55 protein-coding genes, 1 other RNA gene, 1 pseudogene and 1 riboswitch (1 of these 58 running past the window's edge) are annotated in these 57,671 nt (G+C 35.9%); of the genes and pseudogenes, 24 read left to right on the top strand and 33 right to left on the bottom strand.

All coding sequences use genetic code 11. The features are described from left to right. The 4 genes and pseudogenes from C7B89_RS18720 to C7B89_RS18705 form a co-directional block, all read right to left on the bottom strand. Positions 1–820, bottom strand: partial view of a 2-hydroxyacid dehydrogenase gene (locus tag C7B89_RS18720; protein WP_004229713.1) — the 5' portion only. Its footprint begins 143 nt before the window's first position; only the first 820 of its 963 coding nucleotides appear in the window; its start codon is at positions 818–820; the stop codon falls past the left edge of the window. A 215-nt stretch (positions 821–1,035) separates the two neighbouring features. Further along, on the bottom strand, positions 1,036–2,328 hold the full coding sequence (locus C7B89_RS18715; RefSeq protein ID WP_054549076.1) for a globin-coupled sensor protein: 1,293 nt from the start codon (positions 2,326–2,328) through the stop codon (positions 1,036–1,038). Positions 2,329–2,622: 294 nt separating this feature from the next. Further along, on the bottom strand, positions 2,623–3,459 hold the full coding sequence (locus C7B89_RS18710) for an undecaprenyl-diphosphate phosphatase (RefSeq protein ID WP_175400802.1): 837 nt from the start codon (positions 3,457–3,459) through the stop codon (positions 2,623–2,625). A 104-nt stretch (positions 3,460–3,563) separates the two neighbouring features. Then, positions 3,564–4,641, bottom strand: a pseudogene (locus tag C7B89_RS18705) (metallophosphoesterase). A 309-nt stretch (positions 4,642–4,950) separates the two neighbouring features. On the opposite strand from C7B89_RS18705, the gene C7B89_RS18700 reads away from it, so the two are divergent. Further along, a complete protein-coding gene (locus C7B89_RS18700; protein WP_048393289.1) occupies positions 4,951–6,099 on the top strand; it encodes an acyl-CoA dehydrogenase family protein in 1,149 nt (382 codons plus the stop codon). Positions 6,100–6,135: 36 nt separating this feature from the next. On the opposite strand, the gene C7B89_RS18695 is transcribed toward C7B89_RS18700, so the two are convergent. From C7B89_RS18695 to C7B89_RS18685, 4 genes are all read right to left on the bottom strand, one after another. Beyond that, positions 6,136–8,346: a sensor histidine kinase gene (locus C7B89_RS18695; RefSeq protein WP_054549073.1), complete on the bottom strand. Its 2,211-nt coding sequence runs from the start codon at positions 8,344–8,346 to the stop codon at positions 6,136–6,138. A 16-nt stretch (positions 8,347–8,362) separates the two neighbouring features. Next, positions 8,363–8,518, bottom strand: a complete 156-nt coding sequence (locus C7B89_RS22950; protein ID WP_155483369.1) for a hypothetical protein — start codon at positions 8,516–8,518, stop codon at positions 8,363–8,365. Further along, positions 8,496–9,188 carry a response regulator transcription factor gene (locus tag C7B89_RS18690; protein ID WP_048393287.1) on the bottom strand — a complete coding sequence of 231 codons (693 nt, stop codon included), beginning with the start codon at positions 9,186–9,188 and terminating at the stop codon, positions 8,496–8,498. Before C7B89_RS18690 ends, C7B89_RS22950 begins: the two co-directional genes overlap by 23 nt. A 76-nt stretch (positions 9,189–9,264) precedes the next feature. Next, on the bottom strand, positions 9,265–10,128 hold the full coding sequence (locus tag C7B89_RS18685; RefSeq protein WP_066038434.1) for a DMT family transporter: 864 nt from the start codon (positions 10,126–10,128) through the stop codon (positions 9,265–9,267). Between the two features lie 155 nt (positions 10,129–10,283). Between C7B89_RS18685 and C7B89_RS18680 the strand changes: the two genes are divergently transcribed. After that, positions 10,284–10,514, top strand: coding sequence for a MerR family transcriptional regulator (locus C7B89_RS18680; RefSeq protein WP_004229745.1), 231 nt, complete (start codon positions 10,284–10,286; stop codon positions 10,512–10,514). Between the two features lie 59 nt (positions 10,515–10,573). Here the strand turns inward: C7B89_RS18680 and C7B89_RS18675 are convergent, their stop codons facing one another. From C7B89_RS18675 to C7B89_RS18665, 3 genes are all read right to left on the bottom strand, one after another. Further along, positions 10,574–11,560, bottom strand: a complete 987-nt coding sequence (locus C7B89_RS18675; protein ID WP_066038433.1) for a homoserine dehydrogenase — start codon at positions 11,558–11,560, stop codon at positions 10,574–10,576. Positions 11,561–12,023: 463 nt separating this feature from the next. Beyond that, entirely contained in the window at positions 12,024–12,407 is a 384-nt protein-coding gene (locus tag C7B89_RS18670; protein WP_048393282.1) for a hypothetical protein, read from the bottom strand. A gap of 330 nt (positions 12,408–12,737) precedes the next feature. Beyond that, entirely contained in the window at positions 12,738–14,039 is a 1,302-nt protein-coding gene (locus C7B89_RS18665) for an O-acetylhomoserine aminocarboxypropyltransferase/cysteine synthase family protein (RefSeq protein ID WP_048393279.1), read from the bottom strand. 115 nt (positions 14,040–14,154) lie between these two features. After that, positions 14,155–14,268: riboswitch (SAM riboswitch) on the bottom strand. A 155-nt stretch (positions 14,269–14,423) separates the two neighbouring features. Between C7B89_RS18665 and C7B89_RS18660 the strand changes: the two genes are divergently transcribed. Next, complete coding sequence (locus C7B89_RS18660) at positions 14,424–15,056, top strand: glycerol-3-phosphate acyltransferase (protein ID WP_048393278.1); 633 nt, start codon at positions 14,424–14,426, stop codon at positions 15,054–15,056. Between the two features lie 195 nt (positions 15,057–15,251). Further along, entirely contained in the window at positions 15,252–16,733 is a 1,482-nt protein-coding gene (locus C7B89_RS18655; protein ID WP_048393276.1) for a DASS family sodium-coupled anion symporter, read from the top strand. Positions 16,734–16,806: 73 nt separating this feature from the next. On the opposite strand, the gene C7B89_RS18650 is transcribed toward C7B89_RS18655, so the two are convergent. Further along, on the bottom strand, positions 16,807–18,330 hold the full coding sequence (locus C7B89_RS18650; RefSeq protein ID WP_048393275.1) for a succinate CoA transferase: 1,524 nt from the start codon (positions 18,328–18,330) through the stop codon (positions 16,807–16,809). Between the two features lie 368 nt (positions 18,331–18,698). On the opposite strand from C7B89_RS18650, the gene chrR reads away from it, so the two are divergent. Both chrR and C7B89_RS18640 read left to right on the top strand, forming a co-directional pair. Continuing rightward, positions 18,699–19,430, top strand: coding sequence for a class II chromate reductase ChrR (chrR, locus tag C7B89_RS18645; RefSeq protein ID WP_048393273.1), 732 nt, complete (start codon positions 18,699–18,701; stop codon positions 19,428–19,430). Positions 19,431–19,634: 204 nt separating this feature from the next. Next, positions 19,635–20,060, top strand: a complete 426-nt coding sequence (locus C7B89_RS18640) for a hypothetical protein (protein WP_054549068.1) — start codon at positions 19,635–19,637, stop codon at positions 20,058–20,060. Positions 20,061–20,101: 41 nt separating this feature from the next. On the opposite strand, the gene C7B89_RS18635 is transcribed toward C7B89_RS18640, so the two are convergent. Beyond that, complete coding sequence (locus C7B89_RS18635; RefSeq protein ID WP_115674323.1) at positions 20,102–21,781, bottom strand: tripartite tricarboxylate transporter TctB family protein; 1,680 nt, start codon at positions 21,779–21,781, stop codon at positions 20,102–20,104. A 132-nt stretch (positions 21,782–21,913) separates the two neighbouring features. On the opposite strand from C7B89_RS18635, the gene C7B89_RS18630 reads away from it, so the two are divergent. The 3 genes from C7B89_RS18630 (at position 21,914) to C7B89_RS18620 (ending at position 25,023) form a co-directional block, all read left to right on the top strand. Continuing rightward, positions 21,914–22,564: a lysoplasmalogenase gene (locus tag C7B89_RS18630; protein WP_115674296.1), complete on the top strand. Its 651-nt coding sequence runs from the start codon at positions 21,914–21,916 to the stop codon at positions 22,562–22,564. Positions 22,565–22,654: 90 nt separating this feature from the next. Further along, positions 22,655–23,884 carry a peptidase T gene (gene pepT, locus C7B89_RS18625; RefSeq protein ID WP_115674295.1) on the top strand — a complete coding sequence of 410 codons (1,230 nt, stop codon included), beginning with the start codon at positions 22,655–22,657 and terminating at the stop codon, positions 23,882–23,884. 176 nt (positions 23,885–24,060) lie between these two features. After that, positions 24,061–25,023 (top strand): DMT family transporter, encoded by a 963-nt coding sequence (locus C7B89_RS18620; RefSeq protein WP_115674294.1) that lies wholly within the window; start codon positions 24,061–24,063, stop codon positions 25,021–25,023. 260 nt (positions 25,024–25,283) lie between these two features. Here the strand turns inward: C7B89_RS18620 and C7B89_RS18615 are convergent, their stop codons facing one another. Beyond that, positions 25,284–25,715 carry a DUF4395 domain-containing protein gene (locus C7B89_RS18615; RefSeq protein ID WP_103117362.1) on the bottom strand — a complete coding sequence of 144 codons (432 nt, stop codon included), beginning with the start codon at positions 25,713–25,715 and terminating at the stop codon, positions 25,284–25,286. 119 nt (positions 25,716–25,834) lie between these two features. Here C7B89_RS18615 and C7B89_RS18610 point away from each other — a divergent pair, with 119 nt between their 5' ends. After that, a complete protein-coding gene (locus tag C7B89_RS18610; RefSeq protein WP_103117361.1) occupies positions 25,835–26,545 on the top strand; it encodes a Fe-S oxidoreductase in 711 nt (236 codons plus the stop codon). A 62-nt stretch (positions 26,546–26,607) separates the two neighbouring features. Here the strand turns inward: C7B89_RS18610 and C7B89_RS18605 are convergent, their stop codons facing one another. Further along, the gene (locus C7B89_RS18605) at positions 26,608–27,291 is read right to left on the bottom strand and encodes a hypothetical protein (RefSeq protein WP_004229769.1); all 684 of its coding nucleotides are present in this window, start codon (positions 27,289–27,291) and stop codon (positions 26,608–26,610) included. Positions 27,292–27,302: 11 nt separating this feature from the next. Next, positions 27,303–28,415, bottom strand: a complete 1,113-nt coding sequence (locus tag C7B89_RS18600) for a mandelate racemase/muconate lactonizing enzyme family protein (protein WP_054549063.1) — start codon at positions 28,413–28,415, stop codon at positions 27,303–27,305. A gap of 80 nt (positions 28,416–28,495) precedes the next feature. On the opposite strand from C7B89_RS18600, the gene C7B89_RS18595 reads away from it, so the two are divergent. Beyond that, positions 28,496–29,737 (top strand): helix-turn-helix domain-containing protein, encoded by a 1,242-nt coding sequence (locus C7B89_RS18595; protein ID WP_048393260.1) that lies wholly within the window; start codon positions 28,496–28,498, stop codon positions 29,735–29,737. A gap of 55 nt (positions 29,738–29,792) precedes the next feature. Here the strand turns inward: C7B89_RS18595 and nhaC are convergent, their stop codons facing one another. From nhaC to C7B89_RS18560, 8 genes are all read right to left on the bottom strand, one after another. Beyond that, the gene (gene nhaC, locus C7B89_RS18590) at positions 29,793–31,241 is read right to left on the bottom strand and encodes a Na+/H+ antiporter NhaC (RefSeq protein WP_048393453.1); all 1,449 of its coding nucleotides are present in this window, start codon (positions 31,239–31,241) and stop codon (positions 29,793–29,795) included. Between the two features lie 276 nt (positions 31,242–31,517). Then, positions 31,518–32,627: an amidohydrolase gene (locus C7B89_RS18585; protein WP_054549062.1), complete on the bottom strand. Its 1,110-nt coding sequence runs from the start codon at positions 32,625–32,627 to the stop codon at positions 31,518–31,520. Positions 32,628–32,831: 204 nt separating this feature from the next. Beyond that, positions 32,832–32,975 carry a hypothetical protein gene (locus C7B89_RS23120; protein WP_167444843.1) on the bottom strand — a complete coding sequence of 48 codons (144 nt, stop codon included), beginning with the start codon at positions 32,973–32,975 and terminating at the stop codon, positions 32,832–32,834. Positions 32,976–33,223: 248 nt separating this feature from the next. Next, positions 33,224–35,266: a TRAP transporter permease gene (locus C7B89_RS18580; protein WP_115674293.1), complete on the bottom strand. Its 2,043-nt coding sequence runs from the start codon at positions 35,264–35,266 to the stop codon at positions 33,224–33,226. Continuing rightward, on the bottom strand, positions 35,263–35,778 hold the full coding sequence (locus tag C7B89_RS18575) for a DUF1850 domain-containing protein (protein ID WP_054549060.1): 516 nt from the start codon (positions 35,776–35,778) through the stop codon (positions 35,263–35,265). The genes C7B89_RS18580 and C7B89_RS18575 overlap by 4 nt, the downstream gene beginning before the upstream one ends. A 124-nt stretch (positions 35,779–35,902) precedes the next feature. After that, positions 35,903–36,892 carry a TAXI family TRAP transporter solute-binding subunit gene (locus C7B89_RS18570; RefSeq protein WP_048393251.1) on the bottom strand — a complete coding sequence of 330 codons (990 nt, stop codon included), beginning with the start codon at positions 36,890–36,892 and terminating at the stop codon, positions 35,903–35,905. 290 nt (positions 36,893–37,182) lie between these two features. Next, a complete protein-coding gene (locus C7B89_RS18565) occupies positions 37,183–37,734 on the bottom strand; it encodes a superoxide dismutase family protein (protein WP_054549059.1) in 552 nt (183 codons plus the stop codon). 161 nt (positions 37,735–37,895) lie between these two features. Further along, complete coding sequence (locus C7B89_RS18560; RefSeq protein ID WP_054549058.1) at positions 37,896–38,660, bottom strand: 3D domain-containing protein; 765 nt, start codon at positions 38,658–38,660, stop codon at positions 37,896–37,898. A gap of 296 nt (positions 38,661–38,956) precedes the next feature. On the opposite strand from C7B89_RS18560, the gene C7B89_RS18555 reads away from it, so the two are divergent. Together C7B89_RS18555 and C7B89_RS18550 are read left to right on the top strand one after the other, a co-directional pair. Then, positions 38,957–39,142, top strand: coding sequence for a putative motility protein (locus tag C7B89_RS18555; protein WP_004229797.1), 186 nt, complete (start codon positions 38,957–38,959; stop codon positions 39,140–39,142). Positions 39,143–39,179: 37 nt separating this feature from the next. Next, positions 39,180–40,340, top strand: coding sequence for a response regulator (locus C7B89_RS18550; RefSeq protein ID WP_115674292.1), 1,161 nt, complete (start codon positions 39,180–39,182; stop codon positions 40,338–40,340). Between the two features lie 51 nt (positions 40,341–40,391). On the opposite strand, the gene C7B89_RS18545 is transcribed toward C7B89_RS18550, so the two are convergent. Continuing rightward, positions 40,392–41,408 carry a GGDEF domain-containing protein gene (locus C7B89_RS18545; protein WP_115674291.1) on the bottom strand — a complete coding sequence of 339 codons (1,017 nt, stop codon included), beginning with the start codon at positions 41,406–41,408 and terminating at the stop codon, positions 40,392–40,394. A 279-nt stretch (positions 41,409–41,687) separates the two neighbouring features. On the opposite strand from C7B89_RS18545, the gene C7B89_RS18540 reads away from it, so the two are divergent. From C7B89_RS18540 to C7B89_RS18520, 5 genes are all read left to right on the top strand, one after another. Continuing rightward, entirely contained in the window at positions 41,688–44,726 is a 3,039-nt protein-coding gene (locus tag C7B89_RS18540; RefSeq protein WP_115674290.1) for a hybrid sensor histidine kinase/response regulator, read from the top strand. A 120-nt stretch (positions 44,727–44,846) separates the two neighbouring features. After that, positions 44,847–45,536, top strand: coding sequence for a response regulator transcription factor (locus tag C7B89_RS18535; protein WP_115674289.1), 690 nt, complete (start codon positions 44,847–44,849; stop codon positions 45,534–45,536). Next, positions 45,533–46,519 carry a sensor histidine kinase gene (locus tag C7B89_RS18530; protein ID WP_103117355.1) on the top strand — a complete coding sequence of 329 codons (987 nt, stop codon included), beginning with the start codon at positions 45,533–45,535 and terminating at the stop codon, positions 46,517–46,519. Before C7B89_RS18535 ends, C7B89_RS18530 begins: the two co-directional genes overlap by 4 nt. Before the next feature lie 103 nt (positions 46,520–46,622). Next, entirely contained in the window at positions 46,623–47,384 is a 762-nt protein-coding gene (locus C7B89_RS18525; protein WP_054549053.1) for an ABC transporter ATP-binding protein, read from the top strand. Next, positions 47,374–49,215 carry an FtsX-like permease family protein gene (locus C7B89_RS18520; protein WP_115674288.1) on the top strand — a complete coding sequence of 614 codons (1,842 nt, stop codon included), beginning with the start codon at positions 47,374–47,376 and terminating at the stop codon, positions 49,213–49,215. Before C7B89_RS18525 ends, C7B89_RS18520 begins: the two co-directional genes overlap by 11 nt. A gap of 377 nt (positions 49,216–49,592) precedes the next feature. Here the strand turns inward: C7B89_RS18520 and C7B89_RS18515 are convergent, their stop codons facing one another. Beyond that, complete coding sequence (locus C7B89_RS18515) at positions 49,593–50,033, bottom strand: hypothetical protein (protein WP_048393233.1); 441 nt, start codon at positions 50,031–50,033, stop codon at positions 49,593–49,595. A 171-nt stretch (positions 50,034–50,204) separates the two neighbouring features. On the opposite strand from C7B89_RS18515, the gene C7B89_RS18510 reads away from it, so the two are divergent. Together C7B89_RS18510 and C7B89_RS18505 are read left to right on the top strand one after the other, a co-directional pair. After that, a complete protein-coding gene (locus C7B89_RS18510) occupies positions 50,205–50,843 on the top strand; it encodes a YfbR-like 5'-deoxynucleotidase (RefSeq protein WP_081010946.1) in 639 nt (212 codons plus the stop codon). 103 nt (positions 50,844–50,946) lie between these two features. Further along, a complete protein-coding gene (locus C7B89_RS18505) occupies positions 50,947–51,459 on the top strand; it encodes a zf-HC2 domain-containing protein (protein ID WP_112117180.1) in 513 nt (170 codons plus the stop codon). 52 nt (positions 51,460–51,511) lie between these two features. Here the strand turns inward: C7B89_RS18505 and C7B89_RS18500 are convergent, their stop codons facing one another. Further along, positions 51,512–51,850, bottom strand: coding sequence for a zinc ribbon domain-containing protein YjdM (locus C7B89_RS18500; protein ID WP_048393229.1), 339 nt, complete (start codon positions 51,848–51,850; stop codon positions 51,512–51,514). Between the two features lie 247 nt (positions 51,851–52,097). On the opposite strand from C7B89_RS18500, the gene ssrS reads away from it, so the two are divergent. Further along, positions 52,098–52,290, top strand: a non-coding RNA gene (gene ssrS / locus C7B89_RS18495) — 6S RNA. A gap of 171 nt (positions 52,291–52,461) precedes the next feature. Here the strand turns inward: ssrS and C7B89_RS18490 are convergent. From C7B89_RS18490 to C7B89_RS18470, 6 genes are all read right to left on the bottom strand, one after another. After that, entirely contained in the window at positions 52,462–52,689 is a 228-nt protein-coding gene (locus C7B89_RS18490) for a hypothetical protein (RefSeq protein ID WP_115674287.1), read from the bottom strand. A 75-nt stretch (positions 52,690–52,764) separates the two neighbouring features. Continuing rightward, positions 52,765–53,292, bottom strand: coding sequence for a hypothetical protein (locus C7B89_RS18485; protein WP_115674286.1), 528 nt, complete (start codon positions 53,290–53,292; stop codon positions 52,765–52,767). Then, positions 53,293–53,829 carry a replication-relaxation family protein gene (locus C7B89_RS18480; protein WP_244205714.1) on the bottom strand — a complete coding sequence of 179 codons (537 nt, stop codon included), beginning with the start codon at positions 53,827–53,829 and terminating at the stop codon, positions 53,293–53,295. It lies immediately after the preceding gene. A gap of 4 nt (positions 53,830–53,833) precedes the next feature. Next, the gene (locus C7B89_RS18475; protein WP_244205712.1) at positions 53,834–55,129 is read right to left on the bottom strand and encodes an FtsK/SpoIIIE domain-containing protein; all 1,296 of its coding nucleotides are present in this window, start codon (positions 55,127–55,129) and stop codon (positions 53,834–53,836) included. Between the two features lie 181 nt (positions 55,130–55,310). Further along, positions 55,311–55,481 (bottom strand): hypothetical protein, encoded by a 171-nt coding sequence (locus C7B89_RS22945; protein WP_158539196.1) that lies wholly within the window; start codon positions 55,479–55,481, stop codon positions 55,311–55,313. Positions 55,482–55,496: 15 nt separating this feature from the next. Then, the gene (locus tag C7B89_RS18470) at positions 55,497–56,390 is read right to left on the bottom strand and encodes a helix-turn-helix domain-containing protein (protein WP_115674284.1); all 894 of its coding nucleotides are present in this window, start codon (positions 56,388–56,390) and stop codon (positions 55,497–55,499) included. 183 nt (positions 56,391–56,573) lie between these two features. Here C7B89_RS18470 and C7B89_RS18465 point away from each other — a divergent pair, with 183 nt between their 5' ends. From C7B89_RS18465 to C7B89_RS23465, 3 genes are all read left to right on the top strand, one after another. Further along, complete coding sequence (locus C7B89_RS18465) at positions 56,574–56,783, top strand: helix-turn-helix transcriptional regulator (RefSeq protein WP_115674283.1); 210 nt, start codon at positions 56,574–56,576, stop codon at positions 56,781–56,783. A gap of 110 nt (positions 56,784–56,893) precedes the next feature. After that, positions 56,894–57,379 (top strand): hypothetical protein, encoded by a 486-nt coding sequence (locus C7B89_RS18460; RefSeq protein WP_115674282.1) that lies wholly within the window; start codon positions 56,894–56,896, stop codon positions 57,377–57,379. A gap of 26 nt (positions 57,380–57,405) precedes the next feature. Then, a complete protein-coding gene (locus tag C7B89_RS23465; RefSeq protein ID WP_279629548.1) occupies positions 57,406–57,540 on the top strand; it encodes a hypothetical protein in 135 nt (44 codons plus the stop codon). Positions 57,541–57,671 lie beyond the last annotated feature (131 nt).

The following is a 57,671-nucleotide window of genomic DNA, read 5'->3' as shown; positions in this document are numbered from 1 at the left end:
GATGATCCATCGCAATCGGCTCTTGTTCAAACACATCTAGTCCTGCAGCCCAAAGCTTCCCATTTTTAAGAACATCGTATAGCGCATCCTCATCAATAATTCCACCACGTGAGGCATTAATTAATACCGCATCTTCTTTCATCAAAGCAAGTTCCTTTGCACCAATGAGTCCTTCCGTATCACTATTATAAGGTGTCATAATCACAACAAAATCAGATTGCTTTAATAGATCCTCCAGCGAAACATACTGGAAGCCATACATTTCTTCTGCTTCATGACGACGTCTGCGATTATTATACAAGATTTTCATATCAAACCCTTTTGCTCTTCTAGCAACAGCTTGGCCAATTCTCCCCATGCCAATAATGCCAATTGTGGCTCCTGAAACATCCTTGCCAACCAGTTGCATTGGATACCAGCTTTTCCATTTGCCCTCACGTAAATATCTTTCACTTTCTGGAATTCTACGAGCAGTTGCAAGCAGTAAGCCAAATACTAAATCCGCAGTTGTATTAGTTAAAACTCCAGGCGTATTTGTCGCCATAATGCCTCGTTTTTTTAAAGCCTTCACATCAATATTATTATATCCAACTGCTAAATTCGTCACTAATTTTAAGTTGGGTGCATGCGAAAGTAATTCTTCATCTACTTGGTCAGCTATCGTTACCCACAGTACCTCACAGTCAGCGACAGCTGCGAGCAATTTTTCACGTGGAATCACAATTTCTTCCTCATCCCATTGTGAGATTTCATAAAACTCCTGTAGCAGTTCAACAATATGTGTAGGAAACTTACGTGTTATAAATAATTTCTTTTTCATGCTCCAAACACCCCTCTACTCAATTCCCTAATTCGCCTATAGCGTAACACTTAAAACAAGCATTTTCTAGGTTTTTGTAATCTTCCTCTTTCTATAAAATTTGCTATTAGCTAATTCATCAGCCTCTTAGTTGATTTATCCATAAAATAAGACCTTTTATCCTAATTCACATACTAAAAAACTATGCATAGATAGTATGCATAGCTATATTTCTTTTAAAACTCTCTTATTGTTGTATTTAAGCGATTAGCCACCCTCGCTAATTCTTCCGAAGATTCACCAATCGATTCAATAATAGTAGCTAATTCAGATACTTGATTATCGACTTTTTGGAAATTTGAGATCGAAACTTCTACAGAACCCGAAATCGCATCAAAAGCTTTTAGAGATTCAGCATTACGTTCGATACTACTATTTACAAGCTCCTGTATGTTCTGAATTGCTTGTACAACTTGTGTTGTGATACCATTTGACGTCATGATTAACTCAGCAATCTGTTCAACAGAGCTTTTCGTTTGATCCGCAAGCTTGCGTACTTCGTTTGCAACAACTGCAAAGCCTTTACCATGCTCACCGGCACGTGCCGCCTCAATTGCAGAGTTTAACGCAAGTAAATTTGTTTGCCCAGAAATACTTTTCACAATTTCTACAACGGCATTTATTTTCGAAGAGGATGCATCTAATTGCTCCACCATATTTGCCATTTCAACGGTCTTATGATGAATCTTCCCTGTTTGTTCATTAATAGATATTATTTTAGTATAGCCTTCATTAGACACTTTTTGCATTGATTCTGCTTCATACATACTTTCCTTCAAAGAAGCGTTGACACGCTTTGCGCTATATACAAGTTCTGTTACTGTTTCAGTTGTAGTTTGTGATTGAACCTCTAATTGTGTAGAAACTCCGCCGATAACATCCTTTACATGGTCCCTAACATTATTGCGTTGTGTTTCAATTAGTATACTTGCATAGCTATCGTATTCTTCTAAAACGATTTGTTGTTCAAAATTACATATTTTACTGATAGCATCACAAAACTTCTCTTCTTCGCCCTTTGGTAATCGTAGTTCATAGACTATTTTGCGAAGTGATTTCTCAAGTATTTGAAAAGCAGCTAAATACCACTTCGGATATAAATTAATCTTTACATGCATTTTGGCCACACGTCTTCGCTTTTCTAAAAAGGCTTCATCTATTCTCCCCTCAAACATTTCAATAATATGGTGACGTAATGTCTGTCGTAAACGTTCGCTGGAGCTATGTGATTGAATAACCTTTTGTAAGGCAGGAACACTTTCTATTGCATGATAAAATGCCGCTACCACTTCTACTACATTTCTTTCTACATATGGTTTTAAACTATTAATCAGCTGAAGATCATGCACACTTAACCCTACAAGATTTAATTGTAGTAAACGGTCTGGATCTTCTATAAAAATACCGATTGTTGTTTCATTGCTTATTTCAATTGTATTTTTCTTAGATCTATTGATAAGTTGAAACATTTTCTCCACCTCATATATTTAATCATATATCTTAATAAGTCTATATTCCTACTTTTTATAAAAAAACAACAAATAATTAGACACTTTATGTATCAATTATAATCTCAAAACATCTAAATGAACAATATGTAGGTAAATGTTATCTAATATTATTATAATTCGCTATTAATTTATGCTTTAACATGATTCTTTATACTCATTTTCTATCAATTTATTGAAAAAATGGATATATGATTCAATAATCTTAACGCAAAAAAAGCCACTGCTTCTTGAAGAAGAAGCGTGACTTATTGTTTACATGAAAATGATAACGCAAAGAACTGCTGCTAAAACTAAACGATAAATGGCAAAAGGCATTAATTTTACCTTTGAAATAAGCGCTAAGAAAAACTTAATGGACAATAATGCAAAGACGAACGAACTAATGAATCCTACAGCATAAAAGCCAAAATAGTCCATTGATAAAGTATCCCAGTTTTTCAAAACGGATACGAGGCTAGCTCCTGCCATGATTGGCACAGCCATAATGAATGTAAAATCGGCTGCAACACGGTGACTCATACCAAATAGTACCCCACCCGAAATCGTTGCACCTGAACGAGAAAAACCTGGCCATAGTGATAGGCATTGTACAAGTCCTACCTTAAATGCTAAACCATAAGAAATCTTATCTAAAGAATCAACTTTTGGTTTTCTCGGTGCCAACTTATCTGCAGCAATCATCAGAATTGCTCCTGCCACTAGTGCATAAACAACATGCTCTACTTTAAAAAGATGGTCGTCAATAAAATCCTTGAATGCAAAACCTAAGACAACTGCTGGTAGCATACCAACAATAACATGCAATAAGTTAAAGCGGCCATTTATGGACTTAGCTTGACCTTCAATTTTATATAAACCAACTAAGCTTAGCATACGTTTCCACATAACTACGATAACCGCTAATATGGAACCAAGTTGTACAACAATTTTAAATGTGTTGGCAGGATATTTCCCTAAAAACTCCTCAGTCTTTAACCACATATCATCCACGATAATCATATGTCCCGTAGAAGATACTGGTGCAAATTCTGTCATACCCTCGACAAAGCCTAATATTAATGCTTTTAATAACTCTATAATTTCCACCATGTCACCTTACCTTTTTTAATCAAATACCCACTTATTATAAAATACTACGTTTTTATATACTACTGCCTTTTCACCTAAGAAGCCGATTGTTAGATTATCACATACTATTTAAATGTTATATCTACTACCCAAAGCTCTGATCTACTGCCAATTCGCATCGGTGGGCCCCAGAAGCCATAGCCTGATGAAACAAGTGTATGCATCTGTTCCTTCAACTTATAACCATAATCCAGTTCAAATACACGAGCTGTTATATACTGATTCGGCCACAGCTGTCCCTTGTGTGTATGACCAGACATATGTAAATCAACGCCCATTTGGGAAGGCGTGTTTAAATCGTCAGGTGTATGATTCATTAAGCCATGGTAAATTAGCAGAAGGCTTTAGCACCTCAAGTGGTTTTCTTTCTTTATTCGTTCTGTCCTCTTGCCCTGTTAATATAAACGCATCTTCTACAAGAATTGTTTCATCTAGGAGCATTTTCACATTGGCATTTTCCATTTCCTTAATAAATTCAGGAATTTTTTTGCCATAATATTCATGGTTACCTAATATACCATATGTTCCATATGTAGATGTTAATTGTTTCATGACATCTGCCATACCCTCTTGAACAAACCATTTAGGGTCATCGTCCACAATATCCCCAGCTAACAACACAATATCTGGTTGTGCTTCATTAGCTAAGCTGACAAAACGTTGTAAATGTCGTTTATGTGATAAAACACCTAAGTGAAAATCAGATGCTACAACTGCTCTTAGTGTGTTTAAGTCACTATCTTGTTTATCAACAGTTATTTCTAAATGACGAACAACTGGAGAGTAGGCTAAATAGGAGCCAATGATACTTAACAAGAATAGGATTCCTACTGCTATACTACCTATTATTTGCACGTTTTTAAAAGGTGTAAGCCAAATAATGCATTGTGCAACTAGACATAGCAATAAGCCATATTCAAAGATAAACATCCAATAATTACCGATTACAGAAAACACTCGTAATGACTCGTGTAATCTTCCGATTATAATACTAAAAGCAACCATATATAGCACGATCCAAAATAATACTGGAAAACGAAACCACCCCATTGCTACAAGCCACTGCTTTACTCCCCACCCTAAATAGAAAGTCAAAGCACTATAAATACTAATTAAAAGAACAGCGCCGATTACTTTTGGCATAACCAAGTCCTCTACTTTCTTTCTATAATTTAATTGATTATACCATTATACTTATCAATCATATTGCTTAAAGCACTTGAATAATCTTCTAAAGAAAGTAGGAACTTGTCCCTTTATTCTATGACAAATTTAAGTTTACCTTTTCATTGCATTCGTTACTCTCGTTTTACATGACATTTCACTGTATATAGATGACATTTTCGTCATTTACATACTAAACGCTACTTTCATTTTCGCATTCCTTCCAGTAACATAGTAGATGAACGAGCAAAATCGCGTATTTACGAAGAAAAAGGGGTGCTATTTCAAATGACACGTTATAAATTTGAAACAACAGAGCATGAATTATTTCGCAAAACCTTTCGTAAGTTTTTAGCTGAAGAAGCTGAACCGCATTATGCCCAGTGGGAAAAGGATCATCTTATTCCGCTTTCTTTTTGGCGTAAGCTTGGTGATATGGGTTATCTTTGTCCACAAGTAGAAGAACAATATGGCGGGCTAGGCTTGGATTTCAGCTTTGGCGTCATTATACAAGAAGAACTTGAACGTATAGGCTCAAGTCTTATCGGGGTTGGTCTGCATAATGATATTGTTGTCCCGTATATCGAAGCATATGGGACACACGAACAAAAATCTCGTTGGCTACCAAAATGTGTCACAGGCGACTATATAACAGCTATTGCAATGACGGAGCCTGGCACAGGTTCAGACTTGGCTAATATCAAAACGTCAGCCATTCGCGATGGGGACCATTATATTGTAAATGGTCAAAAAACCTTTATAACAAATGGCATCCATACAAACTTAGCGGTTGTCGCAGTAAAAACAAATCCTCAGGCTGATAAAAAACATCGTGGTATTAGCCTACTTGTTATTGAAGAGGGCACACCTGGCTTTACAAAAGGAAGACAGCTCGAAAAAGTTGGTATGCATGCCCAAGATACAGCTGAACTCTATTTTGAAGATTGTCGAGTGCCTGTTCAAAATCTACTTGGCGAAGAAGGCAAGGGCTTTCATTATATGATGGAAAAACTGCAGCAAGAGCGATTAGCAGTAGCGATTGCCGCACAAACAGCCGCTGAGGATATGCTTACACTAACGCTGGACTATGTGAAATCACGTCAGGCTTTTGGCAAAACAATTGGTGACTTCCAAAATACACAATTTAAAATAGCTGAAATGGCTACTAAAATCGAGCTTGGTAAATCCTTTTTAGAATCATTGATTGAAGAGCATATTGCAGGCAATGATGTTGTGACAAAAGTTTCTATGGCAAAATACTGGATTACCGAAAATGCACGTGACCTTGCTACGCAATGTATGCAATTGCATGGTGGCTATGGCTATATGGAGGAATATAAGATTGCTAGAAGATATAGAGATATACCTGTTATGTCGATCTATGCTGGTACTAATGAAGTCATGAAGGTTATTATCGCCAAAAATTTAGGCCTATAATAAAAAAGGCGGCAGAAGTTTGCCGCCTTTTTACCATTAAACTGCTGGAATTCGAACGATTACTTTAAATAAATCGCCATCTACATCAATGCTCATTCTTGCTCCATGTAAATCGACAATGGATTGTGCAATGGCTAATCCAAGCCCTGAGCCCTCTGTATGACGTGAGGCATCTGCACGTTTAAAGCGTTCAAATAATTCCTCAGCATCTTCACTAATTTCATACTTTGCTACATTTTTCACCGTAAATTCAGCATCGCCATCTGCCGTACGCTTAAATGTCACATAAACACGCGTTCCCTCTAGCGCATACTTCAAAACATTGACAATTAAATTATCAATAAGTCTCCACCATTTTTGACCATCCACATATGCAAAGATTGGATCATGAGGCATGGTCATTCGTAAATCTAGTTGTGACTGTGTTAAATCCTCTTTATGCTCCCCTACAGCTTGTTGGATAAGCTGTGTTAAATCTACTCGACTGCGGTGAAGTTCAATATTACCACTAGCCATTTTCGATACTTCAAAAAGGTCTTCAATCAGCACTTTTAAACGTTCAGACTTTTTATCCAGTATATGGATGTATTGTTTCCGTTCTTCCTCTGTAATATTTGGCTTCTTCAGTAAATCGGTATACGTAATTATAGAGGTTAAAGGAGTACGTAAATCATGACTCACATTTGTAATCAGCTCTGTTTTTAACCGCTCACTTTTCGCCTGCTCATGCATGGACGTACGCACACCTTCTCGTAAATGATTGAGGTTTTCTGCATGACCTGAAAGCGGAGATTTACCTTTTACCTTTACATCACGATTTAAACGTCCTTCAGCCATATCCTTCGTATCTTTCATAATACGGTTTAAATAACCCATTCTTGATAGGAAAACAATCATAGCAGGAAATCCTATAAACATACAAATGCCAAGTACAAGGACTGGAAAAGCTCCGCCTCCTATCATGGTAGCAACAAGGCTACCACCTCCAAAGAAGGCTGCGGCTAGCATTACAATTGAATGTAATGCGATCGAACGATTAATAAATAAGTCAGTCAACGAATCCCCAAGTGACCATAAATAGCTCGATTTCACATTTTCCTCTAGCTTATTCAAAGTATTTACTCTTGTATACAACCAAATTAATTGCACGAAGAAAGCACTACCAATTACCATTAAAACAAGTATTTTAAAGCCAATATCGAGTATAAAACGGACATAATTATAATTATAAACAGAATTATATTCAATAGATTCAAAAACAACCTGGGCTGAAATGAAATACATAAGGCTCGTTATTAACAAAAGAATAATTTGTACATCGATTTTATACTTTGTTAAAAGATCTTTTTCCTTCATACTCGTAACTATCTGTAATAAGTCTTTACGCCCCCTCCATACAAAGACGGCCATTAAAATACTTGTGAGCCAAATAAAGTAGTGAGTATATTGATTGCGTTGAAACTGTTGAAATTGTTGATACCCTCCCTGTATAACATCTTCTGACATAGCTGCTTTTTTTGAAATAGCTATTACACCTGTATATTCAGCTGTTTCGTAAAGATCATCTACATTCACGTATGTTTCGGTATTGTAAAAAATATCTCTTAAATTCTCACTGATATTCCATGCATATAGCGGTTTTCGATCAGTATACTTAATTTTATAGGCACTACTTTCGGTAACATCACCTGCACGGTACGTTTTACCAGTTTCTGTATTGGTCAACTCATAAGACCAATAGTCATAGTTTTTTCCAAAGTTTTTGGATTCACCTTTTGCTGCTTTAATATATTTATCAATGAGGGCTTCCTTTTCAGCAAGAATCTTTTTTCTTACATGCTCATCATCTTCAAAATTTGCTGTAATATCTTTAATTTTATTATCACGTTCAGACACTAGCTTTGTCTTTAATTCTGTTGCATTGGCATCTATAGCTTCCTGAATACGTTGTTCGTATTGTGCCTTAATATTATCGATTTGCTGTCCTAATGTACCATAATAATTACGATGATCTTCTATTTCAGTTTGAGTAATCTCAATTTTATTTTTCAATTCTTCTGCATTTGGTACATTAATTACTAACGGTCCTAGTTCTGCCGTGAAATTATCGATTTCATGTTGGAAATTTTCCGAATCAAAATATGATTTACCAATATACTGATAGCCCACATTATAAAAAGTAAAGACTCCGAAAATTGTCCAGATTAAACACATTAATACGAGAAGAGATTTCCATTTTTTTATCATCCCTTTTTACACTCCTCTAAAAAATTCTTTCTAACAATTGTAAAACCTCTGAGGAGCGAGAATCGACGATTTGATAGGCATAAATTCCAAAATAGATAAGCCCAATAACACCTGCAATAAATCCAGCAATAGTCATATACTTCTCTAATTTATTTTTCCATTTTATAGCCAACGCCCCATACCACCTTTAGATAGCGTGGATTTTTCGGATCAGCTTCAATTTTCTCACGTATTTTCCGAATGTGAACAGCTACAATATTTTCAGCATTATAAGCTTCCTCATTCCAAACACGTTCATAAATTTCACGAATCGAAAACACACGCCCTGCATTTTTCATTAATAGTTCTGTAATTTTATATTCTATCGGGGTTAGTCGAACTGGTTCTCCTTCTAGTACAACCTCTTTTGCCTCTTCATCAAGAATAAGTCCGTCTATTTCCACTTTTGTAGCTCCCTCACTATACGTTCCTAGCTGAACATAACGGCGCAGCTGAGATTTTACACGTGCCAACAGCTCTAATGGATGAAATGGCTTTGTTACATAATCATCTGCTCCAACCGATAATCCATGAATCTTATCGCCATCCTCCGCCTTTGCACTCAGCATGATAATGGGAATATTGCGCTCTTCCCTAATTTTAAAGGTTGCTGTAATTCCATCCATATTTGGCATCATGATATCTAAAATTATTAAATGTACTTCATTGTTCTCTAGCTTTTTTAATGCATCTAAGCCATCTGCTGCTTTAATGACATGATAGCCTTCATTTTTTAAATAGATTTCAATACCATCACGAATATCTTGATCGTCATCTGTAACAAGAACTGTTAATTTCGTCATGATATACACCTCGCTCTCAAATATAAGTGTATCTTTTAAATCTTAAAAACCAGCTATTATAAAAATGAAGAATTTCTTAAGGTTTTAGCTTTTTTCTCCCACCCAATGTTAAAACAACAATGCCACCTAAAAGCATCGCTACTCCAAGCCAGGAAACTATACTTAAGTGTTCTCCAATTAAAAACACACCAAGAATTGCAGCAGTCAATGGTTCTGCTAATGAAAGTGTTACAGCTGAGGATGAACTAATTTTTTGTAGTCCACTTAAAAACAGGAAATACGCTACGCTTGTACACATAATCCCCATAAATAACATTGTCCATAAGTTGTGCACATCTACTAACCAGGAAAATCCATCTTGTATAGAAAACGGCAGTAAAAACAAAGCGCAAATGGAGAATGTCATAGCAACTGCGGGTAATGCTTCTTCTTGTGCCATTAATTTTTTACTTATGTTTGTGTAAAATGCAAAGGACAAACCTGCACAAAGCGCTAATGTGAATCCGCCAACGTGAACAGACTCCTCTCCATTATTCATAAACAATAAAAGACATCCGATAATGGCCATCAATGTAGCAAGTCCCCATACTGCTGTGGGACGTGTTTTCCATACTAGCCACTCTAATACACCAGAAAACACTGGTGCACTACCAATAGTAGCAACAGTTCCAATGGCTATACCTGTTAGACGAATGGATGAGAAGAAAAGACCTTGGAAAAACGCAATACTAGCCGCAGCTAAAATTGTCCATTTCCATGACCATCTTAAAAAATTAATTTTCCTCATTATAATCGTAATAGCTAATAATAAACTGCCACCAATTGCTGAACGAATCGTGGCTACAGCTATTGGAGATACCCCTTCATCCAAATATGTCTGGGCAGTACCTGTCATTCCCCATAGAATAGCTGCTAGTAATACAAACAATGAATTTAACATTTTTCAGCTCATCCCCGCTTCACATCTTTCTCCATACTAATCATACATATTTATCCAAAATCAAACAATTATCATTTTTACTTTTCTTTTAATTCCAATAGTATGTTTTCTCATGAATGGACGTTATAATAAAAACAGTAAAAGGAGCGAATCGTATGTACAAATCAATTGAAGAGACAGCTATTGATCTTGGTATGCCTGAGGATCAAGTAATGCGTCTAATTTACGAAGGACGCATCCGTTCTGTTTACGATGGCCAACAAATTTTAATCAATAGTGGACAATTCAGCACTTATTTTAAACAATTGGAACGTATAAAAGAGGAAATTGAAATTTGGCGTGCTACTCCTATTCCAGAGGACATAGACGTCAAAGATGAAGACTAAAAGCCCACCATTCATACAATTGAACATTGTTGAATGGCGGGCCTTTTTTAAAGCTTTTATTAGATTGTCACAACAAATCCTGCTCTTTTCCCAATGATTTCAGCATAATCTTCTACCATGACACTCGCTGTTGGATACATCCCTGCTCCAGGACCGATTAATGTTAATGTACCAATATAGTTAGTCTCTAATGCCACCGCATTGAACACATCATCGACTGGATAAAGTGGATGCTCTTTATCAACTAGTTGAGGACCTACTTTTGCAATAATCTTACCGTCAGCTAGTTTTTCCACCTCAGCAACATGGCGGTAACGAAGACCCTTTTCACATGCTTCATGAACCTGTTCAGCAGAGATACTATCGATCCCAATTACCTCTACATCTGACCAGTCAGGCTGCTCACCAAAAGCTAAGGCACTTAATATCATTAATTTTTTAAATGCATCCTGCCCAGATATATCATTATATGGATCTGCTTCGGCATAACCTAAGCCTTGTGCCTCTTTTAAAGCTGTTTCGAACGACCAGCCCTGTGCACGCATTTTTGTTAAAATATAATTACATGTGCCATTTAAGACACCTTGTATACGACTTACATCATTTACAAGTAAGATATTTTTCATTGTTTTTATAACAGGTACGCCACCAGCGGTAGTAGCCTCATAGCCTACAAAAACGCCATTAGCTTTTGCAAGATCCTGCAACTCCAAGCCTCGTTTGGCAAACATCACTTTATTGGCAGTAATAACATGACATTTATGTTCCACCGCTCGCTTTAAATAACTGTATGCAGGTTCTTCGTTCACAATTGCTTCAAACACTACCTGCATACCTGGCTCTGCTAAGACTTCATCCATACTTGTTGTCATTAAATGTGCTGTGCCTGGGACACGTTCACGACTAGCATCTGTCACTAAAATCTTCGCTACCTCTAATTCAATACCTAATTTATTTTTTAGCTCTTCTCGTTTTTCATTTAAAATATGGTAAATCCCCTGACCTACCGTTCCAAATCCTAAAATCGCTGCCTTTATAGTTGCCATTCTTGTTATTCCCTCCAACTTACATTCCGCAGTTTCATTAAAGCTAATTTTCCATGGGGTTGTGTCATGACAATTTGACACCCACCGCAGTCTTTAGCCAACAACTCTCTTTGTATGAGTTTCGCTATTTCTATATGTGTTAGGACACATACAAATTCAAATAATTCAAAATTTAACTTAAAGAAAATTGTAACGCAAATACACGCTTTGCACAAGAAAAATCTTTCTAGGAAGGACATTTGTTTTCTCTAGATGTGCAAAAGAAATCGGTTTCATTCCCTTTATTATACGTTTTATTAATCAATCTATAAGATTTGAACAAATATTGACTATTTACATTTCAATATATGAATGTCTTTCTTCTATTATATATATGTATGCTCAGACACTCATAACAATCCCTTTAAAGAAAAAACTCATTCCCTGTAGCAGCAGAGAATGAGCTTAAAAATATGAGGGGGTTTTAACTTGCTTTTGAAAGCAATTGATAACGATATTGTGCTAAAGCTTGTTGAACAAGACTAATCTCTTCTTCTGTAAAATTTGGTATTGCATACGTACGTTCCACTAATTGAAATGTACCATACTTCAAGTAAAACTCTGTCGCAGGAAGTGAGATATGGCTCACACCGTACTGTTCATATGCCTCAAATACTTCCTTTACAGTAAAGTCCTTTTCAGTAAAAACATGTTCTTGAAATGCTGTATGACCAAATACTTCCTGCCATTTTCTTTCGACTGATGTAAGAAGGTGTTGAATGGATTTATTGTTGACAAATACATGCCCTTCATTTAGCTCATATATTAGATAGGATACAATGTTTTGCGCACTATAGATGTTACCCATTTTAAACACTCCTTTATCATCAGTTTTTGGGAAGAGTAGTCACTGGCTAGGCAACTACTCTTCTATATATTCAAAAGTGGGGGAGCACTTATGAAACATTTACCTTTTAAAAAAAATTTTCGTACTGTTAACTTATTTCCTAGTATATAACATGGATTTAACAAAGTCAATAATACATATAAAATTACTTGGTATTATTTTTTATAAGGTTCTGATAATTAACGGATGCAGTAATAGATTGATGTAGCAACGTTTAACGCATTACCAAATGAGGCTAATCGAATGAGAAAATACGTTAACGTCACAACATCTTACCATTTTCTTTAAACTTTAAGCTTCTACTGTTTGTTCAGTTGTTGTAGCCTGTGTAATGGCTTGATCTAAATCAGCAATAATATCCTCTACTGCCTCTAAACCGATGGATAAGCGAATGAGCGACTCGGTTACACCAGCTTGAACTAATTCGTCTGCTGATAGTTGCTGATGAGTAGTGGAAGCTGGATGAATAATTAATGACTTTGCATCACCTACATTTGCTACATGTGAAAATAATTTCACGCTATCAATAAGCTTTCGCCCAGCTTCTCGTCCACCCTTTATGCCAAATGTAAGCACTGAACCGAAGCCATTTCTTAAATATTTTTTTGCTAACTCATGTGTCGGAAAATCTTCTAGGCCATTATAATTTACATACTCCACAAATGGGTGGTTTTGTAAATACTCAGCCACTGCCAATGCATTTTCGTTGTGTTTAGGGATACGCAGATGAAGCGTTTCTAACCCTTGCAATAAATTAAAAGCAGCATCAGCACTTAATGTTGGACCAAAATCACGTAATAATTGTACACGTAGCTTTGTAGCAAAGGCAGCAGAAGCTGTATCAATTCCATAACGTAGACCATGGTAAGAGGCATCTGGTTCAGTAAAACCAGGGAATCGACCGCTAGTCCAATCAAACTTACCAGCGTCTACAACAACGCCCCCTAAAGTTGTACCATGACCTCCTATCCATTTAGTTGCTGAATGAACTACAACATCTGCGCCGTATTCAATAGGTGTAGAACCGTAAGGAGAAGCGAACGTGCTGTCAATAATTAATGGTAGACCATTATCATGTGCAATTTTAGCTACTGCCTCAATATCTAAAACCTTTAAACTTGGATTACCATAAACCTCTGCAAAAACAGCTTTTGTTTTATCAGTAATCGCTGCTTTGAAATTCTCTGGGTTTGTTTCATCTACAAAAATTGTTTTAATACCATAGTTTGGTAATGTGTTAGCGAATAAATTATACGTACCACCATATAAAGAACTAGCTGCTACTATCTCATCACCAGCTCCAGCTAGATTTAAAATGGAAAATGCGATAGCTGCTGCACCAGATGAAAGTGCTACTGCTGCTGTTCCACCTTCCAATAAAGCCACACGTTTTTCAAACACATCAACTGTTGGATTGGTAATTCGTGTGTAAATGTTCCCTGCTTCCTCTAAGGCAAAAAGACGTTGCGCATGAGCAGTGTCTTTAAATACGAAAGCAGTTGAGCGATAGACTGGAACTGTGCGAGATCCCGTCACTGGGTCTGGCTCTTGACCACCATGCAACAGCAATGTTTCTGGTTTAAAATTTGTCATTGTGTACCTCCAAATGGTTATTTTTTTACGATGGTACCGGAGATGAGGAGGATTTTCTGTAGAAAACAAAAACCCTCTTCAGCTAAGAAGAGGGTTGCGGTTGCAAGTTTTCCTCCCCTTATCTGCCAGATCCAAGTAAGAATCTGTAGGAATTAGCACCTTAGTAAGCTCATTGCTTACTGGTTGCCGGGCATCATAGGGCCTATCCCTCCGCCGCTCTTGATAAGAGTATGAGATTCAATTTCCATCGTTGTTACACAGTATAAACATAGAGTTTTTTTCTGTCAACATGTAAATTTTATTTTTTCCGAAACTTCTGTCTGCTCTTATACGTAATATGAACGCATACACTATTTTAGAAAAAATTTTGAGAGGAGTATTTTTATGGTAAAGGCCGTGATCATTTTTCTTATGATTGGCTATATAATAGGCTGTATTCACGGCTCTAAAGTGGCTCAATTTTTATCGGGGGTTGATTTAAAAAAGGCTGGCCACGGTAATGCTGGTGCCTCTAATGCTACTCTTTCCCTTGGCTGGAAGTATGGCGTTTTAGTAGCCCTCATCGATATAGGCAAAGGCGTTGTCGCTATTATAGGTGCACATTTTTATCTAGCGGACGCCATTCATTTAACAGAAGAACAAATTTGGCTGCTTACTTATATTATGGCTGCTGGGGTTATTTTAGGTCATAATTTCCCCTTCTACATGGGCTTCAACGGCGGGAAAGGAACGGCCTCCATCATTGGTATTTTACTTGCTGTTGATTGGAAGATTGGTTTATTTGCACTTATTTTATTTGTTATTTTATCCTTTGCAACAAATTATTTAATTGTAGGTGTTCTAGAATTTTATCTCGTGTTTTGTACAGCAACTTATTTATGGATTCCTGGCATTGGCCCAACCATTATAGCTCTTCTTCTTTTTGGCATAGCCATCATCCTACACCTCGAAAATATTAAACGATTAGTCAATGGAACAGAGCCTAAAGTAACATCTGCCTTTAAGAAAAAGAAATAATATTTAATGGATATTTTTGTATTTTTTGTGACCGTATTTTTTCTCTTTATCTACTCATATTGCTGTAAAAAACACCATTTTCACATAGATTTTTTTCTACAATAAAATAGACATATTCTTATCTCAATAAAACATTATACAGGCCGATGTTATGGATAATAATCGTCATTTTTATCGTAGAAAGGATGAGAAAATATGTCTTCACCAAAGCAAGCAGCTACAAAACTTAATTTAAAGCCACTATGGATTGGCTTGGCATTCGCGTTACTAATCATTATTACCTTCTTACCTAACAATGGTGATTTACCTATAGCTGGGCAACGAGCTTTAGCCATTTTAGCTTTTGCAGTCATCCTTTGGGTTACAGAGGCCGTTTCATATCCTGTGAGCTCGGCCATGATCATTGCACTAGTAACTGTTTTACTAGGACTCGCTCCGTCAATGGATAATCCAACTACAGAGCTAGGAACAGCTAGCGCATTAAAATTATCTTTAAGTGGCTTTAGTAATTCTGCCGTTGCTTTAGTAGCAGCAGCTCTTTTTCTAGCGGCAGCAATGCAAATTACTAATCTACATAAACGACTTGCACTTTGGATTCTTTCACTGGTAGGAACGAAAACAAAAGCTATCGTATTTGGCGCTATTTTAGTGTCTATCGTCCTCGCATTTTTTGTACCTTCTGCTACAGCACGAGCTGGCGCGGTAGTACCGATATTGCTTGGAATGGTGGCAGCATTTGGTTTACCACGTGATAGTCGGCTTGCTGCCTTATTAGTTATTACTTCGGTACAAGCCGTTTCCATTTGGAATATTGGTATTAAAACTGCAGCAGCTCAAAATATGGTGGCTTTAAACTTTATCCAAGAGCAATTTAATGTGGATATTTCATGGGGTGCTTGGCTACTTTATGCAGCCCCCTTCTCAATTATTATGTCGATCTTTTTATTTTTCATTATGATTGCTTTAATTAAACCTGAGACTAGCAATATCGAAGGTGGTAAAGAGGTCATCAAAAAACAGCTTGCAGAGCTTGGCCCATTAAAGGCTCCTGAAATTCGTTTAATCATTACATCCGTAGTTTTACTATTTTTCTGGGCAACTGAAGGGAAGCTACATCCATTTGATACGACAACAGTCACAATTATTGCTATCGCGATTCTATTAATGCCTAAAATCGGTGTGTATTCATGGAAGGAAGTTGAGCCTCATATTCCATGGGGGACAATTATCGTCTTTGCGGTAGGCATTATGTTAGGAACCATTTTACTAAATACGCAAGGTGCTGCATGGTTATCAGATAAAGTTTTTGGTTCACTTGGGCTAGATACTATGCCTTTACTAGCAACCATCGCACTCGTAACTTTATTTAACATTTTGATTCATTTAGGTTTTGCAAGCGCAACTAGCTTAGCCTCAGCACTTATACCTGTGTTTATCGTTTTAGCCTCCACATTAACGGCTAATGTTGATCAAGTTGGTTTTGTTATTGTGCAACAATTCGTCATAAGCTTTGGCTTCCTGTTACCAATTAGTGCACCACAAAACATGCTTGCCTATGGTACAGGCTCCTTTACAACAAAGGATTTCTTGAAATCTGGAATTCCCTTAACCATTATCGGTTTCCTTCTCGTACTTTTGTTCTCTGCAACTTATTGGAAATGGATTGGATTATTATAGAACTTTCATTAAATTAAAACGTAAAAGCCTTGAAGAAACAGACTATCTGTCCTTCAAGGCTTTTAAGATAAGACTATTGTTTCGTAAAAGCAGGGTCCTTCATCGTACCGTTTTTCGCATAGTTAACGTGCCATGATAGTGCTTTTTCTAGGTCATGTGGTGTGTGATGTCCACCCGTTGCCTCATTGGCATCATTAAAGTACTGCCACAGCTGCTCCCTATAATCAGGATGTGCACAATTATCAATGATAAGTCCCACTCGTTCTTTTGGAGCAAGTCCTCGTAAATCTGCTACGCCCTGTTCAGTTACAATGACATCAACATCATGCTCCGTATGATCCACATGTGAGACCATTGGGACAATACTCGAAATATCTCCACCCTTAGCATAAGACTTTGTTACAAAAATTCCTAAACGTGCATTACGAGCAAAGTCACCAGACCCTCCGATACCATTCATCATCTTTGTACCAGAAACATGTGTGGAATTCACATTGCCGTAAATATCTAATTCCAATGCCGTATTCACTGAAATTAATCCGAGTCGACGAATAATTTCAGGCTGATTTGAAATTTCTTGAGGGCGCAACACTAATTTATCAGCATATTTTTCAAAATTCCCATAAACACGGTTTCCTACTTGCTCAGAAAGGGTAATAGAAGTAGCAGATGCAAAATTCACTTTCCCTGCATCCATTAATTCAAATACTGCATCTTGGAGAACTTCTGAATAAACTTCTAAGTTCTCAAACTCAGAGTCTTTAAAGCCTAGCAATACAGCATTTGCTACTGAACCTACCCCAGATTGAATCGGACGCAAACTTGTTGTTAAGCGACCTACTTTAATCTCTTCACGTAGGAAATTTAATAAGTGATTAGCCATAACATCTGTCTCTTCATCTGCAGGGACAATCGTTGATGGCGCATCTAATATATCCGAAATGACGATGCCTTTTACTTTATCTAAATCTAGTGGAATTCCAATTATACCAAGACGATCAGAGACATTCTGTAAAGGAATTGGATCACGTTTTCCTTGTTGTGCAGGTACATAAATATCATGTATACCTTCTAATGCATCAAGCTGTGCTACGTTTAATTCAATGATGACTTGGTCTGCTTCTTGCACAAAAATGGGAGAGTTACCAACTGAAGTTGTAGGAATTAATAAGCCTTCTTCTGTAATAGCAGCCGCTTCAATGATCGCAAAATCAATTGGTCCAATAATGCCTTGACGAACAAGCTCAGCATTATGGGAAAGATGGGCATCGACAAATGTGATATCACCGCTATTGATTTTATTACGAATGCCAGCATCTGCTTGGAAAGGACCGCGCTTACGTATGACCCCTGCTTCTGCTAAATATTGGTCTACCTCAGGTCCAAGTGATGCACCCGTAAAGACATCTACTTGAAAATCCTCTTTTTTTGCTTTCTCTACAAGTGCAAGAGGTACAACCTTTACATCACCAGCACGTGTGAATCCACTCATCCCTAATACCATGCCATCCTTAATCCAAGAAGCTGCTTCTTCTGCTGTTACAACCTTGCTTCGTAATTGTTCATGACGAAGCTTTTTCGCTAACTTTTCTTCCATTCCCTATTCCTCCATTCCACTTTATTTTTGTTCAACTTGCATATTTGGTTCCAGTAAATCTGTGACATCCGTCAGAGAATGTATCTTTATTCCAGGAGGATTTCATTACCTAATAGCTAATGCTGTCTAAACATTTGTGAATAAAGATCATGTAATTTTTTGGTAGCACAACCAAATAAACAGTCGCTTCTATAATTTTATACTATTTAGAATATTTAATCTATATCAAATGAAATATTTTACTTTACGAGATAATTTCGTCATTTATAAATTATTTATAAATAACTTTTTGTTCCTCATTATTCGATTTTGCTAGAAAAGCGTGCTATGCTCAAGGTATAGAACAGACACAAAGGAGAGAGTTTTTAATGGTTAAAGAACTATTACGTAGCCATTCCTCGGTACGCATCTATGATGGAGAACCGATTTCAAAAGAAATCATTGAAGATTTAATTGGAACAGCACAAATGGCTGCAACATCACATTTTGTGCAAGCCTATAGTGTAATATGGGTAACAGATGCAGATAAAAAGGAAAAATTAGGCTTACTCTCTGGTAATCCACGTCAATATGAAACTTCAGGTGGGGCATTTGTTTTTTGCGTAGATTTCAAGCGACTTCAAATGGCTGGGAAACTAGAAGGAGTGGATATTGTAGCTGATTCAGCTGAAAATGTCCTTGTCGGGGTAGCAGATGTATCATTGTTTGCACAGAATTTTGTTATTGCCGCAGAGTCAATGGGTTATGGCATTTGCTATATTGGAGGTGTACGCAATAAACCTTCTGAAATCAGTGAATTATTTAATCTGCCTGACCATGTTTTCCCATTATTCGGGCTAACAATCGGCGTTCCTGCACGTCGCAATGAGGTAAAACCTCGTTTACCTGTATCTGCTGTATTACATGAAAATGAATACAATGTTGAAAAATATGAAGAACTTTTACCAGCCTACAACGAGGAAATGGAAATATATTATAACAGCCGTTCGTCTAACAGAAAAATTGATAACTGGACAAAACAGATGGCTGATTTTTTAATTGAACAACGACGTCCGCATATCAAAGAGTTTTTAGCAACTAAAGGGTTTAATTGGAAATAAATTAATGAAAATGGAGTTACTATCGTATGATAATAATTCCATTTTTTACATAAAAATATTACCTATATATATTCAATCTAGGGATATTGCCACAATTACTTCTATAAATCTAACCTTAAATTAAACGAAAAGACTCTTTCCTTTTCCAGCTATTCCATTCATATTAATAAATGATACCTATTAAAGAAAGGAGTTATAGAATCAATGTCCAATATCAATAAACATCTTGCTCGCACCTTAGAACAACAGCATAAGAGAAGTGTAAGAGGTTTATTCTTAAAAATTGAAGACTTAAATAATGAATGCACCCAATTAAGAAAAAGACTCGAGCCACATATTGATTTGAATGTATATAAAAAACCCATTGATTATGTCAATCAGTTCGTTTCTCACACTACTATACTCAATTTAAAATTCGTTACGAATACACAGAATTTAGAAGTAGTTGTCTTGCATGCTCTTTTATTATCCTATATTTTAGAAAACACTCAAAGCCATGCTTTTGAATATGAAGATAAATTGTTACAGGGGTATATACAAGAAATCTTTACACTAAATGATCATGCAAAAAGACTATTTATGAACCATAGAGAAAAGATGCTTACCTATGTTCAAGGGCAAGCTACATAAAAAAGACGATCTTCGTAATAAAAAGATCGTCTTTTGTTCTTTTATTGTAGTCCTCTAATTATAAGAGAGCGAACTGGTAGGAACTGCTCTCCTGTATCTCCATAAGTGAGTATTACCTCATCACCCTCCTGTAAATAAATTGCTAAAGGTTCTGTTTCGGCACTCACTAAATAATTTTCACCATTGTTTAATAAGAAAGATACAGTTGTAAAATCGCCTAGACGTTCTTTATAAACACGTAATACCTTACCACTTATTTGTTTTTCCTCAGCACTTGAGCTACCATCTACAGTATTTCCTCCTCGACTTAAGGCTGTTTTATATAATTTCAATGCCTCCTTAGGAGTAGTAGCGTAAACGGAAATTTCAGGATTGGCTGCAGAAACAATAAAATAGTTTTGTAAGAAACCATTGGAATCTAGCACCGCTGTCAGCCAGCTCGCTTCTCCATAAAAGTTATACAACACTGGCATTTCGCCATTCCACTTTTTCTCAATAAATTTCTTCTCTATTATTTGTAAATTACCTTGTGAATCCATATAACTTGAGTCTTGATTCCCTGTATAGTATGTTGCATCCCCTGTTCGTGCGTTTGTTAGTGAATAGCCTAACATTGAATCTACACCTTCTTTAGGACTTGTAAAATCTGTAAAGTAATACATATCACCCTTCTCATCGAAAATCGGGCTAACATTCGATTCTGTTCCTTCATCAGAAGGAATCTTTACATCCTTTTTACCAAACATACTATTCCAAAAACCATGTACATAATTACCGAAATAACTGTTTTGTAAACTTACTGTCTCTGGTGATACAGCACCATCAATAAATTCAGGTATTTGATCCAGTTTAATGACCTCTGATTTCCCCGTCAGCGCATCAACCAAGACAATTCCTTTTACATCAAAGCCATTACGCGCAGAAATAAATTCCCCATATGAGCGAATATAGTATGGCTTTCCTTCATCATCTACTTCCAGCTGTACGTCACCATAAAAAATAAGGAATGGGTGTTGTAAACGAATATGACGTTCTAAATTAGCATTTAAATATGCGGAAGGTACATATTTCATTTCCTCTTTTATAAATTTAGGATTATCCGCAGAATCTGTAGCACTCATTATGAAGTAACCAGGTGTTGTACCACCGTTCATCCATTTAAAGAATCCAGAAAATTCAACTGGTGCGATATAAACATATTCGCCCTTCACTTTTTGAATTTGTAAGCGTCCTAATTCATAGTAGCTCGTATTTGGCACTTGACCGAAAGCCTTTTTCATTTTATTGCGAGCAAATTTCGGTGGTACACTTGCAGGTGTTTGTGTCTCATCGAATGGTTTTATTTCAACTTCTTCCTTCATTTCGGATGACTGAAATTTTTCATTAGCATTCCATAAAGGTGCTGATAAAACATACACAGCTACACCTAGACTTGCTAAAAATAAAACACCTTTTATTTTCCTTTCGATACCACTTGCTAGCAGAGCACCCACTAACGTTAATAAAATAATAGCAGGCCAAAAAACAAGCCAATTTACATCAATTTTTGTTACATATAACGTAATCCCTGTGGCTAAAAACCCTAGTACAAAGACTCCAATAAAAAAGTATCCTATTACCTTTTTCGATTGTCCATCTTCTCGCTTCTTCGTAATAAGCGGTGTCACTAGCACACTTGCGATCAATGCAATGACTGCTGAAGCTATCAGTAGCTTAGTCATTTGGTTCATCCTCTCTTCTTCTTTCTCACTACTTACTTTACGGTTACATACTAAAAAAGTTTCATACATACGTTGTACAGAAAGGAATTCTACCATAAATATTGAATTTCAAAAGGAAAGGAGCTGAAAAATTTGTTAAAAAAATTATTAATCAGTGTCATTATTTTATTGGGTCTTTATTATATTTTTCTCTTTTCCCATATTGCTGAAAGTTTAAAACTCATCTTTAAAGTGATTCCTATGTTGCTCATCATTATTTTAGCTGCGATTCAGAAGCCATTACATATTAAAAAATACCAATTTTTGATTATTGCTGGGCTTGTATTCTGCATGATTGGAGACTATACATTGCAGTGGTTTTTAATCGGTCTAACTAGCTTTCTTATCGGGCATATATTTTATATTTTTGCTTTCACTACTGCAAATGAGCGGCATGTACCAACTTGGGCTAAAATACTATTATTACTCTATGGAGCAAGTATGGCTATATGGATTGCGGGATCTGTCTTTAAAACAGGTGAAACCATACTTGGTATTGCAGTAATCGCCTACATTTCTGTGATACTCACAATGGGATGGACAGCTATTAAAACTGGATCTACTCTGGCAACAAGTGGTGCAATATTATTTATTGCATCTGATTCTTATTTAGCTATTAACAAATTTGTCATGCCACTAGCATTTTCTCATGAAATTATCATGCTGACTTATTATAGCGCCCAATTACTTATTGCTTTAAGTATCCTTCAATATTCCGAAATCCGAAGTAAAGTGTTACAATAATATCGATTATGCCAAGACATAATTGCGCCTGGAATCGGCTTTGTAAAAGCACAAAGAATTTTAACATATATACATTAGGAGGCCATACTTATGAAAGAACAAGTAATTGAGCGATTAATACGCTATGCAAAAATTGATACACAATCAGACTTCACAAGCGAAACAACTCCTTCTACACAAAAGCAATTTGACTTATTACATGTTTTAAAAGACGAACTTGCCGAAATTGGTTTAACAGACATTACATTAGATGAAAATGGCTATTTATTTGCCTCATTAGAAGCTAATACAGAAAAAGAAGTACCAACTATCGGCTTTTTAGCCCATGTTGATACAGCTACTGACTATACAGGCACAAATGTGAAGCCACAGCGTGTAGATAATTATGATGGTGGAGATATTCAGTTAAACGAAAACTTAGTTATGTCTCCGACTGACTTCCCAGAGCTTAAAAACTATGTAGGCCAAACACTTATTACAACAGATGGTACTACTTTATTAGGCGCTGATGATAAGGCAGGGATTGCTGAAATTATGACGGCAATGGAGTACCTCATTAAAAATCCTACTATTAAGCATGGTAAAATCCGTCTAGCCTTCACGCCAGATGAAGAAATCGGTCGTGGACCACATAAATTTGATGTCGCCGCTTTCGGTGCAGACTATGCCTATACTATGGATGGTGGACCACTTGGCGAACTACAATTCGAGAGCTTCAATGCCGCTGGCGTAAAAGTAATTACAAAAGGCACTAGCGTCCATCCTGGTTCAGCAAAAAATAAAATGGTGAATGCTATTACAATGGCTATTGCCTTCCAAAATGAAATGCCTGCTGACGCAGTTCCTGAAAAGACAGAAGGTTATGAAGGTTTCATTCATTTAATGAGCTTTAAAGGGGCTCTTGAGCATACTGAGCTATCTTATATCGTGCGTGACCATGATCGCCAAAAGTTTGAAGAGAAAAAACAATTAATGCGTGATGCTGCAGCTAAAATTCAAGCACAATTTGGTGAGCATGCACTGAGTATTACCATTGAAGATCAATACTACAATATGGGTGAAAAAATTGAGCCTGTAAAAGAAATTGTTGACATTGCACGTACTGCAATGGAAAAATTAGATATTACACCGAATACCCTGCCAATTCGTGGCGGTACAGATGGCTCACAATTATCTTATATGGGCCTACCGACACCAAATATTTTCGCTGGTGGCGAAAACATGCATGGCAAATTCGAATATGTATCCGCTGAAACAATGGAAAAAGCAACTCAAGTTATCATAGAAATCGTTCAGCTTTTTGAACAGCAAGCAAAATAATAGTTTTAATTTTGAGTGAGCTTATTTCTATACGCATTTACCTAAGGAATCATGAAAAATTTTCATAGCTACGAAGAGGGGTTTTTCCTCTCTTCGTAATTTTTTCAGCCATAATTACTGAATTTTCAAATTACATAAAGGGTTTGAGGTTATAAACTCAAATTGAGGTGATGTTTATGAAAGAAATTGCATTAGGTATTTTAGCTTCCCTTTTCTTTGCCGTGACATTTATTTTAAATCACGCAATGGAAATGCAAGGTGGTAGTTGGCTATGGAGTGCATCATTACGCTATTTTTTTATGCTCCCTTTCTTGCTTATCATTGTCTTTTATCGTAAGGGCTTTTCACAGCTTTCTGGTGAAATAAAAGCACAGCCTATAGCATGGCTACTTTGGAGCTTTGTTGGATTTGTTTTATTTTACGCGCCATTAACATTTGCTGCTGCTTTTGGTCCAGGTTGGTTGGTTTCAGGTACATGGCAGTTTACAATCGTTGCTGGTGTATTATTAGCTCCTCTTTTTGTATCGATCATTGCTGGTAAAACAGTGCGACAAAAAATACCTTTCATATCCTTGCTTATTTCATGCGTCATTTTAGTAGGTATTTTGCTTATACAAATACCTCATGCACAATCAGTATCGTTTAGAAGTTTAATGCTTGGTATTTTACCTGTCATCGTTGCAGCTTTTGCTTATCCTCTCGGCAATCGTAAAATGATGGAAGTTTGTGGGGGCCGAATCGATACTTTTCAGCGGGTGTTAGGAATGACCATTGCTTCAATGCCAGCATGGATCATCATAGCTATTTATGCCGTTCTTACAGTAGGACTTCCCTCAGCAAGTCAAATGTTTCAATCATTGCTTATTGGAATTAGCTCAGGCGTTATAGCAACAGTTTTATTTTTCATAGCAACAGATCGCGTAAGAGACCATCAAGGCAAGCTAGCTGCTGTGGAAGCAACTCAATCAACAGAAATTCTTTTCGTTATTATAGGTGAGGTATTACTATTAGGAATTGCCTTCCCTAGCCCTATTGCACTTGCAGGTCTCGGAGTTATCATTGTTGGTATGCTATTACATAGTTACTATACAATGATTATCGGGAAAAAGAATGCTGTGCAACAAAACCCAACTTCTTAACAGTCCATTTTATGGGCTGTTTTTTTACAAAAAAAAGACGACTCTATTCTAAATTTAGAATAAGTCGTCTGAGATTTTCACGTTCCCAAAAAATGAGGGGGGTTTTAGGAGCGTAATCATGAACTAGCAAACTTCTGGAGAAAAGTAGCTAAAGTTCATCCTCTCTACACTGTATTGTAGACGAGGAATAATCTTTATACGATAATGATAATCATTATCAATTAAAATGTCAATCATAATCTTATAATTTTTTTACTTTTTCAAAAAGATTTTTTTAATGAGCGTCGGTACTGCCATTGCTTCAACTGAAAATGTAAAAAACAGCCTATACAAAAGCCTGCTATTGCGATGGCCGATGCAATTGCAACCAGGCCAGTAAAGATATGACCAACAACCTGCCAATGTAACAGATAACCTAATAAACCAGCTGCTAAACAAAGGCTAGCAATACTTGAATTAAATTTTTGCTGCTGAGCATCCTCTGGTATATATGTAGATGGAGCCTTTGTTAAAAAGAGCTTCCCTACACGAAGTATCGGGTTAAAGTTGCATAAAATACCTAGTAAATTTGCAGCTAGTGGAATTACTAATATCCAGGTAATTCCTGTTAACCATGATAAAATGACACTCAGAAGAATAGTCCACTGGTTCAGTCTAACAAGTGGTCTTGGAATTGTAAGAAGTTGCGACACCCTAAAACCCACCTTTCTGATATGTTTAATGTATTTTACTACATGATATTCCATTTGTGAAGCAAAAATGATTACTTTATAATGAAGTTAACAGATGTTCAAAGGAAAAGAGGATAACTATGCCAGCTTTAACAATGGATCAAGTTCAACAATTAAACTCGTACAGTATTTATACAACTGAACCTAAGCGGACTTTATTTACTTTAGCTGATATACATAAAGACTTTTACCATCCTGATTTTTTAAACCTTATGATGGGTATAACAGATGCAGCAACAGAAACAGCAGCTATTTCTCACTTTGCACGCCGTTATGGGATGTTTTTTGCTATGCAATTTTATATGCTTGCCGCTTATGACGAAGTATGGGATGGTAAGCCACTTGAATTGCGTTTTGATGCTGCAAAGGAATTTAATAGCTTTACTGTTGCCATGTTTGCCAATCCAAATGATTGGCGCTACGTTGATGAAGATGAACGCCAAGCTGTTATTGAGAAAATTCTTTACGATGGCCATGTCATTGTCCAACAGCTTCGTAAAGTAACCTCCATCTCCCCCCTTACCATTTGGGAAAATTTCTTCGGCTATTTGCTATGGCATTATCATATATTATTATCTAATCCTGGCTTAGCCGATCAAGCCATGGAGGATGTTGAGGCTTTAGAGGACCCAAAAACATGGGCACGCTTCTCCAATAAATCTTGGTGGGCACAATATACAGGTGGTCTTAGCCCGACTAATTTAGTCAACGTTCCTGTAAGAAAATCATGCTGTTTTTCTAAAGATATCCCTGGTTTAATGGCTTGTGGTTTTTGCCCAATGAAAAAATAATAGAGCCTTTTAAAAAAAGCCTTACCCTCCACAAATTCATGTGAAAGGTAAGGCTTTGTGCTTTATTTTTCGTATACTACAAACCAATCGTTGTTTTCTTCAAACATAGACGTGCCAAGGAAACCTTGTTTTAAAAGTTGCTGTTGCGCAGTTGTGTCTCCCATCGATATCACTTGTTTTTCAGTAAAGTTCGGGGACATCTCTTGTCGTAAGTCTTTATAAAAAATATAACGAAGCTTATCTACATATTTAATTTTTAATCCTTTAATAACGAGGTCTTGCGAGAATTTATCCTTTAAGCTCGGAATATTATATGGCTTTACAGTGGAGCAAACATAATCGTATTTTTCTAAATCGATATTTTCCATCACTACTGTAGCTAATGTCTTCTGTAATCCGTAACCTCGATATTTTGGTGAAACATTCGATATTTCCTGATATAAAACACGTTGAAATTCGTTTTCTGCAATCCCACAATCATAGCCAAGGTGTTCTTCATCAATTGGCGGGTTTAACAGTGCACGAAAGGCGATTAATTCTTCCCCTACATAAGCACCTATCATCATTCCATGACCATTTAAAATATACTCAAATTCCTCTGTGCTTAAGGGTTGGAGGATACTTTGGTCTGCTAAAGCTTCATAAACCTCAACTTGTAGCTCTTCAATTTGTTGTAAATGTTGGAGTGTTAATTTTATAACAAAAAACGGTGTCTCACCAAGCATACCATCATAGATAATTTCCATATTACGCCTCCTTAGGCTGTGACAACAGTTGAAAACTTACATAATTCCTGGATGACAGCTTCATCTACATCTACCCCTAATCCGGGTTTTTCATTTAAGCAAATAAATGGCACATCATAATGTAAGTTCCCAACATCCTTTGAGAATTTTAATGGACCCGTTAGTTCTACACTAGTCATAATCTTCTTAGAAAATGCTACATGGAAGCCTGCAGCAGAACCAACTGACGACTCTACCATGGAACCAACTTGACATTCAATTCCTGCCATTTCCGCCATAACAGCAAGCTTCATAGCAGGATAGATGCCACCACACTTCATTAATTTAATATTTACTTTATCTGCTGCACGCTTGGCTATAATTTCACGCATTTCACGTACGCCTCGTAGTCCTTCATCAATCATTAATGTTACATCAGACTTTGATTTAATTTCCACCATTCCATCAATGTCTTCGCTATCGACAGGTTGCTCTAGCCAATCGATATTTAAATCTTTCATAGCACGTAAACCTTGTAAAGTAGTGGCTGCATTACCCCAACCTTGATTTACATCCACTCGAATAGCAATGTCTTCGCCTACTCGCTCACGTACCGCTTTTATACGGGCTACATCACGAAGTACCTCTGTACCTACCTTCATTTTAAAAGAGCGATAGCCCAATTCTACTCGATTAGCTGCCTCTTCTGCCATTGCTTCAGGTGTTCCAATGCTTAGTACATGTGTGATTGGGAATTTTTCATGATAACGTCCACCTAAAAGTTGGTATACAGGCACCCCTAAGGCTTTTCCAGCAATATCGAAGCAAGCAATATCGATCGCTGCTTTTGCTGCTGGTACATCTTTCACAACTTTATTCATTTTATCGTGTAGTTTTTCAAAGGCCATTGGACTTTCCCCAATAATAGCTGGGACAAGCTGATGTTTTAGTACAGCATATGTACTTTCCCATGATTCACCTGTTACATGTTCATCAGGAACAGCTTCACCATACCCTACCACACCTGTATCGGTAGTTACTTTTAAAATAATGGAAGGCATTGTATCATATGTAGCATAACTAATGATGAATGGATCAATTAGCGGTAAATGTATAGCAAAAATTTCTACTTGTTTAATTTTCATCTTAATCAGTCTCCTCCGTCGTTAAAGTTGTCGCTAATACGTCGCTAAATGTTTAAAAAAATAGAAAAGGAGTGATGTCCATGTCTACCAAAATAGCGATTATATGTTCAAAAGCATTTATGAAACGTATTATTAGTATCGCACAAAACATAACCGATATTCAATTAGAATTTTATCTTTACAGCCACCCCTCTGAAGCGCCTACTTTAATGAAGCAAATAAAACCATGTGATGCAATATTATTCGGAGGAACGTTACCTTATCTACACACTCAATCATTACTTTCAGAAGTTCCAATACCTTGGAATTATATTAAGCAAGATGAAACAACCATTTCTACAACATTATTATCATTAGTAGCCAAACATGCTGTAGCTATCGACAGGATATCCATTGATGTAATGAATCCTGCATTCGTTGATAATGTTTTAGCAGAAATAGAATTTCATGGTCAAAAGCCACATGTTCAGCATATTTCGATTACTGAGCCAACTGAGAATATTTTAAAACGCCATATCGCCCTGTGGAATTCAAAAAGTATTGATTTTGTCATTACCAGTATTCATAGTGTATTTGATGAATTACAAGCACTTCAAATACCGTCAATGCGTATGTTAGATGCTACAAAATCTATTATTCAATGCCTTGAAGAAACAAAATCAAAATCACTATTAACCAAGTCAGAAGCTTTCAAGGCTGTAGTGGGTCTCTTAGAAATCCCTAAAAATACTTCCATTGAATCAACTGTTTTAAGTCAAATTGCGAAAGCTACCTTTTCAACTTTTAAGCAAATTTCAACGCATTCCTTTGAGCTATACACAACTGCTGGACATCTTCAAAATGCTCTCGAAAAGGAAAACTTAGAGCAGCTCATACAGCAAGTTGAACAACCTTTTAAGCTAGCATTTGGCTATGGCTATTCCATTTTGGAGGCCACACAAAATGCTCAGCATGCTTTAACATTTACTAAACCTTTTGAGATTTATATTCTTGATGAACATAAAAACTTATTAGGGCCTTTCCCTAATACAGAAGGTAAAATTTCTTTAAAAACCGATGATCCTTATGTTTTACAAATGGCTAAGCTTACAAGTTTAAGTCCATTAAATATTTCTAAAATAATCAATTTTAGTAACGAACGACAGTCAGCTCAATTTACATCTCAAAATCTTTCTGAATACCTCCAAGTAACACGACGTACTACAGAGCGTATTATTAAAAAATTAGTTGATAATGGCTATGTAAATATTGTTGGTGAAGAAATGACCCATCAACAAGGACGTCCTCGTAAAATTTATCAATTGAATTTTGCAACTTACTAAACTGCCTCATAAAAGAATTCTCGTAGATACACATGAATCTACGAGAATTTTTATTTTAGTCAACCATTACCAAATTATCCGTATTTTCAGCTTCTTGCGCCTTTTTACGCTTCTCAGCTTCTGCTATTTCTTCTGGCGTTAATTTAACAATAGCAAATCCAATATATCCATAGATAATAGAAATAATCGGTACAGTAAAGTTAAGAATTGCATAAGGTGCATATTCCATTGCACTTACACCTAAAGTAGCTAAAATAAACACACCACAAGTATTCCAAGGGAAGAAAACAGATGTTAATGTTCCCCCATCCTCTAATGCACGAGAGAGGTTTTTAGAATGTAAACCACGTTGTTGATAGACACCCGCGAACATACGTGAAGGAACAACAATTGAGATATATTGCTCAGAACATGTTGCGTTGGTTGTTACACAAGCTGCAATCGTTGAAGCAATAAGACTTCCTGTAGATTTAGCAAACTTCACAATTACATTCATCAATGCCTTTAACATTCCTGAATACTCTAAAATACCACCAAATGTCATCGCTACAATCGTCATTGAAACCGTATTCATCATCGAGTCTAGACCACCACGGTTAAATAAATCATCCACCATGTGATTACCTGTTGAGATTTCAAAGCCTGCCTGTAATGCTTGTACAGCACTTGCAGCTGAACCACCTTGTACAAAAATCTGTAGTAAGAAACCTGAAACAATCCCTATAATTAAAGCTGGAATTGCTGGTACTTTCTTAGCTACTAATACAATAACTCCCACAGGAACAAGTAATAGTAAAGGAGAAATAACGAAGCTTTCTTCCATCACTTTTAAAGTTGTTAATATTTCTTCAGATTGCATTGAAACTTCTGCAAATTTTCTACCCATGAATCCAAAAACAACAAGTGAAATAATCAACGCTGGAATCGTTGTATAAAGCATATGCTTAATATGTGCAAACAGATCTGTACCAGTTAATCCTGCTGCTAGATTTGTTGTATCTGATAATGGTGACATCTTATCTCCAAAGTATGAACCCGAAATAACAGCACCAGCAATCATTGCCGCTGGAATACCCATACTTAAACCAATACCCATACCCGCGACACCAATTGTAGCCATTGTAGACCATGAACTACCAATAGCTAATGACACAATTGAACATAACAACATGATTGTCACAAGGAACCACGCTGGAGAAATTAACTTTAGACCGTAGAAAATCATTGTTGCTACGACACCGCCGCCAATCCATGCCCCAATTGTCAAACCTACTAAAATAATAATAACAATGGCAGGTAATGCCAGACGTATCCCTTTATACATCATCTCTTCAATTTCTGCCCATTTATATCCATGCATTTTGGCAACAATTGCTGCAACAGTTGTGCCAACAAGAAGAGGTACGTGAGGACTTTGCTCTAAAACAACTACTGTAATCAACATAGTAATAATCATAATTGCAAAAGTTAGTAGTGCCCAGCCCGCATTAATATCCTTTTTCATTTTTCCATCCCCTTTTTTTGCACCAAATCCCTTTTCGGTTTTTTCAAGACGCAAATAATTTTTTACGTTTTTTAGCTTAATATTCAAAAAATTAAAAGTCAACGCAAAAAATTTATGCTTCCCTAGCAAATCCCTTTATTTTAGCGTAATAAAACGCTTTCAAGTAGCAATAAAAAACAATGCAAACCCTTGAATATCCATGCATCATTAAAAATGTTCATGCAAAAAAGCTATATGAAAAAAAAGTTACATTTTTTCATATAGCTTTTAATTTTTTTATTCAGGCTTTTTTTCTAATACACATGCAAGTACTTTCGCAGCATCAATTAAGGCACTACGATCAAATGTCATTTTAGGGTGGTGTAATCCTGGTGTTAAATTTGCACCAATTCCAATCATTGCCGCTTTTAATTCCGGCTTTTTAACTGTATAGAAATGGAAATCGTCACTACCTGGTGTAGTTATTTCATCTGCTAAATGCCCTTCTCCCAAAGCCTCAATGATGGCATTCTTTGCCATGTTCGCAGCAGTTGGAGAAACTTCAGCACCTGGTGTGAAATCTATCCACTTCCAACTCATATCAATTTCAAATTGTTGCTGTATTGATTTCAGGCCAGATTCAATTTTACTGCGCAGCAATTCAAGTTGTTGATTATGCTGTGCGCGAACATCCATTGAGAAACTAGCATTACCTGGAATAATATTTGTACTACCACCATCCGCAATGATTTTTGTTAACTTAGCAGAATGTGGTTCAAATGGTGATAAATGAATGCTGTGTAGCATTTGTTGCACGGCCATAATAACATCAATGGCATTTTTACCTTGATGTGGTCTAGCACCATGTGCATCTATTCCTTGAATAGATCCCTCTAAAAAATAAGCAGCGCCATGATGAATCGCAGGCGAAACTTTGCCAAGTGGTAATTCTTCTATTGGTCTTAAATGAACACCAAATAAATGTGATACTCCATCAACCGCGCCTCTATCAAACGTTGCACATGCGCCATTTCCTAGTTCTTCAGCAGGTTGGAAGATGAAACGAATACGATGTTGTAAGGTGCGATCTTTCAGTAGTAATAATGCACCAAGAACCATGGAGATATTCGCATCATGTCCACACGAATGATTTGCTTGCCACTTCCCATCAACTTCTTGCCATAAGGCATCAATATCAGCACGTACTGCAACAATTTCATTACCAGTCCCAATTTCAGCTATTAATCCTGGTATATCACCTAATAAACGATAACTAACATGCAATTCATCCAGTATGGAAGCAATTTTTTTAGTAGTCTCAAACTCTTTCCAACTTACTTCGGGATATTGATGAAAATGATCAAACCATTGATAAATCGTTTCTTCTACTGTTAAAGCTTTCGACATAACTACACCTCTATACGCATTTTTGTTTCCCATTATACATGAATTTTTTTCAGAAAAGTACATATGTCTTCAGACCTAATACACTTATTTTAATCATATATTACATTCATATGCACTGGAAAAGCCATTTATCAATAGAGGTATAATATACAATGGGCTATGCTAAAAGTTAGTATACTTTCAACATAGCCCATCAAATTTTCATTATAAACTTGTAAAAAACCCTTCTGGATACTCTTCATACTGAATATTCACCATTTGCTCCTCATTTTTCTCTTCTTCTTCACGTAAATCGAATTCTTGATCCATTAAATACGTTTCAAACTTTGAATTTAACAACTTCCCCATTGTACCACTCCTTATTAATTGAATTTTCTGATAAAAGGATTATACAATAGATTTTTAGTAAATTGCAATAAATTATATACATTATGCATTATAACTATAAAACCTATCTCAAAATCAGATTAAAAATACCATTGATTCTTATGATTACTAAAAAATTTTACCTTTAAAAAACAAAAAGCTGCTCATTAACATCTGTACTAATATTTAGCCAGTTATTAATTGAGCAGATTTATATGCAATTCAAGTATTTAAGATACTGAAGCTCCCATTTTGTCCTTCGTATTATCGTGATGATTTCCTTTTTTATGGGACAAAAATTGGATCACAAACATCACAATAAATATTCCTAAACCAGTCCAATCCGAGAATTTTTCAGGATAGATAAGTAATAGCCCTGCAGCAATCATAATAATTCTTTCATACCAGAAAAGTTTACGATACCAGTAGCCGATCACACCAGCACCAATTGCCACCATTCCAGTGATAGCAGTGAATACTACCCAAATAATTTGCGGAATGGTTGTATCAATCATTAATAATGCTGGAGAGAAAACAATCATATACGGTATAATAAATGCCGCAATCGCAAGTTTCGCTGAATTCACACCCGTTTTGATAGGGTCACCACCAGAAATACCTGATGCCGCAAACGCCGCCAGTGCTACAGGTGGTGTAATATCAGCAATAATACCGAAATAGAACACAAAGAAATGAGCAGATAGTAATACAACTACTGGCACTAATTCTTGTGGTGTATTTGGAGATAATAAAGCCACAATTGCTGGTGCAGCAATTGTCGATGTTATCACATAGTTTGCTGTTGTTGGTGCACCCATCCCAAGAATAAGCGAAGCTATCATAACAAAAATAAGTGTCAAAATGATACTACCACCAGCTAAAGCTACTAAGCTATTTGCTAAACTTAAACCTAATCCTGTTTTTACAACGACACCCACAATAATCCCAGCACAAGCAGTAGCTGCAACTACACCTAATGCAGTTCGAGCACCTTCCACCAATGCATCAATCACATCTTTTGGTTTAAGACGCGTTTCTTTATTAAACATAGCCACACCAATTGATATAATAATTCCATATAATGCCGCATGCATAACTGGTGTACCCGTTAACATTAATATGATAATCGCCACAATCGGTAAGAGAAGGTAAATCTTCTTAAATACCTCTTGACGATTTGGCATTTGATCGTCTCGCAGACCTTTTAGACCAACTCTTTTTGCTTCGAAATGTGTCATAATCCAAATACCTGTAAAATATAAAAGAGCCGGAATAGCTGCCGCTTTTGCTATATCCCAATACGTAATCCCTCGACCAATAAATTCAACCATTAGGAAGGCAGCAGCACCCATAATCGGTGGCATAAGTTGACCACCTGTCGATGCAGCTGCTTCCACTGCACCAGCAAACTCTTTTCGATAGCCTAGTTTTTTCATCATTGGAATTGTATAAGAGCCGGACGTTACTACGTTAGCTACAGAGCTTCCAGAAATTGTACCTTGAAGTGCACTTGAGAATACAGCTACCTTCGCAGGACCGCCAATTAATTTTCCAGCTAGTGCAACTGCTAGATCGTTAAAATACTGGCCAACCCCTGTTTTCACAAGAAATGCCCCGAATAGTAAAAATACAAAAATAAATGTGGCTGATACACTAATTGGCGTGCCGAATATCCCATCAGTTGTAAAGTACATGAGGTTGACGATACTCTCCAAATCCTGTCCTCTATGTGCCATAAATGCCGGGAAATACGGGCCATAGTAAGCGTAAATCAAGAAAGCGATTGCAATAATTGTAATAGGCAACCCTACAGCACGTCGAGCAGCCTCAAGTACTAGTACAACAGCTATTAGCCCAACAATAAAGTCTACCTGCGTAATGGAGCCATTGCGATTCACAAGTTCTGTATAGTTCATAGACCAATATGAACCTACTGCAATAGCTAGTAATGCTAAAATATAATCAAACCAGGCTATTTTATGCTTAGGTGCTTTTTTTCTTGCTGGGAATAATAAGAAAATTAATGTTAAACCAAAGCCTAAGTGGATGGTACGTTGAATTTGAGCAGGAAATTGCCCAAAAATAGCTGTGTAAAGTTGGAATAGCGAAAATGCTAAAAGGCCAAAGAAAATAACATGCTTCATTACACCTGAGATTGTTCTTACATTGGATTCTATATCATATTTTTCAAGTATGGCTTGTTGCTCTTCAGCAGAGATTTGCTCAAATTCTTCTACTTTTTCTTCTTTCCTTGATTTTTCCTGTGTTGTCATTTCATCCTTACTCCTTTCCACTGTTCGTAAAGTGACAATCGCTTAATTTCAAATAAATAGGATTTACCCCTCTGTAAATCTTTTTTTAAATCATATTCTTCATCTGCATAATTGAATACCAGATCTAAATCTAAATCACCTATATAGATCGTAAAATTATCAAGTATGGCACTATTGTTAAATTGGAGAACATATTTACCGTTCCGTTGAATAAGTGTTTGATGTTCCTCTGCATAGCTTGGCATGCCAATAGCTAAGTCTTCATATTCCATTTCAAGCATTTCAATACGATTACCTTTTATATATTGATAGGATTCCAATACATCTGACTTATGTATGGAGTGGGTGTATCTTATTTGAAAGGTTTGCTCAACTGAAATGGGTATGTAGTGCACTTCAGGATGGGCTATACGCGTCTCTGTAAAGGTGAACACCTTTTGAAGAGGAAGAAATATGACAATACATATACAGATACTTAAAAGAACTGTTATGATGAATTTTCTCTGTTGCATTCGACCTATTCCCCCACTTTAAAAGCTATTCGCCTAAACCTATATCCTACAGTAAGAAAGAGACTCGAAGCTTTATGCAACGAGCCCCTTCGTATTTTTTAGAAAGTTTCAAGCACTATTCACACTATTTCTTTTCATTAAAGTATTTTTGTGCACCTGGATGAATGTCAATACTAATACCATCTAAACCTGTTTCTGCTTTTATGAATTCCCCTTTTGCATGGGAGATTTTACCCGTGTTATCATAAATAGCTTTTGTCATTGAATAAACAACATCTTCCGGAAGATCCTTTTTCACCGCTAGCATAGCTAGAACTGAAACTGTCTCCACATCGTTTGCAATACCATAAGTACCAGCTTTTACTGTGTCTTTTGCATAGTAAGGGTATTTAGCAATTATTTCATCTGCTTTACCCGCATCTAAACCGATAATATTCACTTTCGTTGTAGCATTTAATGCTTCAACAGCACCTGTTGGCGTACCTGCTGTAATAAATGCTGCATCAATTTGACCTGATTGAAGACCATCTGTTGATTCACCAAAATCAAGGTTTTGTGCCTTGATATCATCCATCGTTAAGCCATTGATTTCAAGTAATTGTTCAGCATTTGCGTAAGTACCCGAGCCTGGAGCACCCACTGATACTTTTTTACCTTTTAAATCTGCATACGTTTTAATACCCGAAGCTTCAGTTGTAACGAGTTGAACCGTTTCTGGATAAAGCGCACCTAAAGCTGAAATTGTATCAATTTTATTGCCATCAAACATCAGCTTACCTTCAGTAGCATAATAAGCAATATCTGTTTGAACAAATGCAATTTCACCTTTTCCTTCTTGTAAAGCAGTCATATTGGCAGCAGATGCCTGAGATACTTCAGCAGTTGTTTTAATGCCTGTATCAGTAGTTATTAAATCAGCGAATGTACCTCCAAGAGCATAGTAAGTACCTTGTGTGCCACCTGTTAGTAAACTTAAAAACTTAGGTTTTTCAGTTGATTCGGAGTCATCTCCAGTGTCCTTCGAACCACTTCCACTATCTGATCCACATGCAGCTAAAATCATAAGCGCAAGGATACTTAATAGCATTAATAAATTAAATTGTTTCTTCCTCATAGTAACCTTCCCCCTTTGGTTATTTTTAAGAATCTATTTAAAATTATCAAACTTAGTATAATAATGTCAATTAGTTTATAGTAAATTCAGACTTTTATAATTATACAAAACTACTTTAAATCCATTAATTTACATTACTATAGCTTTATTTAATTACCCCTTTTATATTTGAAATAAACTCCTAATTTACTTTTCTAAAAAAATAAACTAAACATTCTAACTGTATAAATAATGAATAGAATATAAAAAAACTGCATCTGAAATAAACAGATACAGTCATGCATTTTATTCTATTGAATGGCTCCACAGGCTATTCTAGCTCCTGAATTACCAGCAGGATCTGTTTTATAATCATCCGCTGATTCATGAATGACAATAGCACTTCCATCACTATCTAATAGCGAATTTGGTTGATCTTTTTGTAAAGTTAACCCCTCAGCTAAAAAATTAAGATCCACATTGCCATCTTCACCAATTTCCAAATTTGGTAAGTCCCCTAAATGATAACCATTAGGATTTAATTTACCATGTTCCTTGTTTGTTGGATTAAAGTGGGCACCAGCTGATTCAAATTTAGGTGGTTCACACTTTCCTACTTCATGAATATGGATACCATGTGTGCCTGGTGGTAAGCCTGTTAATGCGAGCGTCATCATAACCCCATTATCTTCCTCTTGAAGATATGCATTGCCATAGCTTTCATTATTTGCACCAATTACTTTTGCAGTAGCTGTTAAAGGGGTAGATGCATTGACAGCTACTTTCTCCTCTTTCTTATCAAAAAAACTGCAACCCGCAACAAAAATTAGTAAAGAAAGACTCATTAAGCTTATTTTTTTCATAAAAATACCTCCTCTCTTTCTGATGATTTCCAATTTCTTCAGTACTTATGCACAATTAATCATTTACGATTCTATAATGGCTCCTATTTCATTTGAGCTTGAATAGGAAACTCAACCAAAATAAAAGGGATTTCTCAAAGTTCGAGAAACCCCTTCAATAATTAATTTAAGATTTTTACCGTTACTGTTTTGACACCCCACTGAAGTGCTTGTCCTTCAGTAGGAATAAATACATCGATTTTATTTCCTTTAATAGCTCCCCCTGTATCAGCAGCAATTGCTTCACCATAACCTTCCACCCAAACCTTCGTACCGAGTGGAATAACCCGTGGATCTACAGCGATTACCTTTAAATTAGGATTAGACCTTATATCTGTTCCATTTGCTGTAATTCCTGAACAGCCTTCACAATAGGCTGTATAGGCAGTAGCACGCATTGTTAATGTTTTACCAGAGACAGTTGCTGGAGCACTTGCTGGTTTTGTTTTGGCTGGTGCAGCAGGCTTAGTAGCTGTTGCAATCCCCTCGGAAGTTTTTGGTTTTGGTTTTGCAGCTGAAGCTTTAATAGCTATCGATTCACCAGCTAAAATCAAATCTGACGCAAGGTGATTCCATTTCTTCAAATCATCTACAGTTACATTATTAATACGAGCTATTGAAAATAAAGTATCCCCACCTTTGATGACATATTCATCCCCCGATGGTTCTTCTGCTTTTGACGTGTCTTTCACTAAGTCTTGCTCTGGGTAAAACCATAATGAATCCTTTTCATTTAATTGCTGGAACTCACCTACTGTTAAATTATAAATTTGCGGGAGTGCCCATAGTATATTGCCTGGCGACTTGTCCTTAGCAAAGGAAGGACTAGCATAGAGACTCACACCAAATGTCAATACTACCGCTAAAGCTAATGCTCTTTTCTTCATGTTTAGTAATACCTCCATCATTTTATTATTTGTTGCAAATCTGTTGCTAGCACACTAGAGTTAAAAGCTCTATTATGTAAGCAACCATAAGTTTGCAAATTAATAACTCAGGACTAGCTGCCTGATATTAGGAATTATTACTATAAAAACGGAAAAATATACAATTTCAATTAATTTTTTAGTAATTTAATCAATTTATTGCGTATAAACTATAATTTAGTAGGTCTGTTTAGGACTTTTTTATATTAGATATTTGCTATATTTAGCCGATAAAAAAAGAAAAGGAGGGAATAAAAATGGAAGTTAATTCACTTATGTCATCCCAGCTGATGGAACTCCAACAAACAGTACAGATGAGTGTCATGCAAAATGCTCTTAATTTAAACACAACTACTGCAATTGAATTACTGAAAGAACTACCTCAACAACAAACAGCTCCTACTCACCCATATAAAGGATCCATAATAGATATCTCAATCTGATTCATACAGCCATATTTATCAAAAGGAGGTTCCTTATGTGATTCGGGTAATTATCGTGGACGATGAGCCATTAGCTCTGGTGAGCATGAAAAAACATTTAAATGAATTTGATAACATAGAGGTCATTCGAACTTTTACTACTGCAAAGGATGTATTGAAAGAAGGACCTACCTTAGACTTTCAAGTAGCATTTTTAGACGTTGAAATGCCAGGTATGAGCGGATTAGAAGTAGCACAACTGTTAAAAACATGGGATAAAAATATCTGTATCATTTTTGTAACTGCCTATCGAGACTATGCTGTTCAGGCATTTGATGTACAATCACTTGATTATTTATTAAAGCCAGTTTCAAAATCTCGTTTAGAGATAACCATTAACAGAATACAAAAGCTATTCCAAAAAAATCTATCATCGGAGAAAACTCGAACGCATCAAAAGCCTATGCTTCAAATCAGATGCTTTGGAGAGTTTGTCGTTTCTTTTGATGAAAAAGTAATTCATTGGAGAACAATTAAAAGCAAAGAATTGTTTGCCTTTCTATTTTTACAGCTTCATATGCCCGTACCTCGTGATAACATTTTAGATTCACTTTGGAGTGATACGGATGTAAAAAAAGCCAGAGTACAATTGCATACTACTGTCTCCTACTTACGTACAACACTTTCATCTTATGGCTACACGGATGTCATTGAATATGCAAATGGCTGCTATATTTTGAAACTAAACGATTTTCAATGTGATGCCTTTGATTTGGAGGATATCTTAAATACCAAAGCTGAAACAGGACGATTAAATATTGAAAAAGCTGAGGAACTCATCCAAAATTACCATGGTGAATTTATGGCAACAATGGACTATGCATGGACTACTAGTAAAGCAAATTTGATGAATAAACAATTTAGTCAACTACTTGATGAATTGATACTTTATTACTCTAAAAATCAGAACCTTAAAAACAGAGAGCGTTCATTGTTATTTGCTTTAGAGTTTAATCCTTATTCCGACAAAATCGTGCAACAATTAATCCAATATTATACTGAAATTGGAAATCGCGCAGAAGCTATAAAAATATACCATTCTTTTAATAGCCTTCTATTAACAGAATTAAATGTGTCACCATCTCAGGAAACCACAGAACTTTTTCAAAACGTCTTACATGAACATGAAAAAGAGCATGAAACAAGCGTTTACCCCTAAAGACATGAAAAACATGCTAGCGTCCAGTGCTAGCATGCTTATATAGTTTAATTATTTAACAATCATTTGTCTCATATTACTTACAACACACAAACAGTTTCTTCCAGATTTTTTAGCCTTATACAAAGCATGATCTGCAATTTCTATCAGTTGATTGGGACTTTGGACATTTGGTGTAAAAGCCGTAATTCCAGCAGACATTGTCACAGGTCTTCCACACACAGTTTCTTGTAAAGCTTGTTTAATTCGGAGACTTTCCGCTAATTGGACTGCATCCTCTATATTCATCGAAGGTAAGATGACCATAAATTCTTCGCCGCCAAATCTAAAGCATAACCCCTGTTCCCCGACACTGCTCTGCATAGTAATCGCAAAGGCTTTTAAAACTTCATCTCCTACAGTATGACCATATGTATCATTTATACTTTTAAAATCATCTAGATCTATTAAGATAATGGCATGAGGAACCTTATCAATAATTAATTTGTGTAAAATTTGATCCATTCTTCTGCGATTAAGAATCCCTGTTAATGAATCTAAGTTCAACTGCTCTGTTAAGTCATTGATTTTACTTTCCGAACAGATCATCATATTTTGAATATTCTTTTTCAATAATTTTACCTCATCATACCAATCAGCAATTTCCTCAATCCCTTGTGCTCCTTCATCTACTTCAATTCTTTTCGATAGCTCTTTGAGAGGCTGTGTAATTTTAATAGCAAACCAAATAGCAAATCCCATTATAGTCGCTATAACTATTATGATTGGCCCTAGGACTTTTTTAAAAAACAAATTGAAGGACACTATTCTTTCATCAAGTAAAGTATCAACCATTTGTTGCGTATACAGCTTTAATGAATGGTCATCTGTCTTAGCATCTTGTAAATAGCTTTCCGTAATTGTCGAGACTTCCATTACATAAGTTTCTTGTATATTTGTTTTATGTTCCTTCAAAATTTCATTGAAATTACGATAGCTAATCCAAATACTAATACTAGATGTCATGAGGACAACAATAGTTGTCATACTAATAATAAGAAACGATAACTTTAACTTGAATTTACCCACAATAGATCATTTCTCCCATTGAGATGTTTTTTCGTTAATCTTATCTATGTTTAAATTTTGATATACTTATTCAATCATCATACGTCAAACCTCTTAAAGAAAACTTAAACACTAATGATTTTTTCCTCCTTCAATTTAAAAGGAAAAAATCGATAGTACTACTAACTCCAAATTGTTCTATTTATATAGGCTTAAAGCATTCTTTTATTATCCTTTATATTCTCTTTTTTCCAATTTCGTGGCATGGTAGATAGAGATTATTAGGAGGGAAAAATTGCTGTGTTGAGAAAAGCTTCTACCCAACATCTACTTATTATAATTGCCATTTTTATAGTCCTTACTTTTCTAAGGTTATTATGGTTAAACTATTTCCTCCCCTCTACACATCAACCTAGTGCCAAAGATGGTGTGGTCCACATAAACAATTTGACTACATCGGAAGAAGAAGTTATTTCCTTAGATGGAGGATGGATCTATTATCCTGGACAATTTGTGAATTCTGAAAATAAGGGGGGTAACAAAGAGAGTCATAGCAATACGTATAATACCCAAAATATTCCTGCGTTAAAAAATGAGCGAACGACTCAACCCTATGGCACTTATCAGTTAAAAATTCTGCTACCAAATACTTTAGATAATGATCGATATGCCATTCGTATACCTGCTATCTCAACTGCATCAACCTTATATATAAATGGAAAGCTAGTAGGAAAATCAGGCAAAGTAGCAGATAATGCAGAAGACCATGAAGGTCAAGCTGCACCTTATACTGTTTATTTTACTAATACACAATCTGAAATTAATCTCATACTTCATGTATCTAATTTTGATACACCTACAAGTCCTATTATTAATAAAAGGATTTTATTTGGCACTGCGTCAGCGATGACGCATCATCAATTAATTGTAGGGCTATCTCTTTCAACTATTGTAGTTATGCTAATCATATTCTCTCTTTTTAGCATACTTGTATATTTGTTCATCTATCGAAAATCTATCGTTTTACTTTTCACATTTGGCTTTCTTTTGCCTTTAGCAGATGAATTAATTACGTTTGATCGCTCCCTACTGGATTGGTTGCATCTGAATTATGTATGGTCCTATAAGCTTTCTTCTATTATTTTTCTAGGAGCCTCCTTTTTCTTTGTTCAGTTTATGAGAGTCCTCTTAGTCAAATATCACAACACTAAAACATTTCAATGGATTTTTGCTTGTTATGTTTTAAATGCAATACTCACGATTGTTTTACCAATGACATGGCTGATACCTACGAAGAATATTTTCTTCGTACTTTATCTAGTATCCTTTCTTTACGTAGTGGTACTGGCTCTTAGAGAGTATTTAGAAAACCAAAAAAGGAGCTCTGCTTTTATTGCACTAACAGCTATCGGCACCACAAATGGTATTATATGGGGTTTCATTAAATCTGTTTACGTATTCGATATTCCCGTTTATCCATTCGATTATTTATTTATCATGCTTGGTTTTTCTAGCTATTGGTTCAAACGTTTTCATGAGAACTCTCAGCAAATTCAAAAATTAGTGACTAAACTACAACACGAGGATGCTTTAAAAGATGAATTCCTTACAAGTAATGCAGAAAAACTTTGGAGTCCAATGAATAGGATGATTACCCTAGGTCAATCCATTTATGACAACCCACATAACAAACTTGTTACTGAAGATGAAAAAAATCTTAAACACCTTATCGATATAGGTAGAAGTATGTCCTTTACGTTAAACAACATACTGGATTTTACTCGTTTAAAAGAAGGAGATTTACATCTCCATACACAAAGTGTAAATCTTCAAGGTGCTGTTTATGGAGTTTTCGATATCCTCCGCTTTATTGCAAATGGTAAACAAATACATATGGTATCTTTAGTACCTCCAAGTTTCCCAAATGTATTAGCCGACGAAAATCGCCTTATTCAAATCCTATTTAACATTTTGCATAATGCCCTAAAGTATACAGGTGAAGGCTCTATAGAAATTATTGCTCGTGAAGAACAGCATATGGCTATTATCCACATTCGTGATACTGGACAAGGCATGGACAATTTTGTACAAAGTCTTTTGTATTCGCCCTATGAACAGGGCCAAGAATATGATGAAGGCATTGGTATTGGCCTACTTATTTCAAAAAAACTGATTGAATTACATGGAGGTACGTTAAATATACAATCTATTCCTAACAAAGGATCGAATGTCTATTTTACATTACCTCTTGCAGATGAAAGTAGACAAAATAAGGAATACGCAACCTTTAATGCACAAGCTAAAACTCAGCTATCCACAAATGAACAAGAGTTATCCATGGTATCAGATAAGCATTTCAGGATCTTAATAATTGATGATGACCCTATGAATTTAGCAACGATGAAAAGTATATTTTCGATCTCTGAATACGAAATTACTACTGTTACAACCAGTGAGAAAGCTCTAGCTCTGATTCAGCAAGAATCATGGGATTTAGTAATTGTTGATGCAATGCTTCCGTATATTTCAGGCTATGCTGTAATTCAAAAAATACGAAAACAATACTCATTGCTGGAATTACCTATCTTATTATTGACGATAAGAAAGCACCCTGAAGATGTTTATACAGGCTTTGCCTATGGTGCTAATGATTATGTAACAAAACCTATTAATGCATTAGAGCTAAAAGTAAGAAGTCGAGCTTTAATTGATTTAAAATATAGTATTCAACAACGTCTACATTTAGAAAGTGCTTGGCTGCAATCTCAAATCCAACCACACTTCTTATTTAATACACTTAATACCATTGCCTCACTTAGTACTATTGATACAGATAGAATGATCGATTTAATGCATCACTTTGGTGAATATTTACATGCCAGCTTCGATGTCAGAAATCTTCAAAGAGTAGTACCACTACAGCATGAGCTCGATTTAGTTCGTTCGTATCTTTACATTAAACAGCAGCGATTTGGAGAATTAATTCAGATTGAATGGGATATTGATGAAACGATACAAATTGAAATTCCTCCAATTTCTTTACAAACGTTAGTTGAAAATGCCATTCGACACGGTATATTAAAGAAAGAAGAAGGCGGTACTGTTTGTATTCGTATTAAAGATTTCACAACTTATGTATCCATTAGCGTAATAGATGATGGTGTGGGAATTAGCCCCACTCTATTAGAGGAATTGCAAGAAGATTACAAAGGGACAAGCTCTGGTATAGGAATAAGAAATACAAATCTACGACTTAAAAGAATTTATGGCCAACAATTACAAATTCAAAGTACTATAAACCAAGGTACAAATGTTACTTTCCATATACCTAAAGATTAAAAACCGGAGTCATTACAACGCCATTTTTGTAGTGACTCTTTTCTCAAGTTTCCAATTACATATAGATTTTTCGAAATGAGGGTACAGTATACATATAGAATAAAGGAAGGATCGATAGGTATGTACAAAATATACATAATAGAAGACGATGCAAATATAGCTTCACTGATTGTCGAGCATTTAGCTAAATATCAGTTTGAATGCTTTACTGTACAACAATTTCCACACATTATTGAAGAATTTAATACTATACAACCACACCTGGTCATTATGGATATCAATCTCCCGACTTACGATGGCTATTTTTGGTCACGGAAAATCCGTCAACTCTCAACATGTCCCATCATCATTGTCTCTGCCAGAGTTAATGATATTGATCAAGTATATGGAATTGAAAATGGTGCCGATGATTTTATCACAAAGCCCTTTTCATTGGATGTCCTCATGGCAAAAGTAAATGGACTACTTCGGCGTACCTATGGTGAATATGCTTTAACCGAGACAACAACCATAACTATAGCCAATACTACATTAAATCCAGATACAGTTCGTCTTCAAACAAAAGCCAAAGAGAGCCTGTTAACGCTAAAAGAAATGCAGCTTAGTAAGTTATTATTCGAAGCTTACCCTAATGTAGTGCCGCGTCCAAAGCTTTTAAGTGCTATTTGGGATGATGAAACCTTTGTTGAGGAAAATACTTTGTCTGTGAATATTGGTCGATTACGTAGAAAATTGGAAGCCGTACACTCTAAACTTGAGATTAAAACGATCCGTGGTCTTGGATATCAATTGGTGGAGGAAAGTGAATGAAGCTATTCTTTCGAGATCATCTTAGTATCATTATTCTCTATAGCATAAGCTTCCTCCTATTACCTTGGATAATTCATGTATTAGATGACCTATCCTCACACTATGCCTACTTTATTTTTCTTGTCAGCTTTCTATTTATTCTGTGGCTGCTTGGTCGTTATTATCGAAGAAGAAAGTTTTATCATCATTTACAAAAAAATATCAACACACAGGATGATCTTCATTTATTTGAACCACGTGCAGCTATTGAGCAATACTATAGTGAAAAACTAAGGCAAATACAGTATTTATTTTTAACCCAACAGCAAAGATTGGAAGAACAAGCACATGAGAAGCAACTAGTTCTATCACATTTTGCACATCAAATGAAGACACCTTTATCTGTTATTCAATTAATCGTTCAAGCTACACCCAACAAGACCACTGATGAATTGCAGCAATGGTATACCATCAATAAAGAGTGCAATAAATTGACATTTACCCTCAATCAGTTATTAACGTATGAGCGCACATCTCATTTAGTAGCTGATTTAAAAATTGAACCTATTATTTTAAAAGGACTCGTGCAAGAAGTCATCAATGATTTGAAGGATTTCTTTATCATAAGAGAAGTTTTTCCAAAGCTGACGTTTGCTGAAGACCAAATCATTTATTCAGATCGAAAGTGGTTAAAAATTGTACTTTATCAAGTATTAAATAACGCCATTAAATATAGTGAAATGGCAAGCACCATTCATATCCATTATGACAACACGGCTTTGCACATAAAAAATAATGGTGAGACGATCCCTACTAGTGAAATAGCACGAGTCTTTGATTTATTTTATACAGGTATGAAGGGGCGAACGAGTGGTGAAGCAACAGGTATAGGCTTATATTTAGTGAAAAAGATTTTAACTACACTAGAGCACCCCTTCACTTTACAATCTTCTGAGCATGTCACTACTTTTTCCATTAATTTTTCAAATAGTCTTAAAAAATGAAGATGACAAAGTTGTCATCTTCACGTCATCAAGAGAAATAGGTTATGTGCCGCTCCTTTTCTATACTAAAGTTATCTAATGAGCATAAAGGAGTTGTTTTAATTTGGGTAACACAATACTACAAGTAACCAATTTGCACAAGGAATACATCGGTGAGATCACCTATAAAGCGTTAAACGGTATCGATTTTCAGCTACAACAACAGGAATTTGTAGCTGTCATGGGACCTTCAGGTAGTGGGAAAACAACATTTTTAAATAGTGTATCCACTATTGATCGTCCTACCGCTGGCGATATCTTCATAAACAATCATAATCCTTACGCATTAAATGATGAGGAGCTCGCCAAATTTAGACGCTCTGAACTAGGTTTTGTATTTCAGGATTTTAATCTTGTGCATACATTAACAGTGAAAGAAAATATTTTATTGCCATTAACATTAGATAGCATACCTGCTTCAAAAATGCTTCAACGTTTAAAGGATGTCGCTCAATTTCTTGGTATCGAGGAACTATTGTCGAAACGTATTTATGAAATTTCAGGTGGACAAAAACAACGAGTAGCCATCGCTCGTGCCGTTATACATGGGCCAAGTTTATTGTTAGCAGACGAGCCTACAGGAAACTTGGATTCAAAGGCTGTCAATGATGTCATGAACTTATTTTCCTCAATTAATCAAGAGCTTGATACGGCTATTCTCATGGTGACACATGATCCTTATGTAGCAAGCTTTGCCAATCGCATTATTTTTATTAAAGATGGGAAATTATATAACGAAATACATCGAGGCAACAACCGCAAGCATTTTTATCAGGAAATTATGGACACGCTTGCTTTTCTAGGTGGTGGACAGCATGAGCTTTAATCATATTGTGATTCAAAATATTTTACGTGACAAATGGACGTATGTTTCTTACTTCTTGAGTAGTATGTTTTCTATTATTATTTTCTTTCTATTTTCTGTTATCGTCTTTCATCCAAATCTGAAAAGCCTAGATCCAAACTCTACACTTGGAATTTCTTTAATGCTGGCTAGTATGCTCGTTTATTTATTCTCTTTTATTTACATTACCTATTCAATCACAGCATTTTTACGTAAGAAGACCAAGACCTTAGGAATATTTATGATTACTGGGGCTTCCATGAAGCAGATTCGTAAGCTGGTCTTCCGTGAAAATCTGTTGATTGGCATTTTAGCTATTCTGGCGGCTATCGTTCTCGGCCTTGTTATTACACCTCTTTTCTTAATGGGTGCAAAAGTCATTTTAAAGGCAGAAACATTCGGTATGTACATGCCTCTTCAAGCAATCAGCATAACCATAGGATTATTTCTGATTTTATTTGTTGTAATATCGACAGTTGTTACGAGGTTCATTAATAAAGAAGCGTCTATCCAACTTTTAAAAAGCGATACAGTTATCGAGAAATCTATTAAGCCTCATTATGTGTTATTAATACTAAGTATTTTGATGTCTGCCACTTTAGCTTACTTGCTAAAAATCGAGCATTCCATTGTAGACACTTTAAGTGTCCTTTATTATCTGTTATTTTTTATTAGCATTCTTAGTACGATTTATTTAGTTATTACACAAGGATTTCGTTTGTTTTTAAAAATATATGAAAAGTCTCCTGCCTATCTTCAAAAAACAAATATGCTTTTGGCGTCCAATTTAAATGCAAAAATGAAATCACATGCAAATATGCTGTTTCTAATTACTATCCTATTAAGCGGTGTCTTTCTATGTACAAGTATTTTATTTAGCTCTTATTACAATGTAAAAAAGACTAGTGAAGAAAATTATCCATATAGCTTTCAATATATTGCTGATCCAAAAGCTGATGACAACATGGTAAAGGCTGATCTTGATTATCTTGAAGATACTTTATCAACGGTTCAAGCCCACAAGTATTTTATTGAATTTAAATCAAAGGAAGATCAACGCATTGGCTATATGGCGTTATCGGATTATAACCTGATCCAGCATCAGGACAACAAACTAAGTAAAGATGAATTTATTGCCGTCGCTGGCAGTCGAGATGTAGCGCCTACAACAAACAATGCCAGCGATCTGTATATAAAATCTTTAAAACTAGCCAGCACCCATGAGCAAAATCTGCTATCTACTGGCTTCCAACAAAGTTATTTCATTGTACCTGATGACATTTACAAAACCATTGACTACCCTGTTTATAAAACGTATATCTATGAACTGGAAGATTGGACAGCCCACACAGATTTGGCAAAAATTATTACCAGTGACTTACCCTCTTTACCTGGAGAACGTTATGTAACATCCAAAATTGATTTATATAACACAGAGATGTTTGTTAAAAGTGTCATGTTCTTTATCGGCTCCATGTTAAGTCTAATTTTCTTAAGTGCAGCCATGAGTATATTGTACTTCTATTTACAAACAACATTACAACAAGAGAAGGAAAAGTATATTGGTATACGTAAGTTAGGACTTTCTAGAAATGAATTAGCTACCATTATCACTAAAGAATTGGCGATTCTTATTTTTGTACCATTCACCATAGCTATTACACTCTTGCTAATTACACTTTTGGCTATACAAACAATGGTTTCTACAGCATTTTTACAAGTTTCCATAGCTAGCTCTTGTTGTTTCTTTGTGCTTTTCCTCATTAGCTATGTATTAATTCGAAAAAGTTATTTTAAACGCTTAGTAAGCTAAAAAATCGCACTCCTTAAGGGGGGCGATTTTTTCATAGTGTTGAAAAACAAACCAATTAATAGAATCTTTATGAAAGGCTTTTAACAAAGTTTTTCAAATAAAGTGAAGGTGTTAACTACTCATTTTAGTGTGGAGTGTCGTCACTCATCACTTCTCCCCATTGAAAATAAAAGCCCTAATTCAAATAATGGGCTATTTGATCGCTACTGCTGCTAAGGAAAAAACACTTCTGTAGAATGGTTGATTGGAGAGGAACCAGCGTCACTCCTAGGGGATTTAGCGGCTCATCGGACGCCCCCTGGAAAGAACGCTGGCGGAACGCAAATCAACCTCTCGCCTTGTGAAAAGGTCTTTTTCTGCAGATGACATTATCTTTTTTACCAAAGAACGGGCTTTGCTACCATCAGCCATAGCATAATAAGCAATAATACTATATACATCCATGTTTTACGATGCAACAGTGAAACAAATTGTAGATGATTAAATGCTGGTGTGTTAAAAGTACGCAACGTCGGTTTAAACGCCCTTGCTAGAAATACGATCGATGCGAACATCACGAGGAAGGTTAATACAATCCACGAGGTATTCCAATGATAGCCCGCATGCCACATTAACAAAATACCAGAGGCTACTAGTACATGCCCTGAATGTTTGACGAGCGTAATGGCCCCCTTAAAGGCTTCTATATATGGTGGCATGTCATCCATGGAAGCTATGCGCATTTTTTTTACAATGGTTAGCACAACGAACAAAGGCCCAATCGAAAGAATAGCACTTAAAATATGTATATAAAGAAGAAGTGTATAAATGGAAAACATACTGTGTACTCCCCTTTTCATCAGTCCCCTTCATTATAGCATTCAGCTGAATTTACTTTATCAGCAATTGTGAATCCTTTGTAAACACAGCCTGAATCATTGTTAAATTGTTTGAAAAACGTATAAAGAGGGTATTGTTTATAGTAACATGCACTTATAGAACAAAAAGGAGTGATTTTTATAGGAATTCATCAATTTTTCACAAGTCTTAATGATTTAGAGCGTATTATTCGTTGCCCTGGTCGCTTCAAATTTGAAGAGCACAACGTGGCAGCCCATTCTTGGAAAGTGTCCCAATATGCGATGTTTTTCGCAACGTTAGAAGAAATGCACGGTGCAACAGTTGATTGGAAATCTTTATATGAAAAGACAATCAATCATGACTTTGCGGAAGTGTTTATTGGTGACATTAAGACACCAGTAAAACATGCTAGCCCAGAGTTAAAGCAAATGCTCGCACATGTGGAAGAAAAGATGATGGAAAAATTCATTATCAATGAAATCCCTCAAGAATTTCAGGCTATTTTCTTTGAACGGATGAAAGAAGGAAAGGATCAGACTTTAGAGGGTCGGCTACTTGAATTTGCGGATAAACTCGACCAGTTTTATGAGGCTTTCGCAGAATTAAAGCGTGGTAATACTGACAAAGAATTTGTCTATATGTATCAATCAGCCCTTTCAAAACTGTTGGCAATTCCACTTGAAGCGACCGTCCACTATTTCCGCACAGAAATTTTAAAGGATGCAGTAAAGGAAAAAACACATATCGATATTCAAGCATTAACAAATGAAGTATTAACATCAAACTAATAGGGTGCATGTACAAGTTTTCCGATTGAAAAATTCACGGAAGGCTTTTTTTATTTTCCGCAAAAAGTCGTATAATGAGGAGAGATTGAATGGAGGGAAAGTATTGTCACAGGAATGCTCAATTATAGAGGATTTAATACCTCTTTATAAAAAACAACTGCTTCAAGCATCAACAATAGAATTTGTCGAACAGCATCTAACAACTTGTCAGCAATGTCAGCAGCTTGTAGCCAATTCATCAACTCAGAACGCATACTTACCCATGAAAAGAACAGTATCCTTTTTTCATATCATATTTATTGTATTATCCTTTATGTTTGCCATTAACTCGTCCTTACTTGGCAATCAAAAGGGCTTCGTCATCTCATATGCTCTTTTCGGCTGTCTTTCTTACCTTTTCTATAAAAATATCTGGATTGTTTTTATCATAAGCTCTTTGCCTGTATTCGTTTGGGCTATCATTAATAATCTTAATAACGAGCTCTATATTACAATCTTTTCTTTAACTGAAATAGGGGCGCTTGTGATTGGAGCTAGCTACATCGCACTTTTACATACCATTTTCGCTTTAATTGGCGCAGCTTTTGCCATTCTATTACGTAGGGTTTTTCAATAAACAAAAAAGCACCTTTGAACTTTTTTACCAAAGTTGAGGTGCATTTTGTTTGTTAGGCCTTTTTCACAAATTCTGATTTTAATTTCATGGCACCAAAGCCATCAATTTTACAGTCGATATTATGATCGCCTTCCACTAGACGAATACTTTTTACCTTTGTCCCAATTTTTAAAGTGGAAGAACTGCCCTTCACCTTTAAATCCTTAATAACAGTAACTGAATCGCCGTCAGCTAACAGATTACCATTTGCATCTTTTACAATAAGTGCATCTGATTCCTGTTCAGTTGCGTCCATACTCCATTCATGCGCACATTCTGGACATACATAATTTGCTCCATCCTCATATGTATATTCTGAATGACATTTTGGACAATTTGGATAAGCTGCCATTTTTGCTTCCTCCTTTTATATTTTTACTAGGAAAATCCTCTTTATGCTCCTATCTTTACATAGTCGACCTTATTTAGCAAAGGTTGTTCGTATTTTCCGTTCGCATTTGTGAAAAAAATATGAAACATCAGCACCTTTTTGAAGGTAGTACAAGATGTTTATAACGCTATTTGGAACACTTGCCCATTGACTAATTTGCCATTATCATCTTACTTGCATGTTTATCGATCATGCTTTATTATATCCATAAAGGCTGCATTGTTCGTATAATATTAAGTTTTAACCTTTAAGCTGTAAAAGGGAGTTTTATTATTGGAGTTGGAATGACGGGCCTCACACTACGGTGCATGAGGATAAGCAGGAAAACTTCTGCGAACACCCACTTTGAGGAGTGGTGGTTTAAAACTTTCTATAATAACTACGGCATACGCGGCTTTTTAATTTGATCTTACAGCCACAAGGCTTCTAATACATTTAGGTAAGTACGGAAAACTACTTTGAATTATCTCCGATTTATATCTTGGTGTTAAATTGGTGTTAAAATTTAAAGTAACTTATTATAATAAACGATAAAGACCACTTATGATAGTGGTCTTTTTTTATGAATTAATTTAAGCATCTTCCCATTTAACATACATGCCATAACCTTCGTAGCCATTACGACTTCTTGATTTTCTTGTTGCAGGGTCATAAAACTTTTCTCCAGATTTAAGGCTTCTTGAAATCCATCCCTCATTACAAATGTTGTTCTCTTTGCAATAATCTTGTGCCTCTTTCATGTTAACAAATGATCTGACCACGCTATTATCTACATTAAATAAAACCACACGTCTACCCATCTTCTTTCCCCATTCCACCAATTATTTTTATTTTATTTCATTTTATCTAAATAAATATAAATCACCAATATATTTTTAAATTGCCTTTCCAATCGTTCTAAGTATCTCTAAGAACAGCGGTGACATCTGAATTAACACATAGCCTAATCCAGCGTTCATAATTGTATTCCAAGCACGCTCACTATTCCCTAACATAAAGAAGAAACAACCACCAACCATGATGACGCTGGCTATCGGAAAACTAATAGCTACTAAAATTTGCACAACTGGATCTAATGCAGTAGCTAATATTTCTAGTGACTTTTCGGCAATTACTCCAGTTGGTTCAGCAATTGAATTAACAGGAATTGTGGAAGGTATTTGTGCTATTACTGGTTCCATAACTTGTTGTGGAACATTTACAGGTATGGTTGCGGAGGAATAATCGTCATTGAACTTGTTGAACATAAATAATCCTGTTCCAACTGCTGTAACCGTAGGAATGGAGGCAGCAATCGCAACATGCTTCAAGGTTGCATATTTTTCATCATCACCAAAACGGTCCGAATAATCAGTGTACTGACTCACTGGAACAACCTCTGTTTTAATGCGTTTTTTAAACATCTATATTCCTCCTTTAATTTCGTTAATTGTATACACCTTGCATTTTAGCCCTTTGCAAGCATCTTCCAATTGTTTACGCCTTAATTCTGTCGTAGTTAACCACACAATTGTAGGATAATAGCCCATCTGTTTTACCAGGCTATCCATAAGCAATTTATAGCACTTAATCTTCTCGCGATTCTCCTTCATCGTTTGAATATTATCAACCTCTAAAAAATGTTGAAATCCATTACGAGAGAACATGCTATCCACAACGATACTAGTAGTGCTATCCGATATTTTAACTTCGTTCTTCCAGTCGTGCGGACTCTTATAAAACAGCCAGAATTCGTTTCGCATAATCGTATGATGAACATGAGCGTTTTTCCTTCGAATCTTGTCGCAATCAACATACAGTCGCCCTAAATTGTTGAGGTAATAAATTGTTTCGTAACTATTCCGAATGGATGATAGATAGCTAGATAAATTGTGGAGGACCCTATTTGTATTTCGCTTCTTACCTAAATTGAAATATCGACTTAGTTGATCACGCGTCATAAAATCAAACTTCTTCAAAAGTAACAGTATCTGTTCGTCTCGGTTGGATAACTGTTTCTTCAACGCGCTCCCCTTTCGTAACAAAATAAGATTGAATAGTATCGTGGATAATTTGTGGTGTAATAAGTGGTGTTTGAAGTATTTCTCTTTTATCTGCTGTTTGGTAAATAGCACGACCCTTAATCATTGGTAACGACTCTGCCCCTTCTGCATCTAGTACAACACGCGAAGCAACTCCTGATTGCACACGGAAACATAGCTTTGCATCAGCATTTTGTTTAACCTGCCTTGGTATAACGTCTCCAACAGGATATTGAGTTGCTACAACTAGCCTAAAGCCTAAGCCTGCGCCTAATCGTGCAATCTGTGACATAATCGTTTGGCATTCTAACTTTAATCGTTTTTCTTCCTTTGTCACTGCTTCTGCTGCATTAAGCTCCCCTACTTCATCTATGACAACAAAGTAACGTTCTTTAATGCCTGCATCCTGTACATTCTTCTTGCCTAATCGCTTTAATTCGCGTTGAATATCACGCATCTTGTCATATGCCATCTGTAATGTATGGAGGGCCTCGTACGGCTCGTAAGCAATGGATATTGTCTGTTTAATATTTTCATAATCACACAGTTCCACTCCACCTTTTAGATCGATTAAATAGAAATTAATAGACGATGGTTCACTGTGAACTAGTGATGTAATCATTGAATTAATAAAATTACTTTTTCCATATCGTGTAGCACCACCAAGGACTACATGAGGAACCATTTCAAAGTCATGATATTTAAACTCATTGCGCGCTCTTGTGACTCCTACAGGCACTCTCCATCCTTTACCTGGTGTGAATTTCACTTCCTTTGTAAGTGGCTTATCGTACACTCTAACGATTAATAAACCATCATAAGACAGTTCAATTTCCTTTTTCTCCGTGAGTTTTGTCTTCCAAAGATTTCGTAGTTGCAGAAGAATATCAGCTTCGAAATTTAATTGTCGTAAATCATTAAAGGTAATATGCTTTCTACGATTATTAAGCCCATCTTCAAATACCTTTAACTTCGATTCATAGTCATTGAGTGAGCGACCTAAAGGGATTCGATAACGATACTCCCAGCCCCATTCAAGCTGTTTTTTCTTAACAAGTTGCGTGGTTAATGTATCTTTGCCATCACGAACATTTAAACCAGTCAACGACATAATGCGTTGGATTTTCCCCGAATCATTTGAAGATAACCCCTTATGTTTTTGAAATGCCTTTAACGCAATTCCACCCATCAATCCAGTTGTTAATATTTCAAAAAGCACACGTTCACCCTTTCCTTTTTTTATCTACGTCACGGTTCTCTTACGTAGTAAGAATCGCATGTAATGAGCAGTCTAAAATGAAGTGCAAACCATTGATACAACAGCATTTCAAATATGCCCGATGTAATTCTCGCATGGCATTCAATAAGGCATGGCATCGGGTATACAAGTGGGCATAAAATCACCGAACAATATACACTCTCCTACGAGGCTCTATATACATCTTTTTATCATTATCAACAGGCTTACTAACATTTGTGGATGGCTTCTTGAACTGCATCTCTTCATATTGATCCAGTAAATCAAAGATTGTTAATTGACCTTGCTGCTGCATGTATTCAAAATGTGTCATATCCTCATCTCCCCTTTACCACAACAACCAGTTATCGATTGTTGGTCTACTATTTGTATTTGATTGTGGAAGGCAATCACGTTCATTTAGCCAGTTATAAAACGGTACAGGACGTTCTTTATAAGGAGTTTCTTCTATAGATGATGAATTAGTCACCTTTTTATTAGAACGCTCTACAGCCTTATTAAACGCACCTACAAATACGGCTCTTAATGTACTTGCTACAGTTAATGTACCGTTCGCAATATCTCGGATAATGTTAGCTAAAACGTCTTTAGCGTTTACAAAATCACGTATATCGTTCATTTTTGTAGCTAAGATACATTTGTGAAGTTGGTCTTTTAATTCATCTTGTAATGGCAACGAGTGCATGAAATCGTAAAGCATCACTTGGTACTCGTTCATGTACTCTTTTTTCTTTTCAGCTTGCAAAGCTAATTCATTGCCAAGACTCATAATATTATTTGCTTGTTTAGAACTTAAAAGATTAAAAGAACTAGATGGTTGGTTTTCAGATTGTGGAGTACAAACCGCGTCATTACTGACTTCATCGACTATCTCTCGTTGGGACACGCTCGATGGGACATAAGGCAAAATGCGATAAATACTAGCCCCTTTTATACCGTTTAGTTTAGTGCTTGGTACTTTTTCGATGATGCCCAACTCTGCTAATTTCTTTATTGATCGATAAACAGTCTTAGTGCTGATTGCCAATGAAGAAGCAATTGTAGAAGCTTTTAAATGGCACACACCTGGATGTTCTAAGCTGTGTGATGCAAGTTTGAATACAATTGCTTGCTCTGATTCTGTTAGTTCGTAATAATGAACCGCCATGTGGTCCTCCACACTCTTATCCATATCTGCTACTGAATCGAATGTTATGTATTGTGCTAAGTATTCAAATGCCATTTCTTTTCACCTCATTCCAATTCAAATAAACATTAAAATAACTTTTGAAACTTTATAGTTACATTATACATATTTAAATTACGTTGTAAACACTTTTTAATTTATTTTTTAATTTATTAGTTTTCACTGTAATTTTTAAGTGTATAATACAATTATTAATTTAAAATGGAAGATGGTGTTATAGTGGGTAAAACTGAAGAAATAAAGATACTTCTAATTAAAACAGGAAAGACGATAACAGAGGTTGCCGAAGCATTAGGGACATCATCACAAAATTTATCTAATAAAATGCGTCGTGATGATTTTAAAGTAAGTGAATTAGAAGAAATAGCAAAAGTGTGTGGTGCAAAGTTTGAAAGTAATTTCCTTTTAGAGGATGGAACTAAAATATAAAATATATAAAGCACTTTTTTATGTAGAAGATACTAAATAGGTTGTCTGTTTTTTTGTATACTTTCTTTGTGTAATTTCCTAAAATGGTAATATCAAGGGAGGTTTTATGTATGAAGAAAATATTTTACATTGGAGCATTGTCAGCATTTTTACTTGCTGCTTGTGGTGAAGATGAAGCAAAACCCAAAGAGGATAAACCTGTTTCAGCAGAAACAGAGCAAAAACAAGAAAAAAATCCAGTTGAAGAAGCAGTAAAAACAGTAATTAAAGATGACTATGAAATTGTTGAATCAGATGAGGGTTTAGTCAGAATTAATATCAAAGATAAAAAAATACATGAAGGTTCTAAATCACAAATTTTAAAGAAGTCAGGTAAGATTTTTGCTGAATTATCAAAAGTAGAAAGTATTCAATCTCCTTCAATTTATTGGTTTGCCCCATTGACTGACCAATATGGGAATGAAGAAATGGGAGAAGTGTATGGTATCTTCTTTGATGCTGAAACCTTTAAAAAAGTTAATTGGGATAACTACGAGAAGTTAGATTTAGAAGCGATTGCTCCAGGTTACAAACAGCATGAATCATTGAAAGACTAATGTCACTCAAACGAGTGGCTTTTTTTATGAATTTAAAACGAGGAAAGTTAATTCCGATCAAAGAATTACCAAGAGATCGAATGTTTTTACGTGAAGATGTGGAAGCGAGAAAAGAAGCAGCGAAAGAATTACATGCTAAATACAGACCGTATGATGAATAAAAAAATGACCAGGTACTCACTTTTGAATGAGCGCCTGGTTATTTATTTGTTTATTACTTCTGGATACTTTTTTTAAAATGATGCACCAAAAACCGAGTGGACTCAGTCCATTCGGTTTTTAATTGGTTAAC

The organism is Lysinibacillus capsici, assembly GCF_003367505.1.
GTDB lineage: Bacteria > Bacillota > Bacilli > Bacillales_A > Planococcaceae > Lysinibacillus > Lysinibacillus capsici.
The sequence above is the reverse complement of the archived record's forward strand: the minus strand, read 5'-3'. Positions and strand labels throughout refer to the sequence as shown.

Coding starts and splice junctions, on each gene's coding strand:
- C7B89_RS18715 (WP_054549076.1), bottom strand. CDS start 2,328: ATGTTTCAACTTATCAATAGATCTAAGAAAAATACAATTGAAATAAGC.
- C7B89_RS18710 (WP_175400802.1), bottom strand. CDS start 3,459: ATGGTGGAAATTATAGAGTTATTAAAAGCATTAATATTAGGCTTTGTC.
- C7B89_RS18700 (WP_048393289.1), top strand. CDS start 4,951: ATGACACGTTATAAATTTGAAACAACAGAGCATGAATTATTTCGCAAA.
- C7B89_RS18695 (WP_054549073.1), bottom strand. CDS start 8,346: ATGATAAAAAAATGGAAATCTCTTCTCGTATTAATGTGTTTAATCTGG.
- C7B89_RS18690 (WP_048393287.1), bottom strand. CDS start 9,188: ATGACGAAATTAACAGTTCTTGTTACAGATGACGATCAAGATATTCGT.
- C7B89_RS18685 (WP_066038434.1), bottom strand. CDS start 10,128: ATGTTAAATTCATTGTTTGTATTACTAGCAGCTATTCTATGGGGAATG.
- C7B89_RS18680 (WP_004229745.1), top strand. CDS start 10,284: ATGTACAAATCAATTGAAGAGACAGCTATTGATCTTGGTATGCCTGAG.
- C7B89_RS18675 (WP_066038433.1), bottom strand. CDS start 11,560: ATGGCAACTATAAAGGCAGCGATTTTAGGATTTGGAACGGTAGGTCAG.
- C7B89_RS18670 (WP_048393282.1), bottom strand. CDS start 12,407: ATGGGTAACATCTATAGTGCGCAAAACATTGTATCCTATCTAATATAT.
- C7B89_RS18665 (WP_048393279.1), bottom strand. CDS start 14,039: ATGACAAATTTTAAACCAGAAACATTGCTGTTGCATGGTGGTCAAGAG.
- C7B89_RS18660 (WP_048393278.1), top strand. CDS start 14,424: ATGGTAAAGGCCGTGATCATTTTTCTTATGATTGGCTATATAATAGGC.
- C7B89_RS18655 (WP_048393276.1), top strand. CDS start 15,252: ATGTCTTCACCAAAGCAAGCAGCTACAAAACTTAATTTAAAGCCACTA.
- C7B89_RS18650 (WP_048393275.1), bottom strand. CDS start 18,330: ATGGAAGAAAAGTTAGCGAAAAAGCTTCGTCATGAACAATTACGAAGC.
- chrR (WP_048393273.1), top strand. CDS start 18,699: ATGGTTAAAGAACTATTACGTAGCCATTCCTCGGTACGCATCTATGAT.
- C7B89_RS18640 (WP_054549068.1), top strand. CDS start 19,635: ATGTCCAATATCAATAAACATCTTGCTCGCACCTTAGAACAACAGCAT.
- C7B89_RS18635 (WP_115674323.1), bottom strand. CDS start 21,781: ATGACTAAGCTACTGATAGCTTCAGCAGTCATTGCATTGATCGCAAGT.
- pepT (WP_115674295.1), top strand. CDS start 22,655: ATGAAAGAACAAGTAATTGAGCGATTAATACGCTATGCAAAAATTGAT.
- C7B89_RS18620 (WP_115674294.1), top strand. CDS start 24,061: ATGAAAGAAATTGCATTAGGTATTTTAGCTTCCCTTTTCTTTGCCGTG.
- C7B89_RS18610 (WP_103117361.1), top strand. CDS start 25,835: ATGCCAGCTTTAACAATGGATCAAGTTCAACAATTAAACTCGTACAGT.
- C7B89_RS18605 (WP_004229769.1), bottom strand. CDS start 27,291: ATGGAAATTATCTATGATGGTATGCTTGGTGAGACACCGTTTTTTGTT.
- C7B89_RS18600 (WP_054549063.1), bottom strand. CDS start 28,415: ATGAAAATTAAACAAGTAGAAATTTTTGCTATACATTTACCGCTAATT.
- C7B89_RS18595 (WP_048393260.1), top strand. CDS start 28,496: ATGTCTACCAAAATAGCGATTATATGTTCAAAAGCATTTATGAAACGT.
- nhaC (WP_048393453.1), bottom strand. CDS start 31,241: ATGAAAAAGGATATTAATGCGGGCTGGGCACTACTAACTTTTGCAATT.
- C7B89_RS18585 (WP_054549062.1), bottom strand. CDS start 32,627: ATGTCGAAAGCTTTAACAGTAGAAGAAACGATTTATCAATGGTTTGAT.
- C7B89_RS23120 (WP_167444843.1), bottom strand. CDS start 32,975: ATGGGGAAGTTGTTAAATTCAAAGTTTGAAACGTATTTAATGGATCAA.
- C7B89_RS18580 (WP_115674293.1), bottom strand. CDS start 35,266: ATGACAACACAGGAAAAATCAAGGAAAGAAGAAAAAGTAGAAGAATTT.
- C7B89_RS18575 (WP_054549060.1), bottom strand. CDS start 35,778: ATGCAACAGAGAAAATTCATCATAACAGTTCTTTTAAGTATCTGTATA.
- C7B89_RS18570 (WP_048393251.1), bottom strand. CDS start 36,892: ATGAGGAAGAAACAATTTAATTTATTAATGCTATTAAGTATCCTTGCG.
- C7B89_RS18565 (WP_054549059.1), bottom strand. CDS start 37,734: ATGAAAAAAATAAGCTTAATGAGTCTTTCTTTACTAATTTTTGTTGCG.
- C7B89_RS18560 (WP_054549058.1), bottom strand. CDS start 38,660: ATGAAGAAAAGAGCATTAGCTTTAGCGGTAGTATTGACATTTGGTGTG.
- C7B89_RS18555 (WP_004229797.1), top strand. CDS start 38,957: ATGGAAGTTAATTCACTTATGTCATCCCAGCTGATGGAACTCCAACAA.
- C7B89_RS18535 (WP_115674289.1), top strand. CDS start 44,847: ATGTACAAAATATACATAATAGAAGACGATGCAAATATAGCTTCACTG.
- C7B89_RS18530 (WP_103117355.1), top strand. CDS start 45,533: ATGAAGCTATTCTTTCGAGATCATCTTAGTATCATTATTCTCTATAGC.
- C7B89_RS18520 (WP_115674288.1), top strand. CDS start 47,374: ATGAGCTTTAATCATATTGTGATTCAAAATATTTTACGTGACAAATGG.
- C7B89_RS18515 (WP_048393233.1), bottom strand. CDS start 50,033: ATGTTTTCCATTTATACACTTCTTCTTTATATACATATTTTAAGTGCT.
- C7B89_RS18500 (WP_048393229.1), bottom strand. CDS start 51,850: ATGGCAGCTTATCCAAATTGTCCAAAATGTCATTCAGAATATACATAT.
- C7B89_RS18490 (WP_115674287.1), bottom strand. CDS start 52,689: ATGGGTAGACGTGTGGTTTTATTTAATGTAGATAATAGCGTGGTCAGA.
- C7B89_RS18485 (WP_115674286.1), bottom strand. CDS start 53,292: ATGTTTAAAAAACGCATTAAAACAGAGGTTGTTCCAGTGAGTCAGTAC.
- C7B89_RS18480 (WP_244205714.1), bottom strand. CDS start 53,829: ATGACGCGTGATCAACTAAGTCGATATTTCAATTTAGGTAAGAAGCGA.
- C7B89_RS22945 (WP_158539196.1), bottom strand. CDS start 55,481: ATGACACATTTTGAATACATGCAGCAGCAAGGTCAATTAACAATCTTT.
- C7B89_RS18470 (WP_115674284.1), bottom strand. CDS start 56,390: ATGGCATTTGAATACTTAGCACAATACATAACATTCGATTCAGTAGCA.
- C7B89_RS18460 (WP_115674282.1), top strand. CDS start 56,894: ATGAAGAAAATATTTTACATTGGAGCATTGTCAGCATTTTTACTTGCT.
- C7B89_RS23465 (WP_279629548.1), top strand. CDS start 57,406: ATGAATTTAAAACGAGGAAAGTTAATTCCGATCAAAGAATTACCAAGA.